The sequence below is a fragment of the Lachnoclostridium phytofermentans genome (assembly GCF_000733755.1).
Taxonomy (GTDB): Bacteria; Bacillota; Clostridia; order Lachnospirales; family Lachnospiraceae; genus Lachnoclostridium; species Lachnoclostridium phytofermentans_A.
In genome coordinates, this window is record NZ_JPOF01000003.1 from 1,299,216 (window position 1) to 1,356,886 (window position 57,671).

Sequence of the window (57,671 nt, forward strand, 5' to 3'; positions counted from 1 at the left end):
AGCAACGTTACCAGATTGCATTATCACATTCCAAGGATACCATCTGGGAGTACAACATTGAAAAAGACGTTTTGACCAAAACAGAGCCTTATCTAGGAATTTTTTATGGTGTTCCAGAAGTATATGATATCCGGAATGCAATTGTAACGAAAGACTTAATTCATCCCGATGATAAAGATATCTTCCTTGAGTTTTGTGACAAACTTATCTCAAAGGACGCTCAATTCGAATTTGAGGTTCGCTCAAAAAATCCGGAAGGAGATTATGTTTGGTATGAATTATCTGGAACTAAGCTATTTGACCCTGATGGAAAACCTATCTCTGTAATCGGACAAACTACGAATATCCATGAAAAGAAAAAGGAGATTGAATTACTACTTAAGAGGGCAAGTCAAGATACCCTTACGAAAACCTATAATCGAGAAACGGTACGAGAGAAGATTAATCAACGAATTGAGGGTCTTGAGGAACCTTATATCTTCGGTTTAATGATCATCGATATCGATAATTTTAAAATGATTAATGATACGCTTGGACATCTATTTGGTGATGCAGTTTTAATTGATTTAAGTGCTAAATTAATTAAGTTATTTGAGGAAGAAGATCTCATAGGACGAATCGGCGGCGACGAATTTGTTGTATTTGTTCATAATGCTCCTAGTATCACCTATCTAGAAGAAAAAGCCAAGCAAACCCTATCCCTACTTCATGATATTCATATCGGAGAAGAGGCAACTGCAAAACTTACTGGAACAATCGGTATCTCCATCTATCCTTCCGATGGAACTACTTATAATGAGTTACTTGAGAAAGCTGAAATTGCCCTTTATCATGCAAAGCAACGAGGAAAAGATCAGTACTCCTTCTATCATAGCTCCATGGAGTTTATTTACCAAAAAGATCTAGAAAAGATTAGCCAGGAAACAAAAGAGATAAAATATCATTATGAAGATCGTTCCTTAGTCGACAGTACTATCATTGCAAATGCCATTGAAATATTGTTTGACTCAAGAGAGATTGATGTTTCCATCAACATGATGTTATCTTTAATTGGTGTCTACTATAATCTAAGTAGAATTGATATTATGGAATTTTCAGAATCTGACCACTCTGTATCCATCACTCATGAATGGTATTCTGACTCTTCCTTAAAATTAGCAGATCTCATCTCACAGGTTCCATACACCGAGTTAGAACCAACATTTTTATATCAGGAAATCGATAGTGGTATTATTCATTTTGATGATATTTCTGAGAGACCTGATGTAATTAGGATATTTAGTCAGTATCCAGGAATGGCAGAAGCGAAATCTCTCTTCCAGTGTGGAATCAGCGACCATGGACACTATGTCGGTTTTCTTAGCGCCGCATTTTGTGAGGAAGCACATACTTAGTCAAAGAATGAGGTTGATTCACTCTCCTTAATTTCAAAAGTTATTGGAAGCTATTTGATTCGCCTTCGTTCCCTTCAAAAAGTGAATTTAGATACGCTTACAAATTCGTATAATTTTAATGCATTTTTAGATGAAGTGAACAAACAATTGAAACAAAAGACTCAAACTTCTTACGCTATGTTTTATACGGATATCAATCAATTTAAATTAATGAATGATAACTTTGGATATCAGGAAGGGGATTATATACTAAAAACATTCGCAGACTCCCTACTTCAAATTGGAGATACGAATTCTATTCTTTGCCGTATTACAGGAGATAAATTCGCATTATTTCTTGCATATGAAGACCTTGATGATCTTACCAATAGGGCGTTAAAACTTCAGGCAGTGTCAAAGCAGGTATGTAGTCCTTCTGGTGAATTTTATAAACTCTCTGTACGTACTGGTATCTATCAGATACAACCAGGTGATACTGCAATCGTGGCAGTGGATCGTGCCAATATTGCTCGAAAATATGCTCAGTTACAAAGAAACGGTAACTTTGAATTTTATAATGACGAGATGCGTGTTTCCTTGATTGAACAAAAGAAAATTGAGGATGTGATGGAGGATGCACTACAAAATGGTGAATTTCTTGTCTACTATCAACCAAAAATTAATATCACCACAAAGAAAATCTGTGGAGCAGAGGCATTGGTCCGCTGGATGAGACCGGAAGTTGGATTAGTTAGCCCTGCCTCCTTTATCCCTATCTTTGAAGCCAATGGATTTATTGTAAACTTGGATTATTATGTTTTAGATAGGGTTTGCAATAGGCTTCGCGAATTAATCGATCAGGGGTTCTCTGTATATCCGGTTTCTGTCAATTTCTCAAGAGAACATTTTAAATCGGATGCTTTACCAGAGCGCTTGAGACAAACCATTCAAAAATATCAATTACCGCCAGAACTTATCGAAGTTGAAATTACGGAAAGTGCACTTGCTTCTAACGATCGTTATTGGTTAAACCTACTGAATAAAATACGTAGCTACGGTTTTGGTTTAGCAATGGACGATTTTGGTTCTGGTATGTCCTCTCTAAACTTATTATGCGATCTACCATTTAAAGTCTTAAAGATAGATAAAGATTTCTTCCATACAAAAACTACAAATATTAGAGAGCGAATCGTTATCTCATCTATTGTAACTATGGCTTCTCAGCTAGATATGGATGTAATTTGTGAAGGTGTAGAAACAGAAGATCAAATTAAATTCCTCCAATCCATTGGCTGTACTATGGCCCAAGGCTACTATTATGACAAGCCGCTCCCTAGCGATGTCTATGAGGAAAAATATTTAACATAACAAGAATAATCACGCTTCGCGAACTTTTCCTTGTCATGAATAAAATGCAGAGATTATAGAGTTAGCCTTGCTTACTTTATAATCTCTGCTCTTTTCATTTTTTATTATATAACTTTACGAATGGGAGCTATTTCTAATTCTTTATAAATAGCCTCTAATGTAAGTGATTACTTAGGAAATGAGAAGTAAGCATCCGCACCGTCATCTTCAACTTCAATCTGATAACTCTTTGTGTCATCTCCTTCTATCACTAAATCAACATCTATAGTACCGATTTGTTTCTCGACCACTAATTTTCCATTCTTAATGGTGCCTACAAAAGTCCCGTCAAAATAAACATCTGCTCCAGTGATCCAATTAATTGTTATGGTATTCTTTTTATTGGTATTCTGGTTCCCATTTGAGGAGTTCCCAGAATTCCCACCATTATTGGATCCATTGTCAGTATTGTTATTATTTTCTGAGCTGCTTTCATTATTAGATTCCGAGGTATCCGTATCATCATCTGAGGTGCTGTCTTCGATTTCTGATTCTCCGGTCTGATTTTCTTTCTCTGACCAGTTGTCCTCAAAATTATCCTCATAACCATTGTTATCATCCGTATTATTATTCCAATTATTATTACCGCTATTATTTCCACTGTTGCTTTCGTTATTATTACCGTTATTGTTACCATTATTATTCTCATTGAATCCATCGTTCTCTGGAAGACTAATACTAACAATTTGGTCAGTACGATCAATACTTAATTTCCCTTTGTAAGTAACGTATCCACCAAGAGATACTTCGATTTGATGTTCCCCATATTCTAACTCCACAGGCTCTATATAACTTGTTTTCACTCCATCAATAGAAAGATTCGCAGACTCTGGGGTGATAGAAAATCGAACTCGACCACGCTTTATTGCTGCCATGCCAAATTCTTCGACATTACATTTTAGTGTCTGCCCTCTTACTATAGTTACCTCTTTCATCCCTTCCATATTATTATTACGTACTGTTACTGGATAGGTTCCTTCTTTTATTGTAAGCCTAAGATCTTCCGTAATATCTTCTATTGCTATTGTGCCAACGGAAATCTTACCTCCAATAAAATCTTCTTCTCCTGTTAGCTCAAGATATCCATGTCCCTGATTGATTATAACTACATAGATGTTCTCTTCTATTCCACGCAATGTTACATAATCCATGTTAAGTACATCTGAGATGTCCGCCGGTTCGCCCTGATAAAGCACTGTAACATGCTCTGGATATGTATAGTTTGTACCATGAAAGGAAACCATTCTGGTTTCTGGATCCACTTTTACATCAGTTACCCCTATTGCTTCCCATATTTTATCAGATATTTTTAATTTACCTAACTCCTTCGTTCCTTGCTTAAAATAAAGTTCTACCATCTGTCCAGATAACAATTGTGATACAGCAAGATATTGGTCATATTTATCAGTAATATTTGTCCCGCCATGATAATCTAACCATAATGTTTCCCCAGTATCAACTTTCATGACTTTAAGCTTATTCTTCGTTGTATCCATATCGAGGTAAACTGCCAATACAGCATCCTCATACTCTTCATTACTATCTTCTACTATTGGAGTAGGTTCTGGTTCCTTCCCTTTTACTTTCTTTTCTTTTTGTCCAAATACCGTAAATAGTACAACTGAGGAGATTGCCAACAACGCAACAACAATTGCACCGATAATAAAGAGTTTAGACCAGTCTTGGTTTTTCTTACGCTTCATATGTTTACCTCATCTTTATTTAGAAGCAAACTCTGCTATGCAGTTTTGCTTACTCCTAGTAGCCTTTGTATAAACGAAATAAGGTGTACCTTATTTCGGCACACCTTCATTATAATGGATATTACACCTTAATTCAACAGCCTATCTAGCCTATCTATACTTTTAGTAGCTGATCCAAAAACTCTTTTTTTGAATCAATTTGTTCGGTTAAGGTTACAAGCTTTTGAACATTTTTCTGTGGTATCCAAGATTTTTTGCTATTGTAATAATAATTTGTTATCTTCCAAAACTTCTCTGGATAGAGAAGTAATACGTAAAGGAGGTGTTTTTCCGCCTTAGAAAGTGGTCTTTGTTTTTGATACTCTTTTAAAATGCTTTGTCCCATGCTGATATTCCAGTCGTTTTTTTCCATCGCTTTTCGAATAAATTGATAAAGATCTGTGACTTGTAATCCCAGTGACGCTTTTTCAAAATTCGAGGTTGCTACGATATCATTTCCTTGAACCTCCGCAGCAGAGCATAACTGATTGATGGCTTTATTGCAATTTAAGATGATAATATTATGATAAGTATAGTTTCCATGGCATATCATACCTCGATCTAGCGAATTGCACATTAAAGTGCAATATGGAATTTGCTTCATATACTCCATTGCTTCCAAAGCATCTTTAAAGAAACGTTCACACTCACCTAAATAGCATACCTCAAACTCATTTTTCTGCTTTCTGTCTCGTATATAGCTTTTCACCCGTTTCAGTTCTCTTGTCCTTTTTTCTAAGATTGTAAAAAGGTTCCCCTGCTGATAGCATAACTTCTGTTCAGAACTAACTTCAATTCCCACCATACAATTATGAAGACGAGCTAGATTTGAGGTCGCAAGACATATTTTATCGTCTTTTTTTAGGTTACATTCTTCCCCATCAAACCAGTTCTTAATTACAAACTTTTCACCAATTGAATTTACCGAAAGAATTGATCCGGCACAGTTTCTGACATAGCCATCCGTATTTTCGTATCCATTGGCTGCAATCTGCTGCTTGATTGTATCCTCGAATTCGAGACGTCCTTCCCCGCCCTCATATCCGCATAACAGCTTCAGTCCCTGATCAGTTTCCAACACATATGCTCCTCTGGTACGGTAGGTATTGTAGATTCTTAAATCATATTTTCCTAGTACCTCTTGGCTTCTATCCTCCACATTACATCCCTCCGACTGAAAACATACTCCCTGAATGCTCTTAGAGGGAGTTCTTTCTAATCATATGATGTAATTTGAGAAATCATGCTATGTGGAATCTGAAATTGTACACTTTTATATAAATTGACTGCTTTTTTATAGATTTTTGGTTGTCCTTACGGCTGAAAAAATAGCATTCCAAAAACACAGCAGTAGAGCCTTCTTTCGAAACGAATAAAATCTGTTGAATACAGAATTAATCTCACATCTGGTTTTATTATTTTAGCACCTTCTGGTAAAATAACTGCTTCTGTATGTCCCGAAACATATTCTAATACCCTTTCATAAGAAGTATTTCCCACCCTATAATTCACTTTAGCCGAATAGGAAATAACACCAGAGATCAAAAGCTCCGTATTACGACAAAGCTCTCCTTTTCTAACTTTGTTATAAAAAGGAATATATCTTGATTTCTGGTGTTGAAAATATACTCTTATATCACTTATGACTACTGAATCTGGGATGTCCTTTGGTAGTAACAAACTCTGTTTTATTAGACATGGCTTTCCAACAGTCGCTATAATCTTTGAGAATACCTCATTGGAAAAGACTAAAAAGTCTTTTCCAACAGCTCTGCAACGAACTGATATAACATCCTCTCTCTTCCTTCCTATTACACATAACCCAAACCGTACAACTACCCTTTCATAGGGTGCTAAGGATAATAATATAGACTCTCCTTTTTGAATCGGCTTACCTTTGTTTTGTATAAGGAATGAATTTGGTATTAACCTAGTCGAACTCGGATAATCTATCCCTATCCATATCTGTGGCATGTACTTCTCTGATAGATTTAAAACAAGCATTTCGTACCACAGAATATCAAAGGTAGATGCCACTTCTTTTTCTACTGTTAGTGCTAAACATAACTCCATACCACTATCAAAGAGAGCTGGAATATCTTTAATCATCGCAAACGTTGTATGTTAATACTAAAGATATACCGCAATATAGTGTATTTCTTTCTATGATGATAGCAGAAAAGTCCTGAATATCATAACCTAAAAATACTTCACGGTTACCATTATCCTCTAATGGCACAACAATATTAGTTGAAAATGGTATCACTTTATCTATCGTATTATTTCTTCTTACCCCATTCTCCATGTGTGTTATCACAATTTTAGTATAAAAATATCCTATTACAACAAGATTCTTTCCTGTTAATACTTGACCTTCTGCAGAAGTACCAGCAACGCTAGGTACAAATCGTATATTAGAAACGCAGATGGATGGAGTTGTTACAGACACATTATCATTTATGTCACACTGCACACAAAAAGTCTGAGCGGCCTGAAATTGGCTAAAGAACTCCGGCGTAGAAGTAGGAAATTGAATTGGGTAAAGGCAAATCGGTGTCGAGGAACAACGAGACATAGAATTCTCCTCATAATTACTACTATTACTTTATGATATGCTAGTAAACCAAAAAAATGTTACATTTACTATTTGTTTTAAAGTTGATTTTTCGCTATCCTAAGTAATTGTTCTTTCGTATTTAAGGTAGGATCAACAATTACCATTTCTAAAAGCTGTTGAAGTAATAACCCAATATTTTTCCCCGATTCAAACCCTTGTTCTATTAAGTCTTTCCCATTTACCGCTAACATCTTAAGCGAAACACATTCGCCATCTTCTATTATCTCATAATACAGCTTTTTCGCTTGATTTAAGATCTTAACCATCTCTTCTTTAACTTTTGAATTCATTCCTTCTATAGCACATTCTCGGATCACAAAAAGCATCGGCATATATTTTTCTCCAATAAGATTGGTAGCCCTACGAATATCTTCTTTAGAAGAACCAAATCTAAAATTATGATAAGAAACTAATTTTGTAACACTTTCTATTGTTTCATTATCAAATTTTAATCTACGCAATATGGTCTTTGCCATGATTGCGCCTTTGTCATTAAGTTCCATCGTATGTTTTTTCATATGTGAATCAGCCGCTTTTACTTCTGTTTTTGCTACATCATGTAAGAGAATAGCCCAACGATAAATTAATTGCTGCTTTTTATCTTCTATATTTTTTGATAACTTCTCCACAAAATAACGCAACACTTCCAACGTATACTCAGCAACATTAGGCTGTTGGTATGGACTCTGTAAGGAAGTAACAAGCATCTGATCAAATTCCGGTAATATAACCTTCGTTAGCCCAGTTTCATATGCAATCATTATTTTTTCTGGATGATTAGATAACAATAATTTATTGAGTTCCTCTCTTATTCTCTCTGCGCTAATGTTTCTTAAATTTAAAGCTTTTATTCGGATCGCAGCAAGTGTTTCCTCCTCAATCGTAAAATTAAGCTGAGCAGAAAAACGAACAGCACGAAGAATACGAAGTGCATCCTCTTCAAATCGTTGGTCTGCACTACCGACACAGCGTATCCTATTTTCCTGCAAGTCTTTTAGACCATCAAATTCATCGACAAGTCCATCCTTAGCATTATACGCCATGGCATTTATCGTAAAATCTCTTCGTTTTAGATCTTCAACCAAATTCTTTGTATATTCTACCTGCTTAGGATGTCGGTTATCCTCATATTCACCATCAAGACGATAGGTTGTAACTTCAAAACCTTCTTTTCCAAGCATCACAGTAACTGTCCCATGTTTGATTCCAGTGTCAATGGTTCTTGGAAATATCTGCTTCACCTCATAAGGATTTGCAGACGTAGTAATATCCCAATCTCCTGGTATTCTGCCTAGCAAAGAGTCACGGACACAGCCTCCTACAGCATAGCCTTCAAAACCATGAGACATTAATTCTTCTATGATATAATTTACCTTTTCTGGAAGAGTAATTATCATTTAGGGTAGTTCCTTTCACTTCAATCTGCATTTATTCTATCACAGATGAATTCGAAACGCATCACCTTTCAGTATTACCACTTCCAAAATCAATTAGACATTGCTTCCAATCCTTAAAATAACTAGGATTTAGGTGTACACCATCGGAGGTTGCATCGTCTGGTAAGTTTCCGTTTTCATCCTCGAATAACGAATATAGATCGATATATGCTAACTCTTCCTCTTCCGCCATCTTCTTGATTACATCGTTAAACTTTTTTACATTCGTGTTATTATATATTTTATCCCCCTCATTCATCTTCTTTGTAACAGGGTAATTCGATTGAATTATAATTTCACAGTCTGGCTCTATTTTCCGTAATCCATTGATAATATCACGATAATATTCTATAAACTTATCAAGGCTTTGCCAACCAAGCTCATTAACTCCAAACATTAAATAAACTTTAGAAAATGAAGATTGCCTTGCTGCATCTAATACATTTCCTTTCTCTTTATTATCAAGAGTAATATAATCCTTAGCTATCGCAGTGTTTACCATCAAGCCTCGATGCGTGTAAAACTTGGCGTTTTTCACTCCACCATACTGACCAAGACCTTCCGTTCTGGAATCTCCGATAAAAATGCTATCTTTAAAGAATTCATCCTCTGCCTCAGTATTCTCCGTTTTGGAGGTTCCTTCCTCGGATGCATTTTCTTTTGAATTCTCATTCTCTGATGTTATGCTGTTTTCGTTATTAGATTCTTCCTTGCCGTTACTGTTTGGATTCTGTGTATCCGTTGTATTATCTTCTAAATCAGAATTCTGTTCCTTTTCTTCGATATCTCCACTAGTAGTATCACTATCAACAGGATTTTGATTATCCATATTGCCCTCATTATTGGAATTCATATCGTCGTTTGTTTCTTTATTTAAGGGATCCTTGTCACTATCTATGTTACTTTGTTGCCCAGACGATTCTTGATCTTTGGCTGTAGAATTATTATCATCTAAACGCTGATCCTCTTCCTCTATACTAGTCTCCGCCTTATGCGAATTTGCAGCCTTTGCACCAAACCTGCTGCTTCCCCCTTGGGATAAGAATAAAAATATAGAAAGTGACAACATTCCTGTCACACTAATTGCAAAAACAACTCTCTTCCTACGAGCTCTTCTTCTTTTCTTACATTGTTTCTTCCACTCTTCTCTGTAAGTATCCATGATAACGCCTCTCTATTTTGTATTCCTAATAGTGTCTTATATAGTATAGATAAGCTATGATACAATAAAGTTTCAAATATATTACTAATTCTTTAATAATTCTGAAAATATTGTGTGATAATACCTATTCCGTATACTTACATTGGCTTAACAATAAGCTATCACAACTCCTATCTCATAGTTTTACTATTCTTAAATCAAATTTTAACATTTAATTTTATGTACAACATCAAAAAAACAACCATCGGAAGAATCAAACTAACTTAACAGCTTGACTCTTCTAATTGTTGTTTCTTATCACATTCATAGATTCTTTGTCTACTACTTACTCATTCTAAAGTCTATTACTACTATGCTCTTACTTATTTCGTGTTGTAGTTTTATAAAATACATTACAACACAACTTTTTTTAACTTCCAGATGTCTCTTACATATTCCTCAATCGTTCGATCAGATGAGAATTTTCCACACTTTGCAACGTTTAGCATTGCTGATTTTGCCCAATCCTCTTTTTTACGATATGCTGCCTCTACACGCTTATGAGCCTCTTCATAAGAGCGAAAGTCCTTTAAGATAAAGTATTGATCTGCCTTTTCATAACCGTTTGTATCGAGTAAGGAATTGTATAGCTCACGAAATAATTCTTTGTTTTGTGCCGAATAAAATCCATCTACTAATTGGTCTACTACTCGTTTGATATCCAAGTCAGAATTATAGATGTCCCTTGGCTGATAACCTCCGTTAAGCTCATAATGAATGATTTCATCCGAACTTAGTCCGAAGATGAAGGCATTTTCTACCCCCACTTCTTCCACAATTTCTACGTTTGCTCCATCCATTGTACCTAAGGTTAGTGCACCATTTAACATGAATTTCATATTACCTGTTCCAGATGCCTCTTTACTCGCTGTTGAAATCTGTTCTGAAACATCCGCTGCAGCAAAGATTAGTTCTGCGTTTGATACCTTGTAATTTTCAATAAAAACGACCTTTAATTTATCTCCAATCGAGGCATCGTTATTAATAACCTCACCAACATTATTAATTAATTTAATAATTGCTTTTGCCCTTCGATATCCAGCAGAAGCCTTTGCTCCAAAAATAAATGTTCTCGGATAAAACTCCATACCTGGATTTTCTTTTAACTTATTGTATAAATGCATCACATGTAAAATATTTAAAAGCTGACGTTTGTACTCGTGCAAACGCTTTACTTGAACATCAAAAATAGAGTTTGGATTTACATCAATCCCATTGTGTTCTTTTATATAGGCAGCAAGGCGAAGTTTATTATGATACTTTATCTCCATAAATTTTTCCCTAGCCTCTTGATCCTCTGTAAATGGTACTAATTGATTCATCTGAGATAGGTCTAAAATCCATCCATCACCGATTTTTTCTGTAACAAATGCAGCCAACTCTGGATTCCCATGTAATAAAAATCTTCTTTGAGTAATGCCATTTGTTTTATTATTAAATTTTTCTGGCCACAATTCATAAAAATCTCGCAACTGTTGTTTCTTTAGGATTTCAGTGTGAAGCCTTGCGACGCCATTGACAGAAAATCCAGCAACAATTGCAAGGTTTGCCATCTTAACCTGTCCGTTATAAAGTATAGCCATCTTCTCGATTTTTTTATAGTCCCCAGGATATCGTTGTTGTAGCATAAGGACAAAGCGACGGTTTATCTCGTCAATAATCTGATATACTCTTGGAAGTAGGCGTTCAAATAGTTCAATTGGCCACTTCTCCAAAGCTTCTGACATAATGGTATGATTGGTATAAGCACAAGCTTTCGTTGTGACCTCCCAAGCTTCCTCCCAAGTTAAATAGTAATCATCCATTAAGATTCTCATGAGCTCGGGTATCGTTACGGTAGGATGCGTATCATTAAGCTGGAAGCATACCTTCTCATAGAGTTTTCGAATATCACTATGATTCTTACTATATTTTGCAACTGCTCGTTGAAGACTTGCGGATACAAAGAAATACTGTTGCTTTAATCTTAGCTCTTTTCCTGCATAATGATTATCATTTGGGTACAATACTTCACAGATGGTTCTTGCAAGATTTTCCTGTTCCACTGCCTTTTGGTAATCTCCCTTGTCAAAAGAATCAAGGTTAAACGTATTGATTGCTTCCGCATCCCATATTCTTAAGGTATTTACCATACGGTTCCCATAACCCACTACTGGTATATCGTAAGGAACAGCTCGAACAGATTGATAGTTTTCCTGAACAAAACATTCCCTACCATTTTCATCCTTTATCATGCGCACATAGCCACCAAACTTCACTTCTTGTGCATATTCTGCTCGTTTCATCTCAAAAGGATTTCCATCTTTTAACCACAAGTCAGGAACTTCTACCTGAAATCCATCTTCAATCTTTTGCTCAAACATGCCGTATTTATAACGAATGCCACAACCGTAAGCTGGATAATTTAAACTTGCTAAGGATTCTAAAAAACATGCAGCAAGTCTCCCAAGTCCACCATTTCCTAATGCTGCATCTGGCTCCTGATCTTCAATGATGTTAAGATCTATCCCCATTTCTTCCAAAGCTTCATGAACTACCTTATCTGCCTTTAAGTTGATGATGTTATTTCCAAGTGCACGCCCCATTAGAAATTCCATGGAGAGATAGTAGACAGTTTTTACATCCTGCTCCTCAAATTTCCTATGAGTTTCCATCCATTGTTCTACGATTATATCTTTCACCGCATAGGATACCGCTTGAAATAACTGCTGCTTCGTAGCTTCCTTTACATTTCTACGGAAAAGTGTTTTTAAGTAATTCTCAACATCTCTTTTAAACTCTTCCTTCTTTAACTCCATACTTATTCCTCCCTTTATAAGAAGATTCTTTTCTCAGCCTGCACTGATTGATTTCTATGTGCATTAAGGTATCTTTTCTCCGCTTCTTAAGTTAATCAACCACCACTTAAGAGATTGACTTTCTAGCAAATCGAAAAAATGATTGTCTGTATCTCGTCAAAGCATAAAAGGGGTCACTATATCCTATGCCACGTTTTATAAATGGTTCCGTCGGTGTCTCTTCCTGCTAGTTTCCTTCCTGAATGTATATGACAAACTCTTATGTTACTGCCGAACTAAAAAAAGATTACTTGATTATAACATTTTGTTTTCCTGTAATTCAATAGAAAAACTCCATAAAGATTGTAATTATTGGAAGTATTATTTCTAAAATCTGTATAATATTTCTTTATGAAAACAATGACCGCCTTCACAAATGTCATGACTTATCTTGTCTAAGGCATCAAAACAACGATATGCCTCTTTTACTATCTCTAGTTGCTCATAAACATTACTAAGCCCCCTTGGACCATTTAAATGATCTTCACGACATGATTGAAAGATTACCTCTCTAGGTGCTAACAATGCTCCAATATCACCCATATCATAATGTTCCCAAAGATGTGGTACATAATTACAATTGCAATTACCATTTAATAATAATAAGGAATCTTTATAACCATAAAAATAACCACTAATCAATAGTCTTTTTAACCTTACATCTAATGCTGCTGTCATTAAGGTCTGCATACCACCACCAGAAAATCCGATGCAGGCTAATTCAGAGACATCAAGATCTCCACGTTCATAAATATAGTCTACGAGACGCATTAAATCCCATACGAGCATACCCATTACTGTCATCCCAAGAGGCTCCGCCATATGAGAAAGATGAAAACAAGTTCCAGAAAGGTACTGTTGCTCCTCATCCTTTTGAAATGCTGCTTCTCTTCGCTCTGCATACCCTCTGGCATCCGGACAGAAGGTAATATATCCCTTTTTACATAATTCTAATCCATAATCATACTCAAATTTATCGATGGAAGCCTTAATAGCAGGTATCTCGTTTCTTCCTGCAATAGATTCTTTCCCACCGCCTTGATGACCATGGGCTGCAATAGCGCAGGCGGGCTTTTTTATTCCACTATCTACATACTTTTGTTCCGTTTCGTTTGGGTAAAGTATATAGCAAGGCATGTACACATCAGGCTCTACTTGAATTAGAATTTTTTCTCTCTTCCTACCATGATCTAATTCTTTCACATAAAGACTTAGAACGTTATTTTCACAAGTTTCCATCTTGTCCATACCAAACAACTCGAATAATTGATTTCGTGCTCTTAATGCCCAAGTTTCATATTCTTCTTTGGTCTTTGCAGTAAATGCATCTTTTCTAGCAAATCGATCAAACTTTCTTTTCATACTCTCAAGGCAAGGATAATATTCCTTAACTTGCTCTATTCTCTCCATATAATTCTCCTTCTTTCGTGACGTTTCTATAAGGTATTTGCTTCTTTCTCATTATACTACAGAGTAGAAGGCTGTCTATCATTGTTTGTTAATCGTAACCAAAAGTTTATTCATATTCTGCGTATCATCATAATAGAAATTAGTAATGATAAAAATCGGTTTTGGACACATCGTATCTCTGTTAGTATATTAGTAATCTTATAAAAAACGAGAGCAACAAAATCATTTAGAATTTGCTACTCTCTACTATTTGCTCACCTAGTGTTTTTTAACTGGTTATCTCCTGATCGATTTGTACAAGTATTTTACTAATTCTCTTTCCCTCTACTTCATGGATACGTAAGGTAATGTTGTTCACCTTAATCATGGTTCTATCTTGTTCTTCTGGAATATATCCTAACTGTTCAATAAAAAATCCTGATAGTGTTTCTGATTTTCCTTTTTTAAGATCAATCGAAAGTTCGTTGTTAACATCATCTATAGTCATCGCACCACTAACAAGGTACTCATTTTCTTTCACTTCTACAAAATCAACATCATTATGTCCATCATCAATATCTCCGACGATTTCTTCCACTATATCTTCCATGGTAACGATACCAAGAAATCCTCCATACTCATCAATTAGTATCGCCATACGATTCTTATCTTTTTGTAATTCCTGGAACAGAGAGACTACTGACTTGGTATCATTTACATAATGCGGCTTTCTCATAAGTCTTCTTACATCTTTTGGTAAAAAACTATGTTGTTTCCATGAAGGAAGACATTCTTTTATGTTAAGTATACCAATAATATTATCTTTGTTTCCATCAAAAACTGGAATTCTAGAATATCTAGATTCAAAGATACCATCCAATTGCTCCTCCATAGGAACATTAATATCGATGGCAAATACATCTTTTCTCGGAACCATAATTTCTCTAGCAGTTTTGTTGGTAAAGGAGAATACTCCACTAATCATTTCTGTTTCTAATTCATGAAAGACACCTTTTTCACTACCAGAAGTCAACATAGCCAAAATTTCTTCTTCTGTTACGACCTCTTCTACCTCTTGCTTATGAAAACCGAGTATGTGTAGGACGCCGTTCGTAGAAAGTGATAGTAACCGTATAAATGGTGACATAAATTTAGATATCGCAATGATTGGCTTTACCACAAATAAACTAAAGCCTTCTGCATTTAGTAACGCAACTCTCTTTGGTACCAATTCACCGAAAACAAGGGTAAAATAAGATAATAAGATAGTAACTAAAACCATAGCTATCGTTTGGCTATATGGGATCGATAACGATTCCATATAAGCCCCAAGCACCTTTGAAATACCAGTTGCTGCAGATGCACTTGAGAAAAAACCTGCTAATGTAATTGCTACCTGAATCGTTGATAAGAATTTGGTAGAGTCATCAAATAAAGATACAATTAGCTTTGCACGTTTGTTGCCTGAGTCTGCCAACATCTTCATCTTGTTCTTGTTGACGGAAACTACTGCCATCTCAGCACCGGCAAAAAATGCATTCACTAATGTTAAAAGAATAAGAATGCTTAATTGAAGCATAATGTTACCCGCGTCGGGGTCAGGGTCTAAGTCCATAAAAACCTCCAAATAATAAATTTTGATTCATATTATACTATATCATGTCAAAACATGGAATAGTAATCTATTTACCTTTTAATGTAGTACACATGGTATCACATTCCAAAGATTGCATTTCTTTTGGCTTTCCATTATACTTAATTATAGTTTATATTTGTAATTAAAAGAAAGGAAAGCTTTCCATGTATCAGTATGAAAATCTGGGAGATAAGACTCTCACAGAACGTGTTGCAGATAATATTATTAGCTACATTGTAGATCATAAGTTAAAGCCAGGTGACAAACTTCCGAATGAATTTCATCTCGCAGAAACCTTTTGCGTTGGAAGAAGTACCATCCGAGAAGTGATAAAATCCCTGTCTTCCAAAGGTATTCTTGAAGTACGAAGGGGTGCTGGTACCTTTGTCTGCGAACGATCTGAACAAAAAAATGATCCTCTAGGTCTTTCCTTAATATCAGACCGATACAAACTAGCCTTAGACCTTCTTTCGGTACGTCTTATGATTGAACCCGAGATAGCATCTCACGCAGCTGAAAATGCCACAAAAGAAGACATTGAAGCTCTTCGCATTCAGTGTGAAAAGGTTGAGCAAAAAATTAAGGAAGGACAAGACCACATCGAAGAGGATATTAAATATCATGCCTGCATTGCAAAATGCAGTAAAAATCTCGTTGTGGAAACATTGGTTCCAATGATTAATTCTTCTGTCGCCATGTTTGGAAATATTACACACAGAAAATTACTTCCTGAGACAATTTTAACTCACAGGCAAGTATTCGAGGCAATCAGTAATCATGATTCTGCCGGTGCGAAGTACGCAATGACGATGCACCTTTTATATAATCGAAATATGATAACTCAATTAAAAAAGGAGTTTGAGTCAGAACAATCATAATCTGTCGAAATAATACACCAATATTTATTACAATAAATCAACTCTAGTGTTACTACAGCTTCATATAATTATCGTATCGTGTACTGCAAGTGAAATTTTCTCTTGCAGTATTTTTTATCACTGTTTTTCAGTCCTATCATAAGTATTTCTCTTATCCAATCGAATTATCATAATCCATAATGATTCTACTTTTAATTTGAAATTTGGCTCTGGTAGATGTCTTGGTGGTCTTTGTAGCACTTAAGTAATGATCAGATGTCTTAGTGGTCTTCAAAACTCTTAAGTAATAATCAGTTGTCTTAATAGACATCATACGTCTATCTTGGCCATCAGATGTCTTATCTCTTTATGCTTTTTAATTGAAACTGTATACTTTTTCTAATTCTATTTACTATTTTAAACAAATATTATTTATATTTTTATACATAATCACAAATTTAACGAAACAAATTGACATCTCTCTTGTGACATGTTACATTATTACTAGAAAGTCATCAGACAACTATTCAGTATTTTACAATAGAAATATAACGAAGTATGCAAGATTTTTTCAAATAGTCATCAGACATATTTATTTATTGTCACACAGAAAGGAATGGGTATATGAAACTTAAAAGCCAAGAAGTCCGCGCCATTGCTCCCGAGATGGATCCCCTACGCATGGGAATGGGTTGGACCGCAAATGATTTAGAAAAGCCACAGATCATTGTCGAAAGTACATTTGGAGACAGCCATCCAGGCAGCACTCACCTATTAACTTTTGTTAATGAAGCCGTTGATGGAGTGAATCAAAGCGGTGGTAAAGCAGCGAGATACTTTGCGACTGATATCTGTGATGGTATGGCACAAGGACATGATGGAATTAATTATTCCCTAGCGTCTCGTGACACTATTGCCAACTTAATTGAAATTCATGCGAATGCTACAACCTTTGATGCAGGTGTATTTATTGCAAGCTGTGATAAAGCAGTCCCTGCACAGTTAATGGCAATCGGAAGACTTGATATTCCATCCATCATGGTGACTGGCGGTGTGATGGATGCCGGCCCTGATTTACTCACACTCGAACAAATCGGAAAATACAGTGCTATGTGCAAGCGTGGAGAGATTACAGAGGAGCAACTAACTTATTATAAACACAATGCTTGCCCTTCCTGTGGCGCATGTTCATTTATGGGTACCGCTTCTACCATGCAGATTATGGCTGAGGCTATGGGCCTTATGCTTCCTGGTAGCGCATTAATGCCAGCAACCTGTGAAGATTTAAAAGAAGTTGCAAGAAAAGCAGGAATTCAAGCAGTAGAACTCGCAAGGAAAGGCATCAAAGCATCTGACATCGTTACTATGAAGTCCTTCGAAAATGCAATTATTGTTCATGCAGCTATTTCTGGTTCAACTAATTCCTTACTTCATATTCCAGCAATTGCACAGGAATTTGGTATAGAACTCGATGCGGATACTTTTGATCAAAAGCATCGTGGCGCACATTATTTGCTTGATATTCGTCCTGCCGGTAAATGGCCAGCACAGTATTTTTACTATGCAGGCGGTGTTCCACGCATTATGGAAGAAATAAAGGGAATGCTTCACCTAGATGTAATGACGGTTACAGGAAAAACTCTCGGTGAGAACTTAGAAGATTTAAAGAAATCCGGATACTATGAAAAGTGTGATGAGTATTTAAAGAAAGTCGGTTTAAAGCGGACTGACGTGATACGTAGCTTTGAAGAACCAATTGGAGACGATGGAACCATCGCAATCTTACGTGGAAACCTCGCACCAGAAGGAGCTGTGGTAAAGCATTCTGCCGTACCAAAGGAAATGCATCAGGCAGTACTTCGAGCTAGACCATTTGATTGTGAGGAGGATGCGATAGCTGCTGTTCTTGAGAAACGCATCAAACCAGGGGATGCCGTATTCATCCGTTACGAAGGTCCAAAAGGAAGCGGTATGCCAGAAATGTTTTACACCACGGAAGCGATTGCTTCGGATGAAAAACTCGGAAAATCCATTGCACTGATTACCGATGGACGATTTTCAGGAGCTTCCAAAGGACCTGCCATCGGACATGTATCTCCGGAAGCAGCGGAGGGTGGCCCAATTGCATTAGTTGAAGAGAACGACATCATTGAAATTAATATCAAAGAACGTATTTTACGAATTGCCGGTATTCATGGCGAATTAAAATCCGAAGAAGAAATCAGAAAAGTATTAGAGGAAAGAAAGAAACTTTGGAAGAAACCAGAGCCCAAATATGAAAAAGGCATCTTAAAATTCTTCTCTGAACATGCTGTTTCCCCAATGAAGGGTGGATATATGCAGTAACTTATTTGACTCAATATCAAAACAAAAAGGAGACATCACATGGGTATCAATACTATCCTTACAGGCAGTAACTTATTTCTAGCTGCAACTGAAACGAGCCCAAATGTAGGTGCCGGTCGACTCATTGCTTCCGCACTCATTGGTATGGCAATCTTATTATTTTTAATTATTTATGTTAAACTTCACCCTATTCTATCTATCCTAATCAGCGCTATTGTGATCGGTATCGGCGCAGGAATGTCTACCGAAGCTATTATTGGCTCTATCGGTACTGGAATGGGGAACACCTTAAAAGGTATCGCATTATTAGTTGGTCTTGGCTCTATGTTTGGTGCCATCTTAGAAATATCAGGTGGTGCACAGCGTATTGCTTTAACCCTCGTTAATAAATTTGGTGATAACAAAGCTGCTTGGGCTCTTGGTATTACAGGTTTAGTTATCTCCATGCCAGTTTTCTTTGACGCCGGTTTAATTATCTTAATTCCACTTGCTTTTGGTTTAGCAAAACGTACAAAGAAATCCACTTTATTTTATGCAATTCCATTACTTGCTGGTCTTGCAGTTGGTCATGCCTTTATTCCACCAACTCCAGGTCCAATTCTAGTTGCAAATATGCTTGGTGTTGATTTAAGTTATGTTATTATCGTTGGTGTGATTGTTGGTGCCGCCGCCATGATCCTTGCGGGTCCGGTCTTTGGTAAGTATATCGGAACTAAGATTCATGTACCACTACCAAGAAACTTAGAAGATACACCTGATTATGACGAGAGCAAACTTCCAAAGTTTGCAACAGTTGTTGGTATTATCTTAATTCCATTATTATTAATTCTTACTAACACTGTAGCTGGTGCTATTATTAACAGCATGGAAACACCTGCACAATTCTTAGTTAGCATAAAGCCTGTTCTTGCCTTTTTAGGCGAACCATTTATCGCCTTAACGATTGCAACCATTGCTGCTATGGTTATCCTCGGAATTAAGCATGGATATTCCAGAGAAGAACTTGAAAAGGTTATGACAAAGTCCTTAGAACCAACTGGTATGATTCTTTTAGTTACTGCTTGTGGTGGTGTTTTAAGATACATCCTTCAAGACTCCGGTCTTGGAGACGTTATTGGTAATGCAGTTGCTAAGAGCGCTCTTCCACTTGTTATTATCGCTTTCGTAGTAGCCGCTCTTGTTCGTATCTCCGTTGGTTCCGCTACCGTAGCGATGACAATGGCTGCTGGAATTATCTCTTCCATGCCTGAAATTGCTTCTCTTTCACCACTCTATCTTGCCTGTGTAACCGCAGCAATCGCTGGTGGTGCCACAGTAATGAGCCACTTTAATGACTCTGGATTCTGGCTTGTGAAGTCCTTACTTCAAGTCGATGAAAAGACTACCTTAAAGTCTTGGACCATGATGGAGACGATTGTTGGAGCAACCGGATTTGTTGGAGCATTGATTATTTCGTTTTTTGCTTAGATAAAAGCATAGGATGAGTTTTGTTTAAGTTTATTGTATAACAATTCTGATTAAAAACACTCAGGAGTAACTCTGATTAATAAATCAAAGTTACTCCTGTTTTTTTACTATATTGTTTTGGCTATATTGTTTTTTGCTTCATTTTTTCACTGCTTTGTTTTTTCAAGAACTCGTACTAAATCTAACCGCATTAACCCCAGTAGAATACATAAAAAGTATTTATTTGAAGCATAAAAATATCCAGCAAGAAAACCTGCTGGATAGAAAATCTTTATATTTTTCATTTATGACGGATAGCGGTTCTGTTTATAATACGACAGCACCTTCCTATCTCGTTGATTATAATCTTATTACGTTAGTAGCTTGTTCGCCTCTGTTACCTTTTTCAATGTCAAAACTTACAGACTGACCTTCTTCTAAAGATTTAAAACCATCTCCTTGGATCGCTGAAAAATGAACGAATACGTCATTTCCGTTATCTGCTGTAATAAAACCAAAACCTTTTTCTGCGTTGAACCATTTTACAATACCTGTATTCATAATTATCTCCTATTTCTTGTATGTTTTTATTTTATATTTTTATTTTATATTTTTATTTTATGTTTTTAGATTAAGCAATTATAATCTTACTACATTAGTAGCTTGTTCGCCTCTGTTACCTTTTTCAATATCGAAACCAACAGCTTGACCTTCTTCTAATGATTTGAAACCATCTCCTTGGATCGCTGAAAAATGAACAAATACGTCATTTCCGTTATCTGCTGTAATAAAACCAAAACCTTTTTCTGCGTTGAACCATTTTACAATACCTGTATTCATAATTATCTCCTATTTCTTATGTGTTTTTAGATTTTTTAGATTACTTAATTATAATCTTATAACGTTAGCCGCTTGTTCGCCTCTGTTACCTTTTTCAATATCAAAGCTTACAACTTGACCTTCTTCTAATGATTTGAAACCATCTCCTTGGATCGCTGAAAAATGAACGAATACGTCATTTCCGTTATCTGTTGTAATAAAACCAAAACCTTTTTCTGCATTAAACCATTTTACTGTACCTGTACTCATGTGGTACCTCCTAAATTTTACTTTTACTATAAAGTATAAAAAAATCACATATTTTTACAAATTATATATAGTGACGCATACATATAATCTCTAAAAATATGTGAATCCGTTAATACATTAATAATATGAACTTAGTTTAACACATCTTTTTTGGTTTGTCAACATGTTTTATTAATTAAATTTGTATTTTCTTGTTTTTTATTATTTTTCTTATATTTATGCATACCAACACCATGATTTGTAAATTCTGTAGTTTCTTTATATAATATATGTACTATATATTTATAATGTTAGTTTCTTTTTAGAATGATAATTTGAAAAAGAAATAAGTAATAATCTATAGAGAAAAGGCTCACTTTTCATTCGAATGGTAGTTTTTTAATAAAGGAGCTGTACACTAATTACTTAGTGCAACAGCCCCTTTTTTGTTTATTCTCTTACCTATCGGTATAGTTTCTCTTAAGCATTTACTTTCCTAACACCAAGCGTAACATCTTCCCCATTCAAGTTCCATTCTTTGCTTACGCCCTGAACAGAATCATAAACCACATCGTCTGCAAGAACTACGGAAGAGATTTCAGCAACATTCTTCTTTACAACTGCTTCCACCTTTTCATTCCCCTTAACAGATACTACAATATGATCCATTACTTCAAATCCAGCATCTTTACGCATTGTCTGAATCTTACTAATCACTTCACGAACAAATCCTTCCTCAATTAACTCTTCTGTTAGGTTTGTATCAAGAACTACTGTGATACCATGGTCACTGTCTGTTACGTATCCTTCCATCTGAGCTGCATCAATTAAAAGATCATCCTTTTCAAGAACTTCTTCGATTCCCTCTAAGGTAATCGTGAGTGTTCCCTTCTCATTTAATTCATCCATCGCTGCGTTGCCATCAAGAGCGGATAGTATTTCTTTAAGTGCATTTAACTTGCTTCCAAAACGGCGACCTAACGTCTTTAGCTGTGGCTTAAAGGTATAAGAAGTGAAGTTTCGAACATCAGAAGTAAATACTACGTTCTTTACATTTAACTCTTCTTCAATAATCTCTTTGTAAAAATCAGACATTCCTTCTACCACACTACCATCGTTTGCTGTATGAGTTAACTCTGCTTTTACATACATCTTAGCAATTGGTTGTCTTTGCTTGATGTTTGCTGTATTTCTACAAGCACGACCAAGAACTACGATCTCAAGAACCGCTTCCATATCATCCTCTAGTAACGTATCAATTAACTTAGCGTCCCAGGTTGGGAAATCGCATAGGTGAACACTTAATGGAGCACTCTTGTCGATACTGCAAACAAGGTTACGATAGATGTCCTCTGCCATGAATGGAATCATTGGAGCAGAAGCCTTTGCAATTGTTACGAGTGCAGTATATAAGGTCATGTAAGCATTGATCTTATCCTGCTCCATTCCTTTTGCCCAGAAACGTTCACGGCCACGTCTTACATACCAGTTACTCAACTCATCTACAAACTCCTGTAGCGCTCTAGCAGTCTCAGGAATCTTATACGCAGCAAGATTTTCATCCACTGTTTTCACTACTGTATTTAACTTACTAAGTAACCATTTATCCATTACCGGAAGCTTATCATACTCTAAGGTATACTTAGTAGCATCAAATTGATCAATGTTTGCATAAAGTACGAAGAATGCATAGGTGTTCCATAAAGTACCCATGAACTTACGCTGTCCTTCTACTACTGCCTTTCCGTGGAAACGGTTTGGTAACCAAGGAGCTGAGTTAATATAGAAGTACCAACGAATCGCATCTGCACCATATTCCGCTAACGCATCAAATGGGTCAACTGCATTTCCTTTGGATTTACTCATCTTCTGACCATTCTCATCCTGTACATGTCCAAGAACAATAACGTTCTTATATGGAGCTTTATCAAAGATTAGTGTAGAAATTGCAAGTAAGGAGTAGAACCAACCTCTCGTCTGGTCAACAGCCTCAGAGATAAAGTCTGCTGGGAACTGTGCTTCAAACTTTTCTTTATTTTCAAATGGATAATGATGCTGTGCAAATGGCATCGCACCAGAATCATACCAACAGTCAATTACTTCAGGCACACGATGCATTTCCTTGCCACAATCAGGACAGGTGATCGTTACATTATCAATGTATGGTCTATGAAGCTCGATATCCTCTGGACAATTCTTAGACATTGACTTTAACTCTTCAATGCTTCCGATGGAATGCATCTTACCACAATCACAAGTCCACACATTAAGTGGAGTTCCCCAGTAGCGGTTACGGCTGATCCCCCAATCCTGAAGGTTCTCTAACCAATCACCGAAACGTCCTTTACCAATGGTCTCAGGAATCCAGTTGATCGTATTATTATTTGCGATCATCTTATCTTTTACTGCAGTCATCTTGATGAACCAGGACTCTCTTGCATAGTAAATAAGTGGAGTATCACATCTCCAACAGAATGGATAACTATGCTCGAATTTAAGAACTTTAAATAATTGCTTTGTTTCTCCTAATTTCTTAAGGATACCCTCGTCACTCTTCTTACAAAACTGACCTGCAAAGTCAGTAACTTCTGCCTTCATCTGGCCTCTTTCATCCACTAACTGTACAAAAGGAAGTTCATAACGATTACCAACATTCGCATCGTCCGCACCAAAGGCAGGGGCAATATGAACGATACCAGTACCATCTGTTAAGGTAACATAGTCAGCGCAGGTTACATAATAAGCCTTCTTGCCATATACATTATCACGATTTGCTTTTTCATTTCTAGTACCATCGGCATTGTTATACGCATACTCAAATAATGGCTCATACTTTTTATACTCAAGATCAGTACCCTTGTAACGCTCAACTACCTTATAGTCGCCCTCAATGACGGAACATAGTGCTTCAGCTAAGATATAGTACTCTACACCAGCTGCTGTATTTTCTTCCGTTTTCTCTTCCTCACCCTTAGGAGCTTTTATAACGTCCCCTTTGGCATTTACTGAAACTTGTACCTTCACATAGTCTTCCTTTGGATTAACACAAAGTGCTACGTTAGATGGAAGTGTCCAAGGTGTTGTTGTCCATGCTAAGAAGTATTCATTCTCTGTATCCATTACTTTGAATTTCGCGATAACGGACTTTTCTTTCACATCCTTATATCCTTGTGCTACCTCATGGGAAGCAAGTGGTGTCCCACATCTTGGACAGTAAGGTACAATTTTATAACCTTTGTATAATAAGCCCTTATCCCAGATTTGTTTTAAAGACCACCAAACAGACTCAATATAATCATTATGGTAAGTTACATAAGGATCGTCCATATCAGCCCAGAAACCAACGGTACCAGAGAAATCCTCCCACATACCCTTGTATTTCCAAACACTTTCCTTACATTTTGTGATAAATGGCTCTAGACCGTACTGTTCAATTTGTTCCTTACCATTTAACTCTAGAAGTTTTTCCACTTCAAGCTCTACTGGAAGACCATGAGTATCCCATCCAGCCTTTCTAGGAACCATACAGCCCTTCATCGTACGGTATCTTGGAATCATATCTTTAATAACACGAGTTAATACGTGTCCAATGTGTGGTTTACCGTTTGCAGTTGGAGGACCATCATAAAAAGTAAATGTCTCTCCCTCTTTTCTGGAATCAATACTTTTTTCAAAGATTTCGTTTTCCTTCCAGAATTTTAATACTTCTTTTTCTCTGTCAACAAAATTCAGGTTGGTTGATACCTTTTCGTACATGCTTCATCTTCCTTTCTTATCTCTTCTATTGTTTCCTTATTTCGTTTTTCGCAGTCAGCGCTAGCCATCTAAGGTTCTAAAATTAGATAAATTTAGTTTTCTCTTGCCAAACTTTTTTTATTATACTTAGAGAAATACACTTCGCGCACGATCATAGGAATAGCTGATTTCTTTTGGTAAGAGTGTACCATCCCTTGGAGTTTCTAATTTATACATAATTGCATAACAGTTTCCGATAAATTAAAAAAGCCCCCATCCAAAACAGGATGAGAGCAGGAATGCTTCATTATACCACCTATTTCACGTACGCAGACTAAGTCTGTTATACATTATCTATATAACGGTAGATCCCGACAACACCTACTAACTACGGTTCAATGTTGCAACTGATAAAGTGATTTTCAGAAATTCCCTACTCCTACTGCACTCACACTCTCTGCAGCTCGCTGTGATTTTTAAGAATTCTTACTCTCTTCGTCAACGTCTTTGCATATGCATTTGCGCTCGATCGTTTCATCAACTTCTACGACAGAACACTATATTTTCTTTATCTTAGTATAGATTCCACGCTTTGTCAATATCAAATTCAGATTGCATACTTTTCAAAACCAATTACCCTTTATAATTAAGATTAGCAATTTCTTTCTTTCAGATAATCTACTTGTTTTATTAATTGGCAACTTCTTCAAAGCATAATCTGTACGAAGTTGCACACATTATCTTTGAGGTGATCAATACGGAACCAATTTCATTGCAAACAGATAATATTTATGGTGCACAAGTAATGGCCGCAATTTTATTAACGGATAATGAAATAGATAATTATCTAAAAGGGCTAAATGCCAGTGAATATGAAGCCGTTATGCGTATGAAAGATACCTTTCATTCTCGTAATGATGTAGAACGTTTCGTTAACGGTCTTCGCGGTTAATTAATTTTTCAAGCTACACCCCTTCTGCTTGTTCCTTTTCTACTGACAGCTTTCTCCTTTATCTAATCAATAGTAAGGAGCAAGCAGATAGGATTTTATTCTTTACCTATGTTTCTACTCACTATTTTGTTTCTTCTACACGCGCGTCCATGGTAGTATATTCTCTACGATCGTGTACGCTACGATAAGCTGGGCGGATAATCTTTTCTGCACTAACAAGTTCTTCTAAGCGGTGAGCACTCCATCCGACAATTCTTGCGACAGCAAACATTGGAGTATATAATTCTAATGGTAATTCAAGCATCCGATATACAAACCCGCTATAAAAATCAACGTTCGCATTAACACCTTTATAAATCTTTCTCTCTTCCCCAATTAACTTTGGTGCAAGCCTTTCAACGACGGTATATAACTCGAATTCTTTTTCCTGTCCTTTTTCCACAGCAAGCTTTCCAACAAAATTCTTAAAGATATCAGCTCTTGGATCTGAAATAGAATACACTGCATGGCCAATACCGTAGATAAGACCGGAACGATCAAATTCTTCTTTTCTAAGGATTCTTAATAAATAATCTGAGATTGCTTCTTCATCTTTCCAATCACTAATCTTATCCTTTAAGTCATCAAACATTTGCATCACTTTGATGTTCGCACCACCATGTCTTGGTCCTTTTAAGGAAGCAAGTGCTGCAGCCATAACTGAATAAGTGTCAGTTCCAGAAGATGTAACAACACGGGTAGTAAAGGATGAGTTATTTCCGCCACCGTGCTCCATATGAAGTACCAAAGCTAAATCAAGCACAGCTGCTTCAAAAGGGGTAAATTTCCTGTCTGGACGTAACATATATAGAATATTCTCTGCCATCGAAAATTCTTCTTTTGGTGGGTGAATATGAAGACTATTCCCAATACTATGGTGATATGCATTGTAACTATAAACAGCCAGCATTGGAAATTGACTGATAAGATTTAGGCATTGTCTCATTACATTAGGAATAGAGGTGTTCTCTGCCTCTGTATCATAAGAATAAATGGTTAGAATACTTTTTGCGAGGGATATCATAATATCCTTGCTAGGTGCTTTCATAATGACATCACGACAGAAATTATGAGGTAATGTTCTTCTTTGCCCAAGCTCTACTTTAAAATCATCTAATTGCTCTTTCGTTGGTAATTCTCCAAATAATAAGAGATATGTAATTTCTTCAAACCCATATCTACCCTCAGACAAAAAACCATCCGTTAATTCCCTTACATCATAACCCCGATAAAAAAGTCTGCCTTCGCATGGTACCTCTTCACCATTCACAATATCCTTTGCGTGTACTTCTGAAATATTCGTAAGCCCAGCGAGGACTCCCTTCCCGTTAAGATCTCTTAAGCCACGTTTCACATCATACTGACGATATAATTCAGCCGGGACCTTATCCCTACTCGTACATATGGCAGCTAACTTCCTTACCTGTGGGGTGACTTGAAAAATGACATCTTTCATTCAATTCCTCCTTTTTGGCTTATTCCAAAGATTATTAACATGGTTAACTATTTATGATTAACTACAAGTATTACTTATTTTATTTTACTTGTCAATAATTTTTCTCCAATTTTATGAAAAAATTAGAAACATAATTCTACAATTCCATGCATAGTTATAAGATGCAGGAGAAACTACACGAATCATGATATCGATAGGGACATACCTTGCCTATGGATGTTATCATAACTATTTTAACTCTATTAAATAGATATAACAAAAGACTGATAGTGTTAGTGCATAAATATGCGACTACCCTATCAGTCTATCTTATTCCATCGACGGTAATTCTAACACATCCTCTAAGATGTCACCCAACTTTTGAAGAGATTCCACCATCTGTTTTATTTCATCTTTTCCCATTCGATTGCCTATACGTATCAACAACTTATGAAAAATATCTCTTTCCTTTAAGAGAGCTTGTTTTCCTAACGCTGTTAGCTCCAAATAGTAAATTCGATGGTCTTTCGCATCGCTTACCTTCTTAAGAAATCCTTTTTTCTCAAGTACCGTAAGCATTCGAGAGGTTGCAGGTTTCTTTGTACCAAGTTGCTCATTCAAACTAGTCGGTGTCAGTTTTTGATTCTCATCTTTTTGAGATGCTTCAATCATATTCATCGCACAAAATTCACCAAACGTTAATTCACTTTGTGGACGGAGCTGACTTACGACGGAGCGCAAATGGTGCATCATGGTAATCAGATCACTGGGTTCCGTTTGCATATCACATAAACTCCAATTCTATTTCATTACGATATTATAGATCTATAGCCAAGAATTGCTATCAATCAATTCATCTATTTATTTTTGCTATATTTTTTGAAAAAGTATATAAAATTGGTAAAAATAGATTGTTAACATCGTTAATTAATGAGATGAGAATACATTATTTCTCTTGTTTTGTCAAGGATTGTTTCTCCTTTTGGTAGTAATCCCCTATAAAATATAAGTAGTATTCTTAATTTGCTTCCCGCTATTCCCTAATAAATCTATGATTCTTCTTATCATATTGCTAGTTTCAACATTGCTTAGATAAAGAATAAACTAAAAAACTTAATAAAGTTAAACAGAGGCACTAAGAAAAAAAGAATGTTATATCTTTTATTCTTATGCCTCTATTAATAATAAGTTGATATTATTACATCTGCTTTTAAGCTTATTCATGCACTCCAGAATTATAGCTGTCTAACAACTGATGTTTCATATGATATAACTCATTTGATAAGTCTACATACACATCCTGAGGGTTGACTAAACGTCTTGTTTCATCCCAGAGTGTATTAAGTTCATCCTGACAGTAAGTTCGAATATCCATTACAGCAGGAGATTCATATACACATTCTCCATTTAAAAAGATTGGAAGAAGCATTTCACGCATTTTATAAGTACCCGGTTTTAAATAGGTCTTCTTCCAAGTGGCCATAGGATCAAAAAGTAATAGCGGATTTTCCTCGGAATACTTTTCTCCAACTAAAGCAATTAAATCAGCTTTAATTTTACCACTATCCTTATCATAGATTCGGTATATTGTTTTATTACCAGGATTTGTTATCTTCCACTGATTTTCAGACAACTTAATCTTTGGAATGAAATTACCATCTTTCTTAATTGCAGCTAATTTATATACTCCACCAAATGCAGGGCAATCCTTAGATGTGATTAGGTTTGTGCCAACACCCCAGGAATTAATCTGTGCTCCCTGTGTTTTTAGTGAGTCAATCAAATATTCATCCAAATCACTAGATGCGCAGATGGATGCTTCACTAAAGCCAGCTTCATTTAACATCTTACGAGCTTTTTTGGATAAGTAGGATAAATCGCCACTATCAAGACGAATTCCATAGCGACCTGTAAGCGTTCCAGCCTCTCTCATTTCCTTGAAAACCCGTATTGCATTTGGTACACCTGATCGAAGGGTATCATACGTATCAACCAATAAAGTAACATTATTCGGATAAAGCTCAGCATATTTACGAAATGCTGTTAGCTCATCTTCAAAACTCATGATCCAACTATGCGCATGCGTACCAAGAGCTGGGATTCCGAACATCTTTGAACTTTGAACATTACTGGTACCAATACATCCGCCGATTACTGCAGCTCTCGCACCTAATGTTCCTGCATCAGGTCCCTGTGCTCTACGAAGACCAAATTCCATAACACCCTCACCACGGGCTGCATAGCAAACACGGGATGCCTTCGTTGCAATTAAACTCTGATGATTGATAATATTTAAAATTGCTGTTTCCACTAGTTGAGCCTCCATAATTGGAGCTACTACTTTTACCAGTGGCTCCATTGGAAATACTACAGAACCTTCTGGAACAGCATAGATATCACCAGAAAATCTAAAGTTTTTCAAATACTCTAAGAAATCTTCATCAAATATGCTAAGGCTCCGAAAGTAATCAATATCATCCTGTTCGAATCTTAAGTTCTTGATATAATCAATTACTTGCTCCAATCCACAGCAAATGGCATAACCACTGCCAGATGGGTTCGTTCGATAGAATGCATCAAAAACAACCGTGTCGTTAGTATTATTTTTAAAATAACCTTGCATCATAGTTAGCTCATAAAAATCGGTCAACAACGTTAAATTACGTTCAGCCATAGCGATATCCTCCTTCGCAATCATCAAGTGTAGTTTCTTGATCTATTAGTATGCTTTTCCCCAATATACTAAGGTTTTTGCTTTTTTGCCACAGCATACACAGGTATCAGAGATAGGCTCCCAGTGAAATGGCATACAACGGGAAGTAGCACCTGTTTTTTCTTTAATTTCATCTTCACAAGCACGCTCTCCACACCACATAGCCTTCACAAAGCCTGGTTTGTTTGCTATAAGGTCAGCAAATTCTTCGGTAGAATGAGCCTCATAAGTATGAGCATCACGATGATTTCTAGCACGCTCTAACATTTCTTTTTGCATAACTTCAAGGATTTCACCAATCTTTGAATCAATTTCATCGAGAGAAACAACTACCTTTTCTCTTGTATCACGGCGAACTAATACTGCCTGATTTGCTTCGATGTCTTTTGGACCAATTTCAACACGTACAGGAATTCCACGCATCTCATGTTCAGAGAATTTCCATCCTGGACTCTTATCAGAATCATCAACCTTAACACGAAATGCACCAAGTTTATCACGTAGTTCTGCTGCTTTTTCTAATACGCCTTCTTTCTTTTGCATGATTGGTACAATCACAACTTGTGTTGGAGCAATTCTTGGTGGTAATACAAGACCACTATTATCACCATGCACCATAATTAATGCGCCAATAAGACGAGTCGTCATTCCCCAAGAAGTCTGGTGTACGTATTGTAGTTTATTTTCTTTATCGGTATACTGAATACCAAATGCTTTCGCAAATCCATCTCCAAAATTATGGCTTGTTCCGGATTGAAGAGCCTTACCATCATGCATTAATGCTTCAATGGTATAAGTTGCTTCCGCTCCTGCAAATTTTTCTTTGTCCGTCTTCTTACCACGAACCATAGGAATTGCTAACACGTCTTCACAGAAATCAGCATAGAGATTTAACATCTGAATCGTTCTTTCTTCTGCTTCCTCCGCTGTAGCATGTGCGGTATGCCCTTCTTGCCATAAGAACTCTAAGGTACGTAAGAATGGTCTGGTTGTTTTCTCCCAACGTACAACAGAACACCATTGATTGTATAGCTTAGGAAGATCACGGTAAGATTCAATGATATGAGAATAAAAATCACAAAACAAAGTCTCTGAGGTTGGTCTTACACATAAACGCTCTTGTAACTGCTCTCCACCACCGTGGGTAACCCAAGCAACTTCTGGTGCAAAACCCTCCACATGATCTTTTTCTTTATTTAATAAGCTTTCTGGAATAAACATAGGCATGTAAACATTTTCTACTCCAGTCGCCTTAAATCTTGCATCTAACTCCTTTTGGATATTCTCCCAAATAGCATATCCTGCTGGACGGAAAATAGTACATCCTCTTACTCCAGAGTAATCAACAAGCTCTGCTTTTTTTACTACATCAGTATACCACTGAGCGAAATCTTCCTCCATTGAGGTAATGGACTCTACTAGTTTCTTATCGTTTGCCATAATCATTCTCCTTTATTTTTTTATAATAAAAAAGGTCCCTTAAAACAAGGGACCGAAACTTCGGTGGTACCACCCAAATTAATTGCTAACGCAATTCACTCCTATCGTTAACGCCGATATACGCTGTATTTTATACGATATCATATCGTTACAGTGCTCCAAGGTAGGTTCTATAGGGTTTCATAAGAGTTTTCACCAACCACTCTCTCTCTAAAATGACTTATCTATATACTATTCCTCTTCATCGCAGTTTTTCTAATGCATGCCATGTGTTGCATAGCATAGAATGTAGATTACCATGATTTTATGCCACATACTGGCTTTTGTCAAGAATGATTTTTAGCAAACTCAGTAGTTTCCCTTATTTAACTTTGAGTATAGTTTTATACTATCCCTCTGAATACGCAGATATCACAGTTTTTATAATAACTAAACTAAGTGGTCCTAGAAAAAAACCAACAACCCCGAAAAGTTGTACTCCCACATACATTGCAATCATACTATAGATAGGTTTAATTCCTATTTTATCCCCCAACAGCTTTGGTTCCAATATTTCACGAACTACCTGACATAATAAAAATATACTCATAATAACAGCCGCATGAATAAATTGTTTTTGTATCACCATAACAATTGCCCAAGGAACCAAGATTAGGCCACTGCCTAATACCGGAAATCCATCGAAGAGACCAACCGCAATTCCGATTAATAAAGCGTACGGATTTTTTAATATGAAAAATCCTACTGTATTAATTACAGCGATGATCGACATCAATATTATCTGCGTTTTCATATAAGCAATTCCAGTATCCGATAACTTTTGTGTAATTTTATGAACCACAGGGTAAAATTCTGATTTTCGAAGCCCTGCCTTATATTCCTCCATATCCTTAATTATTAAAATAGTAGCTACCAAAATAATAAGAAAAATTGCTAGAACTTCTACTAAACCAATTGCAATTTTTATTGTTTGAACAGTCATCTTCGGCAATATATTCGATTGAACATATTTTACCAATGTTTCCATTCCATCACTCACTACTAATTTTAATGATCCATCCTTAAATCCGAATAACTTATCCCCCGTAACACAGATAACCTCCATCTGCTGTGTAAAATATTGCTGATAAATCGGAATATTTCGTAAAAATAATACGACCTGGTTGAATAAAATTCTTCCAAGATAACATAATATTACTGAAATTACTAGTAATAACAATAGAACACCAAAACCTCCGCCTACTATAAGTGGAATCTTGAATTTTTTGTGTAGAAATCCTACCACAGGTCTTAACAGCCAAGCAATAAAGTAAGCAAACAAAAATGGGACAAACAGCGGTAATAGGTATTTTAAACCTACATACACAGCAATGATTGTCCCAACGGTAAGAAGTAACTTCTTTTGATTTTTTGATAGATACACTTTCTTCTCCAAACAATCACCTCGTATCAATCCTTAGCTGATTCTGATACTATTGTCTGTAGAAGATTTTTATCTATGCCCAAAAATAGAATGTAACATATCCCATTCTTATAAATACGTAATCTTTCTGGCTTCTTCGCATTTGTTAGTTTTTGTTAAATAATTTTCCTAAAAAACGCTAAGACGCCACAGTTATTAGAAAGAAAGATTTTTTATTAACTTATTTAGAAAAAATAATTAAAGTAAAAAAACTATACTTTCTCTTACAAGGAAACTGCCACCAAAGGTATTCCTTCCTCTGCCGCCTGTTTTACAAACTCCATCCCACGGATTACCTTGTAATCTTCTTCTGTTTTTTCAATAACAATATCTCCCTCTAAATAAAGCTTCTCTGGATGTGCAGACATAATAGCATCTTCTATCCCAAGACGTTTTGGGGACATTAAAATCTTTGTTTCTTTCTTTTGGCTGTTTTCTTTGTATTTTTTAGCTTCTTCTAAAATTACCTTAGAAAGAAGTTCTGGAGTACAATAAGTACTATCCAAGATTAAATTATAATTTGAAAAATTAAAGTAATCCAAATTATAAATATCTTTATAACGAATATCTTCTGTTTGAGCACGAAGTTTTAATTGCTGTTTTGCATCCTCTAAGCTTGAATACTTTTCAACATTACCACGATTATCGCCATATACACGGCTAGCTGCAACATCAAGACTAACCGATAAAAATACTTTGTATGATTTTTCAACAAAGTTCCACGCCAATCTGGAATCAAATACAATCGCCTTATCCGGATTCTCACGACTAATTTTTGCAGTAGTATCATCAATCATATTATCATACTTGTGGTCCTTGCACATGAGTTGGTTCATCTCGAGCACACTGATTCCTAAATCTTCTGCCAGCTTACGCTGTACCTTACCCGTAGAATAAATTTCATAATGATGTTTCGATTCTAAAATCTTGCAAATCGTAGATTTTCCGCTTCCGAGATTACCGGTTAACGTGATATGCATTTGTTTTTCCTCCTATTTAAAAAGCACATTTTAAAGTACAATATTTTCTTCCTATCATAGCATGTCTTATTTCATCTTGAAAGAGTATTTTTTAGGAATTTCGCTCCTTCTCCCCCATTTGCTCCTTCCTAAACTAACTTTTTATCTTTATTTTATCCAATTAACGTGCCATAATACCTTAAATGATACAAACAGGAAGCCAGATAACCGGCTTCCTGTTTATTCGATCTATATTATTACAATGTAAAATAAAATCCCTTACAAACCCATTTGATAGCGTCTAAGGAACATCTTTCAAACTTCTTATCGCAGATGTTCTATTCAAATACTATACTATCAAACACTTTATTTATCAATTCTAAATTTTCTTCTGATACAGCAGTACCTGCAAGCTGCATAATTGTTCCGTCTTTTTCAAAATACATCATAGATTGATATACACTGACTGTTGAATTATCGGTTGCCTCGGCACCTGTTGGAAGGTTTGCCACAATATCAAAAGTAAAGTAATCCATGCCATCCTTCGTTGTCTTTACAGGTTCTGTAATAGTACAAGTTGCACCCATACTAGTATACTGAGACTTAGCTGAAGTACCAAAAGTTCCAACCATTGACTCTAAACTAAGTCCTCCAAGCATTGCAGAAGACATTGCTTGAACGATAAAATTATCCGTAGCACCATTCTCCTGCATTTCAGAATTGGTCGCTAAAAATAAATAGCTTATTCCTTGAGATTCCATTGTAGTCTTTAGAACTTCGCCACTTTCAAAGGAACCTCCCATAGATGTATTGAGATAGTCGTAGGTTTCTACTTGATCAAGTACAACCCACTTTTCTGGCATAGTGATTGAAAAACCGTAACCTTCGCTCTTATAAGTTGTTCCATCAATGGTTGCCTTTGGATCAACTACTATCGGTGCTTCCGTTGGAGCTGCTACAGCTTCCGTAGGAACTGCTGTTGGCTCTACTGTTGGTGTTACATCTGCTCCCTTTGTTGGCTCTGCAGTTACAGCCGGTGTTAAAATATCATCTTCCTTCTTACCACAAGCAACAAACAAAATTGTTGATAGCGTTAACATCATAACAATCTTTAAAGCCTTATTATTAATTCTCATAATCTCACCCTTTCTTGTTTTCCATCATATTCCATAAAATACTTAAGCTTTATTCTAGCAAAGATATTCTATTCTGGCAAACATTTTTTGTGATTCTTTTCATTTTCATGAAACTACTAGTATTTTGATATTGAATTAAGAAAAATATAATAACTTTGCATGCAAAGCTTCAATTTCCGCTTTATCGTGTGTCACAAGAATAACGGTTCTTTCTGATAACGATTCTTTAAGATAGGATAATACCTTCTCTTTTAAAGCCTCATCTAATCCTTTCAAAGGCTCATCTAATATAATCACATCACTTTGCGCCATCACAGCTCTTACAATTGCAACCCTTCGTTTCATTCCTCCGCTTAACTTACTTACAGACGTTCCTTTATAATCAGTAAGAAGAACCTTCAAAAATTCTTTCTCCACTTGATCTGTCGTTATATCAGAGGGTAACACCATCTTAACATTAGTAATTGCATCAAAGTTCTCACACAATCGGTCTTCTTGGAATACAGCTGAAAACTGTAGATTCTCTAACCCGTATACTTTTCCCGATGTTGGTTTTAATAACCCTAACAATATTTTAACAAAAGTTGTTTTTCCAATACCAGAAGCCCCCATGATACCGATGACTTCTCCCTGTTTTATTGTAAGATTTATATCTTTTAGAACCTCTTTTTCATTAAAATTGACCGAGACATTCTCAAAGATTATTTCTTTCCCTCTCATCGTAACCTCCAACCTGGTGTTTTGCGCTTTGATAACGATTATGATTTTCTGCACGATCTTATAATTTCATATCAAAATGAGTGTAATCACACTAACACCCATGTTTTTTATTTCTCATTATAGTCCATCCGCTTATTTTTCTAGCACTTCCTTGGTTAAAGCATAGTTTAATTTTTTTATCAACCAAAGAATTAGCTTCTCAAATATTACACTAATCCCTATAATCACAACCGTCCACGCAAACATCTCTTTTGTCATAAGATATAATTTAGCCTCATATAGTTGTTCTCCAATCGAGTTCTTCGGTAAACCAATTACCTCTGCAGCTATCCCTGATTTCCAGCAAAATCCCAAACCAACCGAACAAGCAGAAACAAAATAAGGCATCACAGCTGGCAGATAGATATATCGCAGCCTTCTAATCCCACTCATCTGAAAGACTCCTGCCATTTCAAGCAATTCCTGATTTGTTGATTCGACTCCTTTAACTACATTTGTATAGATCACAGGGAGAACCATAAGAAATGAGATTAAAATGGATAAGTTTGCAGCTCTAACCCATAACAATGCTAAGATAACAAAGGAAGCTACTGGTATCGACTTAATTACCCGCATCGCAACCGTAAAAAATTCTTTTAAAAATACACTATAATAAGCTCCAAGCGATAAAAGCACCCCCGTAATTACTGCCAAGAAAAAACCTAGACTGATTTTAAGGAAAGAAGATGCAACGCTAAACCAAAAACTTTTTTCAAAGATTAAATGTGCTAAGGTAGTCACTACTTGTATGGGAGATGCAATTAAAATATCACTGTTTATCACTCCACTCACTACTTGCCACAAGATTAACCATAGAGCAATTGCAAGTAAACTAATCCATCTTTTATGTACATGCTTTTTTAAATCTTTCATCTTTTCCTCCATCCCCACGATAAATCAGGCAACAAGCCATTCACTATCTATTATTAAGAATTTGATACCTAAGTTCTAAGAACTATCGGATACAGCATGTATCCTTAAAATTAGCAATACTGCCAAGTTCTATCATATACCATGATACTTACCCTTGACAAGTATGGCCATACACTTACTCAACTATTGCTTTCTTTAATTCTTTTATAAAGTCTGTCACTGGTTGAACACACTGGTTTTGATAACTTGCAATAATTTTTACAATTGCACTTCCAACAATAACACCATCTGATATTCCTATCATCTTCCTTGCTTGTTCTGGTGTGGATATTCCAAATCCAATTGCACAAGGAATATCGGTTACCTTTTTTGCCTCTTCTATCATCACCTCTACCTGACTACCCAACTCTGTTCTTACACCGGTTACCCCAAGAGATGATACACAATATAAGAAACCTTTCGCATCCTTTGCTATGGTTCGAATTCGTTCCTTCGAGGTTGGTGCTATCATGGATATCAATGCAATATCATGTAATTCACAAAGAGGAAGTAACTCTTCCTTTTCTTCATAAGGAAGATCAGGTACAATTACACCATCGATCCCTACCTCCTTGCAACGCTTTAAAAATCGATCCGCACCATAGGTGTAGATAGGATTTATATACGTCATAAATACCAATGGTACACTAACCTGGCTTCTTACCCTCGCAATCATATCAAACAGTAAGTCTGTGGTAGTTCCGGCCTTTAAAGCTCTTTCATTTGCCGCTTGAATTACTGGTCCCTCTGCAATCGGATCAGAAAATGGAATTCCGATCTCTATTAAGTCTGCACCTTCTTTTGCCATCTGAAGTATCAGCTCTTCTGTAATTTCAATCCCAGGATCTCCTCCAGTAATAAAAGTGATAAGTGCCTTTCTCTTTATAAATGCTTCTTCTATCCTAGTCATATAGATTAACCCCCCTATATCTTGCAATTGCAGCAACATCTTTATCCCCACGTCCAGAGATATTTATCACAAGGATACTGTCTTTCTCCATCGTTGGTGCCAGTTTTTTTGCATAAGCAACCGCATGTGCACTTTCTATCGCAGGTATAATTCCTTCTGTCCTTGATAGATATTCAAACGCCTCCACCGCTTCTTCATCCGTAATTGGTACATACGTTGCTCGTTTCGTATCATGTAACATAGCATGCTCTGGTCCAATTCCAGGATAATCTAGTCCAGCAGAGATGGAGTAAACAGGAGCTATCTGTCCATATTCATCCTGACAAAAATAAGACTTCATTCCATGGAAAATTCCTTCCGTACCATTTGCAATTGTAGCAGCATTTTTAGGATGGTTCACACCAAGGCCTGCTGCCTCACAACCATATAATGAGACACTAGGGTCATTTAAGAATTCGTAAAATGCTCCCATGGCATTACTTCCTCCACCCACGCAGGCAACGATTGCATCTGGAAGCTTTCCTTCTCTTTGCTTCAATTGTTCTTTGATTTCCTTCCCTATTATTTTCTGAAAATCACGTACTATTGTCGGAAATGGATGAGGCCCCATAACAGAACCTAAGACATAAAGGGTATCGTCTACTCTCTTCGTCCACTCCCTCATAGTCTCGTTAACTGCATCCTTTAAGGTCATAGTTCCTGAGGTGACCGGATGAACCTTAGCTCCTAATAACTCCATACGATATACATTTAGCGCCTGACGATCGGTGTCCTCTTTTCCCATAAAAATCTCGCACTCAAGCCCCATCAAAGCTGCAGCCGTTGCTGTTGCTACACCATGCTGCCCAGCTCCCGTTTCTGCTATAACACGTGTCTTTCCCATTTTTTTTGCTAATAATACCTGACCTAATACATTATTAATCTTGTGAGAACCTGTGTGATTCAAATCTTCTCGTTTTAAGTAAATCTTAGCTCCAGAAAGATCCTTAGTCATCTTCTCTGCATAGTATAACAACGATGGTCTCCCTGCATATTCACGGTACAGGGTGTCAAGTTCCTTACAAAAATCAGAATCCTTTTTAAAATGCTTATATGCTTTATCCACCTCTAATACCGCACTCATTAATGTCTCCGGTACATATTGACCGCCATATTGAAGAAATCTGCCTTTTTTCATATATTCCTCCATTCCTCTCCTACGCATTTTCTATATGAAAACTATAATAGAAAGCGAACTACTGTTTATTGAGAATGTTTTATAATTAATTTAACTTCATCTTTTCGATACATTTAACATCTTGTTCTAATCACTATTCCCATACAAATATAATACTAACGAAATAAATCCCCTTTCACTTATCACTATACAACTACTAAGAAACCTTAGAAGCTGCAAGCAGAAATTCTCTTACCTTTTCCTCATCCTTTTGTCCCGAGATTTCTACTCCGCTGCTTACATCTACTCCGAAGGGCTTTAGCCTATTATCTAAAAGACTTATGCTTTGTGCTGTTAATCCCCCTGCTATAAAATAAGGCTTTTGCAAACCTTCTCTAACCTGGCTTAGATCCTCTTTATAAACCTCTGTTAATATCATTTCATCAAACCGTTTACCTTCTCCCCCATAGCTATGCTGACTGTACGTATCATATAAAAAGTAATCACAGGGGAGGGTAAGTGCCTCTTTAATTTGATTCACTGATTGAACTCGAATCACCTTTATAATAGGTGCTTCTACCTCTGATTGTAGGGCATTGATGTAATCCCTATCTTCGTCTCCATGAAGCTGAACCAGCTGTATGATATTTTTCTCACACATCTTTGCGATTCTTTCTAAGGGTTCATTTACAAAGACACCAACCGCTTTAATATCTCTTGATAGTTCCCTCCGAAGTGTTTGAGCAACCTCTTCATCAATTTTTCTTTTTTCGCCTGCAAAGACAAAGCCAACATAATCCGGGGTATACTTATTCACAATTTCAATCTCTCTCAGAGACTTTAATCCACAAATCTTTGTTTTCATTCACATTTTCCCTCTTGTTTACACCTCAATTGCGAAGCCTCAATTCGAAATAACAATAAAGCTCCTAACTAACCTAGCTTTTAAAGTAGACTTTTTAGATTTTGTATCATTTCCTTTTTATTTGCTGCTTTCATTAAGGTCTCACCGATAAGAACTCCATTAACATTAGCATCCTTAAGCTCTTTTATCTGCTCTGGTGCAGAAATTCCGCTTTCTGCAATAAAGATAACCTCTTTGGGTACAAGAGAGCGTAGTGTTAAACTATTCCGAATTGATACCTCAAAGGTTGACAAATTGCGATTATTCACACCAATTACTCTAGCACCGCACTTTAATGCTCTCTTCACTTCACCTTCGTCATGTGTCTCCACTAATGCACTTAAACCCAATTCATCACAGATTTTAAGAAATCTGGTTAAACATTCATCTCCTAAAATAGATACGATCAACAAAACGCAATCCGCCCCAAGTAACTTTGCCTGATAAATCTGATAAGCCTCAAGGATAAAGTCTTTTCTAAGTACTGGAATTTCTACTTCTTTTTTTACCTCCATTAGGTAATTATCGCTACCAAGAAAAAAGGTTGGTTCTGTAAGAACAGAAATCGCAGCAGCACCGGCTTCTTCATACTCTTTCGCTATTAAAACAGGAGTAAATTCTTGTGCTATCAATCCTTTGGATGGCGATGCTTTTTTAATCTCACATAAGAAATTAATTCCTGGTCTACTCATGGCTTCTTCAAAATCTAATTTATCGGATTTTCCAGTCAAGGATCTTAAAAACCCTTGCCTGTCAGCCATCTCGATTGCTCTCTTTTTCATAATTTCTTCTGGATATCTATGCTTTTCTTGTTTTATTCTATCTTTTGTAGCTTCTACTATTTTTTCTAAGATCATAGCTTACCTCCGGTTTGATAGTTCTATAAATCTCTCAAGCTGATGAAGTGCCTTCTTACTATCGATTATTTCCGTAGCCATCTTTGCCGCTTCTTGTAATGTAATATTATCTCTTACCATATAGATACAAGCAGCTGCATTAAAGATTACTGCATCCCTTTTGGATCCTTTTTCTCCATTTAATATTGCCCTTGTTATTGCAGCATTCTCTGCTGGAGAACCGCCTACCAGATCTTCCTTTTTACATTTTGCTAACCCGATTTGCTCTGGCTCTAAAATATAGTCGTATAGTTTCCCATCACGTATCTCACAACATACAGTTTGATGACTAAGCGATATCTCGTCTAACCCATCCCTTCCGTATACAACCATTCCTCGTTTTACTCCTAATTTTAATAGTACTCTGGCTAAAGGTTTTACTAATGCTTCTTCGTAAACACCCAAAAGCTCTAAATTTGCTCCCGCAGGATTTGCAAGCGGGCCAAGAATATTAAAAATAGTTCGAATTCCTAGTTCTCTCCTCACTGGTGCAACGAACTTCATCGCACTATGATAAGTTTGAGCAAACATAAAACATAAACCGATTTCTTCTAAAATCTTTGCACTCTCTAGCGGGGTTAGCATAATATTTATCCCTAATGCCTCAAGCACATCTGCCGCACCGCATTTACTTGAAACGCACCGATTTCCATGCTTTGCTACTGGAATTCCTGCTGCAGAAACTACAAATCCTGTAGTTGTTGAGATATTAAAAGTATTTGCCTCATCTCCCCCTGTCCCAACGATTTCTAGTACGTCCATATTATGAAGTAATCTCACACAATGCTTTCTCATTCCTGCAGCGCTTGCTGTAATTTCGTCAATGGTTTCACCCTTCATACGAAGTGCAGTAAGGTAAGAACCTATTAAAACATTCGAAGCTTCTCCGCTCATAATCTCATCCATTACCTGTTCTGCTACATCATAACTCAGATTTTCTTTATTCACCAATTGATAAATTGCTTCTTTAATCATACTTCTCCCTCTTTTCTGCGCTGCTTTTGTGTTAGTTTGTGGTTGCAGCGCGGACACAAACTTTGATATAAAAACAAGAAAAAGCTCACTTCGTAAACGTTTACTTATCATGGACTAAAATACGCTAGTAATCTCTAAAAAGTTCTCCATTATAGTCCTACCATTTGGTGTCAGCACAGATTCCGGATGGAACTGTACACCGTAAATTGGGTACGCCTTATGCTCTACCGCCATAACCTCTCCATCCTGCGTCACTGCAGTCACGTTTAGTTCATTCGGTATTGTTTCGCTAACCGCTGCTAAGGAATGATATCTGGCAACTGAAAAGGTTTCTTCAAGCCCCTTAAATAGCTTACTATTGGAGTCCACCATTACTACACTTTGTTTTCCATGCATGATTGTTTTCGCATAAGAGATATTAGCTCCAAATACTTCACAGATTGCCTGATGTCCAAGACAAACCCCTAAGATGGGTGTTTTTTTATGAAACTTTCTAATTACCTCTTCGCATATACCAGCATCCTTAGGCTTTCCAGGCCCCGGAGATAGGATAATATGAGAGGGTTTTAGTTGATTGATTTGCTGTACCGACACCTCATCATTTCGAACTACTAAAAAATCTTCATTCTTTTCGATGGATCCAATTAATTGTACAAGGTTATAAGTAAAACTATCGTAATTATCAATGAAGAGTATCATACCCTATCAACCTCCCCTGCTCTAAGTATTGCATCAACGACAGCAGCTGCCTTATGATTTGTTTCCTCATACTCTAGCTCATTGTTACTTTCTGCTACAATACCTGCTCCCGCTTGCACGTATACTTTATCTTCCTTCTTTACTGCGGTTCGTATTGCAATACAAAAATCTAAATTTCCAGAAAGGTCAAAATACCCAATAGCACCTCCATAGATTCCTCTTGGACTTTTTTCTAACTCTTCGATAATTCCACAAGCACGAATCTTTGGTGCTCCAGTCAAGGTTCCTGCTGGAAAGGATGCAATCAGTGCATCACAGCCATCCATCCCTTCTCTTAACTTTCCACTAACCTTTGAAGTGATGTGCATTACCTTAGAATATCGATGCACCTTTAGGTATTCCTCTACTGTGACCGATTGATAAGCCGCCACTCTTCCAACATCATTTCTGGCCAAATCAACTAGCATATTATGTTCTGCAAGCTCTTTTTCATCTGCAAGCAGTTCTATTTCTAATTTTTTATCCTCTTCACTCGTGATTCCCCTTGGTCTAGTTCCTGCAATTGGGAAAATTGTTACTTCTCTATCGATAACTTTTATCAAGGTTTCTGGGGAAGAACCAGCAATTTCAATATCCCCTGAATGAATAAAGTACATATAAGGGGATGGATTTGTCGTTCTTAATACACGATAAGCACTCATTAGGTTATTTTTATAAGTGGCTTCCAACCTTCTAGAGATGACCCCCTGAAAGATTTCTCCCTCTTTAATGTAGTGCTTGGTTTTCTCTACGATAGCAAGATACTCTTCCTTCGTTATATTACTTTTAAAAACAGGGGGTTCTTCCTTCGTTTGGACGGTCTGTGGCATTATTGCCGCTAACAAAGCTTCAAGATCTTCAATACGACTTACTGCCTTTTCATATCCCTTTTTATGATCCTTGGATGGGTAGTGATCAATCAGATACATCTTTTGCTTTACATGATCAAAGGCTATGACCTGAAGATAAAGTTGTAAGGAAAACTCCTCAAAATCACTCTCTCTTAGCTGTAATTTAGGTTCCATTCTTCCTATCATTTCATAACCAAAGTATCCTACAAGCCCTCCAGAAAACGTTGGAAGTTTCTCAAGTTTTGGTGCTTTGTATTCCTTTAGGAGGTTTCGAATCGCCTGCATGCTGTCTCCTGATTGTTCAATGGCCTCTTCCACGGGACCTTTTTTAAGAAAAACCTTATCACCTTTGCCAAATAGCTTTAGCACAGGGTTAAATCCGAGAAAGGAATAGCGACCCCATCGCTCATTACCCTCTGCACTTTCAAATAGATAGTAGTCTTTGGCGTGTAACGATAGTTTCTGCATTACTAAGATTGGCGTGGTCTGATCCGAATAGATTTCTTTATATACTGGAACATAATGATAGTTTTTTTCATACTCTTCCATCTCTTCATACCTTGATAATACCATTCCTTTTCTCCTCCTTTTTCAATACTCTCTTTAAAATTTTGTAATAAAAAAAGCTTCTGCCCCTTACTTAAGGGACAGAAGCCTAAACTTCTGCGATACCACCCAAATTGGTGCAATGCACCCACTCTCTTTGTATACTATCATATACACCCCGCTGATAACGGACAGGGTCCCCGTTGGCGTCTACTCTCTTTCGGTTTCGAGCCACCCTCACAAGTCCATTCACTAAATTCTACGAGTATTCCCTCTGTCTTACCGTATCACACCAACCACGGCTCTCTGCAAAGACTTCCTCTAGCTACTTCTCTTGTTCATCGGTTTTTTACTATCTTGGATTTACTGATTTAATTGGCTAAAGTATATACCTTAACTTTCCCATTGTCAAGAAGATTTTTTCATATTTATTGGGATCATTTTATATTAAAAAAGGTAGAAAGTAAAACTTCTCTTTCTACCTTTTTAGTATATGAGGCTAAATTCTTGTTATTTACGCCTTATACCCACGATGAATATCACTTGGGTTTAGGCTTGACTCATTGAGAGTACCTCTACCATAGGTTAGCCCTGCGTATATCTGTTGCGTATTTTGCATCATTGGTCCCGAGTTATCTTCTTTACTAACTTCCATAAAACCAACTCTTAAGTCATTGATTAAGTCTAGAATCTCAGGAAAATCCTGATTACTTCTTGACATCAAGGCACTAACCATTTTTTTATTTAAGTAAGAATATAGACTTAATAAGTCGTAAGCTAATGGATAACGATAATCCAAAGCACCCATAAGCTGATTAACAATACGACTTGCATGTCTTAATTCTTTTTCATATGTTTTATAGTCCTTCGCGTTAATTGCATCTGTCGCACTTTCTAAGTCCGCCTCTAAGATGTCATAGAGAATAACAATTAGCTGGCTTTTGTTTGCTTGTGTGACTCTAACGGCGAACTCTTGCAATCGATCCTTATTCATTGCCACTCCAATCCTGGTATCACATTCATACCACTTATCGTCTTACTATTTATTAGCCCTGTAATAAGGATAAAATATTTTGCGGTCTTTCATTAGCTTGTGCCAACATAGCAGTACCAGCCTGTGCTAAAACATTTTTCTGAGTATAAATAGACATCTCTTTCGCCATGTCGGTATCCCCGATACGAGATAAAGCTTCTGTAATATTTTCTGCTCCAACATCAAGGTTTGCAATCGCATGATCCAAACGATTCTGATACGCACCAAGTTTTGCACGTATGTCTGTTACCATAGTAATTGCTTTATCTAAAATTGCAATCGCATTTGAAGCACCTTCCTGGGTACAAACGTTAACTACATTCGTTCCAAGCGTATAAGTATCTACACGTGGAATACGAACTTCCATCGTCTGCCCTTCATTGGCACCGATTTGGAGATCCATTGGTCCAGCTTGTAGCACAGTTATGCTTACCTCATCAGAGCCAGCACCATCTGTAATACTTGCCCCAGCATCGCCTACAGTCTGATCAGTAAATATAGTTCCAGCAGCGCCAGGAGTAGTTTTAAACTTTATTTCAAAACCATCACCATCAGTTACCGTAATAATGTTACCATTGCAAGAGGTTGTTGCAGTATTTGAAAATCCATCTCCTAACGTTGCTTTTGCATCAACGCCAACTGCTTTCGCGCCACTTTTACTAATATCCAATAAGTCACATAGTTCTTCGTTATCACAATGAATTTCAATGGATTGACTTGAACCATACTCCTTTGTCATAAGTACAAGAGGCCCATCCGCTATTGATCCACTCTCATAGCCAGCATTATCTGGATTTGTGGAAGTACCCACCTGCGCAAATACTTTAATATTCATAGTGTCACAGGCATCACGAAGTTTTTCAAATACCTGCTCCCTTGTGTCCCCTTCGTTAATCTCTATCTCTATACCATTGATATTGATAATACCTGCTTGAGTATCAGTAATATCACCCGTAAGATCATTCAGTTTCATACCAGTCATAACTGCTTGTCTTGCATCTTGAGTAATTTTAAACTGATAATCTTTTGCATCAACCTGATCGGATAGAGAAATCATCTCTACATTCGTAGTATTGGAATAACTCTGACAATCTAAATTACCATTCAATAAAGGTTTTGTATTAAACTCGGTGTCTGTTGAAATACGAGTAATTTCGTTATTTAACTGATTAATCTCCTTCTGAATTGCCAAACGGTCCGCTGCAGTGTTAGTTCCGTTCGCAGCTTGAACAGAAAGCTCTCTCATACGTTGTAACATTGCACCTACTTCATTTAAGGCACCCTCTGCTGTCTGAATTACTGATACTCCATCGGAAGCATTTCTTGAAGATTGCTCTAAACCTTCAATCTGTGTCTTCATCTTTTTGGATATCGCAAGTCCTGCTGCATCATCAGAAGCACGATTAATACGATACCCACTACTTAATCTTTCCAAACTCTTATCTAATGCTTTGTTTGTTATTTTCAACTGATTGTTGCCACGAAGTGCTGATATATTGTGATTTATTCTCATCTCTTTACCTTCATCCTCTCTTATATCGTGTCCTTAAAACCTTCTAATTTTTGAAAACTTTGGATTATTGTTTTTGCTGCTAGATATAGATCATCCGTATTGTACTTACTTTCTGATATTTCTTGTGTTAAGGAATCTTCTTTTTCCTCAACCGAAGCTGACTCTAACTGTGATTCCCTATAAAACTTTCCACTCTTATATAGATAACCTTCCGCGAGTTTTGACTTTATTCCTAAGTTTATCGAAGTAACTTTGATGCCTTGATTTTTTAAATCTTTGATAATCAATTCCTGACTGTCCTTTAAACTTTCCAGTGATTCTCTATCCTCCACCGTTATAAAACATTTGGACATTTCACCGCTTAACTTAAGTTCTGCTTGAACGGTTCCAAACTTTTTTGAAGGATAGGATAGATACACCTTACCTTCTTCCTTAGCCCCATGAATTACTGTTAAATTAATGTTGGTTATAGAATCCTCCGTAATTAATGGGATATTATAATGTTCTTTTTTATTTAAGCCTTGATTCAATCGAATCATGGACTTTAACTGCTTTATCTGCAATACCTCATTTGCTGTAATATCTGTTTCTAATAAGACTTCCTCCGCCACTTCATCAAGGGACTGATAGAATTCTTCTAAGGAAGACAATAACTTCTCTTTCTTCTCAATAGCATCGATTTGATCTTTTTTCAACTCTTCTTTGCTTGACTTTTGGAACAGCTTAGAGGCATTTTGATAGATACTTTCATTTTGATTTAAAAGTTCTTTTGTTGCAACAATATGGTTGATACTATTAGGAAGTCCATAATCCTTTAAGAAACGTAGTTCCTCACTGCTGTCATTGGCAACTTCTCTAATTCGTTCTAAACGGTTGCGCTCATACAAATCAGCTTCGTAAGATAAGTCCTTATTGTTAAGCGTTTTCTCCAAAAGTTCATCAGCTCCCGTATCGGTCTGTGATGAATTTTTAGAGACCTGCCCTTGCACTTTCGCTAATTTCTCTGAAAATTCCTCTAAAGTGCCATCAAAGATGGTAGAATCCGAGAAAGACATTACTTCTTTTAACGTAGTTGGAGTAATTTCCTTTTGAATTTCACGAACTAATTTTTCTCCATAGAATGCAGCATCAATTTGAGCGGTAATCGAATTGCTATACCCAGTGGCTCTTGTAAGACTTCCGAATTCATCATCAATTCGCTCATCCATCGTCCCATGCTTTAGGGTACGAACGGCAGTCAACAAATTCTTAAGAGTTAATTCGCCTCCCGCTTTAACTATGGCACCAATTGCAGCACCATCAGATTGTTGAACCTGGTGAAGTAAACGATAAATTCCAATGTAAGATTCTCGTTCTTTTGGATTGATATCTCCATTTGCCTCAAGCTCAACTAAGTACTTTGCAAATCCATCTGTACTATCTGAACCATTGTCTTTTAAATACTCCTTCAATGTACCAGATAATTCGTCTAGATTCATCGTAAGCGGGTTAACTCCATTTTTTATTAAAGCTGCTGTGACAGATGGTTTTAAACCATCGATTACTTCAGACACTTTCGCATCATAAGACTTCATTGCTAGGATGTTATCTCCTGTAATCTCTATATTGTTGTATCCTAGAATTCGTACTGCTCTCTGGTTCGCGGCTGTAGTTTCAAGCCTCATTTCTTTTAAAATAGAATCTACGGATTCAAAAGCTTTTTTTATGGAATCCCCCATATCCACTCGTGGAGATGTCATTAACTGTTCATAAGCTTCTTTCGCATTTTTTAACTGGTCACTTTCTCCTATCCTAATATCATACAAACGGCTTAGCGATACTTGATGCCGAATGGAGAAGGAGGAACTTAGAACAGTTGCTGATGACTGTTTTAATGTATCTACAGTAGATACTGTCTGCTTTAATAAATCAATTTGAGATTGTGAAGATAGCCCAGCTTCTCTTCCGAGGTTTTGGTAATATTCCTCTTCCATTTGTTTTAAGCCTTCAACAACCTTCGCTATACTCTCTGTTTCTATTGAAATACCTTTTGCAGATAGCTTTAAGGAAGCTTCTACTGTTAATTTTAATCTTATCTCTTCTAACTGTCGTTTTGCAGTGATGGAAGCTATCTCATTGGTATTCGCTATGACTTCGTTGTTATCTATCACTTTAAAATCATCTGGTATCTCACCATTTTGTACCTGCATTAGAAACTTAAGACTTAGCTTATCGAGGCTTTGGTTATGAACCGCCTCTTTCTTTAAATAAATAGTTGCCTTGTCAATCGTATCTTCCGATATTTGATGAAGATTCTTAATAATATCCTTAAACTTATCCTCCTCTAAGGATAGAATTACACCTTCTCTAGGGTCATTCCCTGCTTTTAATGCATTGATTGCTCCAGTAAGAACCATATTATCTTTCTCTTCCGGTGTAATCGAGGACAGACTTAATTTGTATCGAATATTTTCCTCAGTAATCGGTAAATTTCGTTCAAACAACCATTTTGCTTCCTGTAAAGTTTCCTCCTTGATTGGGATATTCCCATCTTTTAGAATCTTCTTGGTCGCCTCTTCTAGCTCTCTCCAAGCTTCCTGATTTTCCTGTTTCCGTGCAATATTCCCACTATGCTCTGCTTTATAGATGCTTTCAATGGTTGGCTTTAGGTTATTTTGTATTAGATAAGCCATAGCATTTTCACTTAGACCATTCCCTGAAGGTGCAAGATTCATGGCACTTACGATCCGCTCTACATTCTCTACTGTTACAGGCAAATCTGCATTGATTAGACGGTCTGCAATTTGTTTTGCCATACCATGGTCAGGGATACATGATCTTGCAATCTTTTCCGCCATCTCTCTGACCTTTTTTATAGTCTGTGTTTGAGCCTCAATAGAATCTTCTCTTAAGATCTTCTGTGATTTTATTCGTTCTAAAGCCAGTGCGAGACGCTCCAGTTCAAATTCCTCGATGGAAAACCCTTCTTCTGACAGCTCTTGGTAATCTTCTTCTGTCATACAAGTAGCTGTCTGACTAAGCTCCTGCTCTTCTTCTTTCACTGAAGTTTCTTCACCCATTAGCGTAGCCGTTCCTTTTCCTGTATCCACCTGTGTAAACAACAGAGTTGTCTCTTTTTTGTTTCCCTGATTCGCTGCACTTCCAACTTCCTTTAGTACAATTCCAGTCTTCGATACATCCGTTATCTTAAATTTTTTAATTTCGCCTTCCTTGGCATTTGGGACTGTTTCTTTCGAGAACTTTAATTCTCGACCACTAAAATTGATGGAAACCTGATCTGAAACATCTAAGACTATGCCTTCTAATATCTGACCCACTTCATAATCTGGAAGATTTGTATCTTCCTTGGAAACCGTTTCAATTTGCTTTTTTTGAAGATTTCCAGTTGCATAAATCCCATTCATATTCATGTTCATACCCCATGTCCGCTTCAGCGTACTCAAAATCTATAGTTGAAAGTGATTTTCTTTCAACTCTCACTTTATTTCGTTATAACCAAAGATATTAATTAACCAAATACGTTACTACTACCATGTATTTCGGATATTTTTATAAAAACTTAACTGGTTCGTTCAAAATTCCTAGAACTGGGTATGTATCCAAACTATTTCACATACATTAAACTATACGTTCTGCTTCGTACTAAGTCATAGGAATAAGATAAAATGATTGTACCGTTTAAATTACGCTCCCATATATGAGAATGCATCATGGTAGAGATTACAAAAAACTTCCACCAATCTAAACTTAGTAATGAATTTGTAGGAGGATTTTATGAAAAATTTAAGGAAATTTATTGCCTTATTCCTAAGCCTTATTCTCATGATAAGCTTGGTCGGATGTAAGGAAAAAACACAAGAAGACATACAAAAAAGTTACCAAACTTATCTTGATCGGATGTTCCGAGATGAGGTTACAAGCGACTCCCTATCACTTCACTATACTTTAGCCCACCCAGAAAATTACGGTATTAAAAACATAAAACCGACACTGGGTACCTTCTCTATTGAGCAAATGAAAAAGAATATGATAGATGCTGAGAATAACCGAAACAAGTTACAAGAGTTTAATTACGATTGGCTTACGAAAGAAGATCAAATTACTTATGAGATTTTAGATAATACATTTTCTAAAAATCTTGCCCTAGGTGCCTATCCCTATCTAGTGGAACAGCTTGGTCCAACGACAGGTTTGCAAGCACAATTACCAATCTTATTTGCAGAATATTCTTTTTATACGAAAGAGGACATTTCTACTTACATAAAACTTCTTAATTGCGTTGATGAATACTTTATATGTATTGAAGAATTTGAGAAAGAAAAATCTCAAAAAGGATATTTTATGACCGATGACATCGCGGATAGCATAATCGCTCAGTGTCAAGATTTTATAAAAAATCCAGAGGGAAATTTTTTAATTATGTCCTTTCGAGAGAGAATTGATATCATTACAGATTTAACAGATGTGGAAAAAAGTGAATTGGAAGAAAAAAATAAAGCTGCAATTTTAACTTCTGTGATTCCTGCCTATGAAAGCTTAATTGAGACACTGATTTCTTTAAAAGGCAGTTCAAAAAATAAAAATGGTCTTTGTGGATTTGAGGGTGGAAAAGAATACTATGAGTTAAAAGCACAGTTATCCACTGGTTCGTCTAAAACTGTTCCAGAGATGAAGAAGAGCTTAAAAGCCTTATTAAATCGTTGCTTATCTACTATTACTACACTAAGTATCAAAGATCCTACCCTTTACGATCAATATCAAAATATAACCTTTCCAGAAACTGAACCTAATGCGACAATGGAATATCTCGCCTCCCATATCACAAAAGATTTCCCAGTTTTAGATAGCGTAAATTATACCGTAAAGTATGTTCCTGATTCCTTGAAAGATCATCTGAGTCCAGCTATGTATCTAGTCCCACCGATTGATTTTTACACAGAAAATAGTATCTACATCAATGACAATCCTATCTTTGATATGACAAAGCTATTTCCAACGATCGCTCATGAAGGTTATCCAGGTCATCTCTATCAAAATGTGTATTTTCGAAAACTTAACAAACACCCAATCCGTAGTGTAGTCGATGTCACAGGTTATGACGAGGGTTGGGCTACCTATGTGGAATGCTACTCCTATGGAATGGCTGGGTTAAGCCAAAATCTTGCTGATTTCTTAAAAGCTAACATGATAGCTGTTCATTGCTTATACTCACTAACCGATATTGGCGTACACTATGACGGATGGACGAAGAAGGAGACCATTGATTTTTGGAGTAATTACGTATCCTCTGTGGAAGATGCTGAATCCATTTATAATTCCATACTCGGTGAACCTGGAATCTATCTTCCTTACTGTGTTGGCTATATAGAAATTATGGAGCTAAAAGTTTTAGCAAAGTCTACTTTACAGGAGAATTTCCGACTCAAAGATTTTCATACCTTCTTATTGGATTTTGGGCCTGCTCCATACGATATTATCGAAAAGTATTTTAAAAATTGGCTATCTGAAAAAAATGGTTCTGATTCCGCTAAAAAATAATTACATGAAAAGCGAAAGCAAGGGATTTAATATTTTTATTATTTCTATATCTTACATCATTCTCTTGCTTTCGCCATAACACGTTAATCTAATATTATAACAACTTATTTTGTTGATAGGTTATGTAACGAACGATTATCCTACAGTGATTCTAAACGTACTAAGCGGGATACCATTACCTCCAAATATAGTCACGGGGCCAAAATTATGAAATGCATATCGAAGATAACATGGTAACATAACCTGTTTCGAGATTACAATGATACGATTCCCCTCTATCTGTATCGTTGCTGAATGAAAAATTCCATCCTCCCCCGCCACCTCAAAGCCAGAATCTGATATTTCCTCTTGTTTTTCTTTATTTACATAACGCTCTCTGCTTTTATTGTATACATGGTCTTCTTTATAATACAAATTACCTTGCGTATCTTTCAGGTATAAAATTACTCTATTTCCCGATCGTATTGCATATAAAAGGCTTGGTGCCTCTGGATTTATATCTTTTTGATAAATTTTTGAAAGAGCATGAAGTGCCAATCTGTCTCCTACAATCTTTTTATTTTTTGGGTGAATATCATCAAACTCTCCTGCTTCTAATATTACTGCCATCGAGGTATTTCTAACCGTTTGATACACCTCATTCTGTTGCTCTCTTAACACTGCCCAATTCCCTAAATCCCTATCTTCTCTACCTATATGCATCGGCAATTGAACAAACAAAAATGGTAAGCTTAAATTATCCCAATCCATTCTCCATTGTAATATCAATTGCCTTAAAAGCTTTGCGTAAGTATGTTCTCGATGGTCATCACTTTCTCCTTGATAATATAGAAATCCCCTCAACGTATAAGGACATACTCTCTTAAGCATTGTTTCGTATAATCCGCATGCTCGGTAAGGAGAGTGTGGCCCAAGAGGTTCTGGCCAGCGACAAGGGCCTGCAATCTCTTGCACTTTGGACCATAGGATATCTGGATTGTTTTTATATACATCGTCTACTTTTTTGTTCCACTGTGCTTCATATACCCTATACTCTGCTAGTTCATTTAAATACTCTTCATAAGACCTGTTTTTGCATACCTTCTCATAATCCTCAAGATAAGTTCTCGTATCAGCATCTTTCTCTAGCATACCTTTTCCAATCCAACAAGAAGCAGAAGTTCCTCCGTAATTACAACCTATGATACCAACTGCTACATTAAGTTCTTCCCGTAATTTCTTTGCAAAATAGTAGCCAGTTGCAGACCAGGTTCCAAAGCTTTCCTCTGTCTCATATTGCCAGCGGTTCATTTCCTCTTTTCTATAAAATTCTTCCTCTATATAACTACTTCGATTCACTTGATAAAATCGCAACAACGAATCTTTAGAACCATTCATCTCTTCCCGCCCTGTACTACAATTTCTTAATTCAAACTCCATATTAGATTGCCCACCGGCAAGCCAAACCTCTCCAAGATAGACATCATGGTATACAATAACCTCTTCCTTTGTTGTAACCTTCATCTGATATGGACCACCTGCTGGTTTTGGAGGTAGAAAAGCTTTCCATTCTCCATCTCTGCTCATTGTTCTTACTTCCATATCATCTAAAATAACAGTAATTTCTTGTTTTTCATCGCATGTACCAAAAACACAAATCGGTGTTTCTCGTTGCAAAACCATTCCATCACTAAAAATAGCTGCTGTCCTTAATCTTTTCATTTACCATCCTCCTCCAAGATAATAAAACTTATTCCAACAATCCCAACCAATATTGTAAATGATATCTAGCAAGCTGTAGATTGACTATCTTATATTTCTTTTGTCATATATTTTCAAAAAGCTTTATAGTTCCACAAGCATATCGCAAAACTTGTTGTTTATACACAGAATTAATCATAGATTTGCAGTTTGCTTTGTCTATATATTACGTACACTTTGGCTTTTTTTACATATTTATTAAATATCACTTGTAAACATTGACATTTACACACAATAAATTTATACTTAAATTGGTAGAAACTTGATAATACCACCACAATAGCATGCCCGTTTCATGAGCAACCCTATTATTACGTTCGGCCAGTCTATTTTCTGCAAGGTGAGCATAAAATTGCTTCCTATTAAGCCGAAAATATAATGGATAGATCATATTCATAGGAGGAAAAATAATCATGTCAACAAAAGCGTACTATAAGCGCCAGGAAATCGGTGCTGGAAAACCAGGATTTTCAAAAACACGTTCTATTATTGAAGCTGCTTTTTATGGCAACAATGTTGTGAAAGTCAACACTTTAAAGGAAGCCTATGAGCTTGCTAAAAATTCTCCTGGTACTGTTGTAACCGATATGCCGGTTTACAGAGGAGAAGAATTTGGACTAGAAAAAGACGCAAAAGTTCTATTATTTAATGACGGTTCTATTACTGGGCGTTATGCCGCTGCAAGAAGAATCGCTGGTGAGCCAAATGTTGATTGTGCAGAACTAGACAAAATCGTTATGGATGCAGTCTATGACACAAGATGGAATACCATGTATCATGCAGAAGTATTCATTGGCTTAGATCCTGAATTTATGATAAAAGCCCATCTGCTAATTCCGGAAGGCGAAGAGAACATTATGTACTCCTGGATGTTAAACTTCCAATACATGTCGGATGAATATGTAAAGATGTACAAAAATTCTAAACCAATTGGAAATGAACCTGACATCTATATTTTCTCAAATCCACAATGGACTGGAACTACAAATCCTAACTATGACCCAAAATGCTTATGCTATTTTAACACATCAGAAAACTGTGCCACTATTTTAGGCATGAGATACTTTGGCGAACACAAAAAAGGTACACTCACAATTGGCTGGGCTGTCGCTAACCGTAATGGATATGCCTCTTGCCATGGTGGACAAAAGAGATACAATCTTCCAAATCACAAGTCTTATGTTGCCTCAGTGTTCGGTCTTTCCGGATCAGGTAAATCTACGATTACACATGCGAAACATGGCGGTAAATATGACGTAACCGTACTTCATGATGATGCATTTATCATAAACACAGAAACAGGATCCTCTATCGCGATGGAACCTACATATTTCGATAAAACTGCTGACTACCCTACATACTGTGATGATAATAAATATTTATTAACAGCTCAAAACTGCTCTGCTACCATTGATGAGGATGGCAAGGTTGTTCTAGTAACTGAGGATATCCGTAATGGTAATGGTCGTGCCATTAAATCAAAATTATGGTCACCTAACCGTGTCGATAAAATTGAAGAGCCAGTAAACGCTATTTTTTGGATTATGAAAGATCCTACAATCCCACCAATTGTTAAACTGAAAGGAGCCTCTCTTGCTTCTGTAATGGGCGCAACATTAGCGACCAAAAGATCTACTGCTGAAAGGCTGGCAGAAGGTGTAGATCCTAATGCCTTGGTTGTGGAACCATATGCAAATCCTTTTAGAACTTATCCTTTAGTAAATGATTATGAAAAGTTTAAAAAACTAGTAGCAGAAAGAAACGTAGCTTGCTATATTATCAATACTGGTGACTTTATGGGTAAAAAAGTAAAACCAGCAGACACACTTGGTGTTATTGAGGCGGTAGTCGATGGAAATGCTGAATTTAAACAATGGGGCTCGTTTGAAGATATTGAAATCTTCGAGTGGGATGGTTTTGTTCCAAATCTTAACGATTCAGAGTATAAGGCTCAGTTAAAATCTAGAATGCTTGACCGCGTCAAATTTGTTGAAAGCAGAAACACCTTTAAGGGCGGTTATGATAAACTACCAGAAGATGCTCTGGCAGCACTAAAGAAGGTAGTATCTGAATTAAATTAATTTGTTTATAAACTAATTTTCTTCCACCATTGATAGAAAAATCAAACAAAGAGCGCACTATCTTTATCCTGATAGTGCGCTCTTTGTTTCTGTGTTATTTTTGCGAAAAATTTGGCCTATTTTATCCTATTTCTCCCCTTTCATGAAGTCGACAAAACGATACAAGAAAGAGCAAGATTACAATATCAGTTTTTTCTTGTATTGTGCTAAGATACAAGTAAGGTAATAGAAGTATATCACCGTGCATCGGTTTTCACTTCTATTATCAATATTATCGAAAGCAATATAATTTCCAAATTGGATTTAGGGTACATAATAAGTACCCTCTCGTTTATCTTCTCACTTGTTATCAAAATCCTTAAAGGAGGCATGTATGCAATACGGACATTTTGATCTGGAAAAAAAAGAGTATGTCATCGACCGCGTTGACCTTCCAACCTCATGGACAAATTATCTAGGGGTGAAAGACACTTGTGTGGTTGTAAATCAAACCGCAGGTGGCTACATGTTTTATAAATCACCAGAATATCACCGTGTTACAAGATTTCGTGGAAATAGTGTTCCTATGGATCGTCCTGGACACTATGTATACCTTAGGGACAATGAAACGGAGGATTACTGGAGTATCTCCTGGCAACCAGTAGGTAAGCCATTAGAAGAAGCAAAGTATACCTGCCGTCATGGAATGTCCTACTCTGTTTACGAATGTGACTATCAAAAACTAAAAGCTACTCAAACTCTTGTTGTCCCTATGGATGAGGACGTAGAGCTTTGGGATGTTACAGTCACAAATGAAGATTCCAAACCAAGAAATATTAGCTTATTTACCTATTGTGAGTTTTCTTTTCACCATATCATGATAGACAATCAAAACTTCCAGATGAGCCTTTACTGTGCTGGTTCTTCCTATGAAGATGGTATTATAGAGCATGATTTGTTCTATGAAGAATTTGGGTATCAATACTTTACCTCGACCTTGCCACCTGCCGGCTATGATTGTCTTCGTGATAAATTCCTTGGGCTTTATCATACCGAGTCTAATCCAATCGGCGTAATTAAGGGAGAATTAAGTGGTAGCAGCGAACTAGGAAACAATCACTGTGGTTCTTTACAACACAATTTTGTAATTCAGCCAAACGAAACAATACGGATTGTTTATATGCTAGGGGAAGGAAACCGAAATGCTGGGAAGCGTATACGTGAAAAATACAGTAAGTTATCCACAGTCGATCAAGTCTATCATGACTTAAAGACTTTTTGGAGCGAAAAACAAAGAAAGTTACAGATTCAGACTCCAAATGAAGGTATGAATACATTAATCAATACATGGACGCTTTATCAAGCTGAAATCAATGTTATGTTCTCTCGTTTTGCTTCTTTTATTGAAGTTGGCGGTAGAACAGGTCTTGGATACCGTGATACAGCACAGGATTCTATGACAATCCCTCATTCCAATCCAGAAAAATGCAAGCAACGTATTCGTGAATTGATGCAAGGTCTTGTCTCTGAAGGTTATGGGCTTCACTTATTCCAGCCAGAATGGTTTGTGAAAGAGGAAAATAAAAAACCTTTTAAATCACCAACTGTAGTTCCTTCTCCTGACAAAAACAGTATCGTCCATGGTATTAAAGATGCCTGCTCCGATGATGCGTTATGGTTAGTATCCTCCGTTGTAGAATACATAAAAGAGACCGGGGAATTTGAGTTTGCAGACGAAGTAATCACCTACGCGGATGGTGGAGAGGGTACTGTGTACGAACACTTAACCAAAATCTTAGACTTTTCCGCAAAACAAGTTGGTGCAACTGGTATTTGCAAAGGGCTCCGGGCTGATTGGAATGACTGTTTAAACCTTGGTGGTGGTGAAAGTGCCATGGTTTCCTTCTTGCATTA

42 protein-coding genes and 1 other annotated feature (2 of these 43 cut by a window edge) are annotated in these 57,671 nt (G+C 36.6%); of the genes, 9 read left to right on the forward strand and 33 right to left on the reverse strand.

What is annotated here, in order from left to right:
• Positions 1-1,394, forward strand: partial view of a sensor domain-containing diguanylate cyclase gene (locus tag CC92_RS0111130; RefSeq protein WP_029502808.1) — the 3' portion only. The gene continues 943 nt to the left of window position 1, outside the view; only the last 1,394 of its 2,337 coding nucleotides appear in the window; its start codon lies beyond the left edge, outside the window; the stop codon is at positions 1,392-1,394.
• A 54-nt stretch (positions 1,395-1,448) separates the two neighbouring features.
• On the forward strand, positions 1,449-2,741 hold the full coding sequence (locus tag CC92_RS0111135) for a putative bifunctional diguanylate cyclase/phosphodiesterase (RefSeq protein WP_051650698.1): 1,293 nt from the start codon (positions 1,449-1,451) through the stop codon (positions 2,739-2,741).
• Between the two features lie 167 nt (positions 2,742-2,908).
• Here CC92_RS0111135 and CC92_RS0111140 read toward each other — a convergent pair whose 3' ends face one another.
• The 9 genes from CC92_RS0111140 to CC92_RS0111180 all read right to left on the reverse strand — a co-directional run bounded on the left by CC92_RS0111140 (position 2,909) and on the right by CC92_RS0111180 (position 15,617).
• Positions 2,909-4,483 carry a hypothetical protein gene (locus tag CC92_RS0111140; RefSeq protein WP_029502806.1) on the reverse strand — a complete coding sequence of 525 codons (1,575 nt, stop codon included), beginning with the start codon at positions 4,481-4,483 and terminating at the stop codon, positions 2,909-2,911.
• 154 nt (positions 4,484-4,637) lie between these two features.
• Positions 4,638-5,681 carry a CotS family spore coat protein gene (locus CC92_RS0111145; RefSeq protein WP_029502805.1) on the reverse strand — a complete coding sequence of 348 codons (1,044 nt, stop codon included), beginning with the start codon at positions 5,679-5,681 and terminating at the stop codon, positions 4,638-4,640.
• Positions 5,682-5,836: 155 nt separating this feature from the next.
• Positions 5,837-6,631 carry a hypothetical protein gene (locus CC92_RS0111150; RefSeq protein ID WP_029502804.1) on the reverse strand — a complete coding sequence of 265 codons (795 nt, stop codon included), beginning with the start codon at positions 6,629-6,631 and terminating at the stop codon, positions 5,837-5,839.
• Positions 6,624-7,097 (reverse strand): hypothetical protein, encoded by a 474-nt coding sequence (locus tag CC92_RS0111155; protein ID WP_029502803.1) that lies wholly within the window; start codon positions 7,095-7,097, stop codon positions 6,624-6,626. The genes CC92_RS0111150 and CC92_RS0111155 overlap by 8 nt, the downstream gene beginning before the upstream one ends.
• Before the next feature lie 77 nt (positions 7,098-7,174).
• Positions 7,175-8,536, reverse strand: a complete 1,362-nt coding sequence (locus CC92_RS0111160) for a CCA tRNA nucleotidyltransferase (protein ID WP_029502802.1) — start codon at positions 8,534-8,536, stop codon at positions 7,175-7,177.
• 61 nt (positions 8,537-8,597) lie between these two features.
• Positions 8,598-9,737 (reverse strand): SGNH/GDSL hydrolase family protein, encoded by a 1,140-nt coding sequence (locus CC92_RS0111165; RefSeq protein ID WP_029502801.1) that lies wholly within the window; start codon positions 9,735-9,737, stop codon positions 8,598-8,600.
• Between the two features lie 392 nt (positions 9,738-10,129).
• Positions 10,130-12,574 carry a glycogen/starch/alpha-glucan phosphorylase gene (locus tag CC92_RS0111170; RefSeq protein ID WP_029502800.1) on the reverse strand — a complete coding sequence of 815 codons (2,445 nt, stop codon included), beginning with the start codon at positions 12,572-12,574 and terminating at the stop codon, positions 10,130-10,132.
• Between the two features lie 366 nt (positions 12,575-12,940).
• Entirely contained in the window at positions 12,941-14,023 is a 1,083-nt protein-coding gene (locus CC92_RS0111175; RefSeq protein ID WP_242841340.1) for a dienelactone hydrolase family protein, read from the reverse strand.
• A 268-nt stretch (positions 14,024-14,291) separates the two neighbouring features.
• Positions 14,292-15,617, reverse strand: coding sequence for a hemolysin family protein (locus tag CC92_RS0111180; protein WP_029502798.1), 1,326 nt, complete (start codon positions 15,615-15,617; stop codon positions 14,292-14,294).
• A 185-nt stretch (positions 15,618-15,802) separates the two neighbouring features.
• Between CC92_RS0111180 and CC92_RS0111185 the strand changes: the two genes are divergently transcribed.
• From CC92_RS0111185 to CC92_RS0111195, 3 genes are all read left to right on the forward strand, one after another.
• Positions 15,803-16,516: a FadR/GntR family transcriptional regulator gene (locus CC92_RS0111185; protein WP_029502797.1), complete on the forward strand. Its 714-nt coding sequence runs from the start codon at positions 15,803-15,805 to the stop codon at positions 16,514-16,516.
• 603 nt (positions 16,517-17,119) lie between these two features.
• Positions 17,120-18,841: a dihydroxy-acid dehydratase gene (gene ilvD / locus CC92_RS0111190; protein ID WP_029502796.1), complete on the forward strand. Its 1,722-nt coding sequence runs from the start codon at positions 17,120-17,122 to the stop codon at positions 18,839-18,841.
• 39 nt (positions 18,842-18,880) lie between these two features.
• Entirely contained in the window at positions 18,881-20,308 is a 1,428-nt protein-coding gene (locus CC92_RS0111195; protein WP_081841837.1) for a gluconate:H+ symporter, read from the forward strand.
• 339 nt (positions 20,309-20,647) lie between these two features.
• Here the strand turns inward: CC92_RS0111195 and CC92_RS0111200 are convergent, their stop codons facing one another.
• The 4 genes from CC92_RS0111200 to ileS form a co-directional block, all read right to left on the reverse strand.
• Positions 20,648-20,848, reverse strand: coding sequence for a cold-shock protein (locus CC92_RS0111200; protein WP_029502794.1), 201 nt, complete (start codon positions 20,846-20,848; stop codon positions 20,648-20,650).
• Between the two features lie 78 nt (positions 20,849-20,926).
• On the reverse strand, positions 20,927-21,127 hold the full coding sequence (locus CC92_RS0111205; RefSeq protein WP_029502793.1) for a cold-shock protein: 201 nt from the start codon (positions 21,125-21,127) through the stop codon (positions 20,927-20,929).
• Between the two features lie 48 nt (positions 21,128-21,175).
• Positions 21,176-21,376 carry a cold-shock protein gene (locus tag CC92_RS0111210; protein ID WP_029502792.1) on the reverse strand — a complete coding sequence of 67 codons (201 nt, stop codon included), beginning with the start codon at positions 21,374-21,376 and terminating at the stop codon, positions 21,176-21,178.
• A 459-nt stretch (positions 21,377-21,835) separates the two neighbouring features.
• The gene (ileS, locus tag CC92_RS0111215) at positions 21,836-25,111 is read right to left on the reverse strand and encodes an isoleucine--tRNA ligase (protein ID WP_029502791.1); all 3,276 of its coding nucleotides are present in this window, start codon (positions 25,109-25,111) and stop codon (positions 21,836-21,838) included.
• A 784-nt stretch (positions 25,112-25,895) separates the two neighbouring features.
• Here ileS and CC92_RS0111220 point away from each other — a divergent pair.
• Complete coding sequence (locus CC92_RS0111220; RefSeq protein WP_155998345.1) at positions 25,896-26,042, forward strand: hypothetical protein; 147 nt, start codon at positions 25,896-25,898, stop codon at positions 26,040-26,042.
• Positions 26,043-26,163: 121 nt separating this feature from the next.
• Here CC92_RS0111220 and CC92_RS0111225 read toward each other — a convergent pair whose 3' ends face one another.
• From CC92_RS0111225 to CC92_RS0111315, 19 genes are all read right to left on the reverse strand, one after another.
• Positions 26,164-27,537 carry a citrate/2-methylcitrate synthase gene (locus tag CC92_RS0111225; RefSeq protein WP_029502789.1) on the reverse strand — a complete coding sequence of 458 codons (1,374 nt, stop codon included), beginning with the start codon at positions 27,535-27,537 and terminating at the stop codon, positions 26,164-26,166.
• A gap of 309 nt (positions 27,538-27,846) precedes the next feature.
• Positions 27,847-28,299, reverse strand: a complete 453-nt coding sequence (locus tag CC92_RS0111230) for a MarR family winged helix-turn-helix transcriptional regulator (protein ID WP_029502788.1) — start codon at positions 28,297-28,299, stop codon at positions 27,847-27,849.
• 433 nt (positions 28,300-28,732) lie between these two features.
• Positions 28,733-30,190, reverse strand: a complete 1,458-nt coding sequence (locus CC92_RS0111235; protein ID WP_029502787.1) for a nicotinate phosphoribosyltransferase — start codon at positions 30,188-30,190, stop codon at positions 28,733-28,735.
• Positions 30,191-30,235: 45 nt separating this feature from the next.
• Positions 30,236-31,669, reverse strand: a complete 1,434-nt coding sequence (proS, locus tag CC92_RS0111240; RefSeq protein WP_029502786.1) for a proline--tRNA ligase — start codon at positions 31,667-31,669, stop codon at positions 30,236-30,238.
• A 44-nt stretch (positions 31,670-31,713) separates the two neighbouring features.
• Positions 31,714-31,923, reverse strand: a binding site (T-box leader).
• A gap of 134 nt (positions 31,924-32,057) precedes the next feature.
• Positions 32,058-33,104, reverse strand: a complete 1,047-nt coding sequence (gene ytvI / locus CC92_RS0111245; RefSeq protein ID WP_029502785.1) for a sporulation integral membrane protein YtvI — start codon at positions 33,102-33,104, stop codon at positions 32,058-32,060.
• A 251-nt stretch (positions 33,105-33,355) separates the two neighbouring features.
• Positions 33,356-34,111, reverse strand: a complete 756-nt coding sequence (locus tag CC92_RS0111250) for a cytidylate kinase family protein (protein ID WP_029502784.1) — start codon at positions 34,109-34,111, stop codon at positions 33,356-33,358.
• Positions 34,112-34,428: 317 nt separating this feature from the next.
• Positions 34,429-35,226 (reverse strand): hypothetical protein, encoded by a 798-nt coding sequence (locus CC92_RS0111255; protein ID WP_029502783.1) that lies wholly within the window; start codon positions 35,224-35,226, stop codon positions 34,429-34,431.
• 135 nt (positions 35,227-35,361) lie between these two features.
• Entirely contained in the window at positions 35,362-35,946 is a 585-nt protein-coding gene (locus tag CC92_RS0111260) for an ATP-binding cassette domain-containing protein (RefSeq protein WP_029502782.1), read from the reverse strand.
• A gap of 132 nt (positions 35,947-36,078) precedes the next feature.
• A complete protein-coding gene (locus CC92_RS0111265; RefSeq protein ID WP_029502781.1) occupies positions 36,079-36,858 on the reverse strand; it encodes an ABC transporter permease in 780 nt (259 codons plus the stop codon).
• Between the two features lie 175 nt (positions 36,859-37,033).
• Positions 37,034-37,807 (reverse strand): tryptophan synthase subunit alpha, encoded by a 774-nt coding sequence (gene trpA / locus CC92_RS0111270; protein WP_029502780.1) that lies wholly within the window; start codon positions 37,805-37,807, stop codon positions 37,034-37,036.
• Complete coding sequence (gene trpB / locus CC92_RS0111275; protein WP_029502779.1) at positions 37,800-38,984, reverse strand: tryptophan synthase subunit beta; 1,185 nt, start codon at positions 38,982-38,984, stop codon at positions 37,800-37,802. Before trpB ends, trpA begins: the two co-directional genes overlap by 8 nt.
• A gap of 196 nt (positions 38,985-39,180) precedes the next feature.
• Positions 39,181-39,828, reverse strand: coding sequence for a phosphoribosylanthranilate isomerase (locus CC92_RS0111280; RefSeq protein ID WP_031420358.1), 648 nt, complete (start codon positions 39,826-39,828; stop codon positions 39,181-39,183).
• Positions 39,829-39,908: 80 nt separating this feature from the next.
• Positions 39,909-40,724 (reverse strand): indole-3-glycerol phosphate synthase TrpC, encoded by an 816-nt coding sequence (trpC, locus tag CC92_RS0111285; protein WP_029502777.1) that lies wholly within the window; start codon positions 40,722-40,724, stop codon positions 39,909-39,911.
• A 3-nt stretch (positions 40,725-40,727) separates the two neighbouring features.
• Positions 40,728-41,738, reverse strand: coding sequence for an anthranilate phosphoribosyltransferase (trpD, locus tag CC92_RS0111290; RefSeq protein ID WP_029502776.1), 1,011 nt, complete (start codon positions 41,736-41,738; stop codon positions 40,728-40,730).
• A gap of 114 nt (positions 41,739-41,852) precedes the next feature.
• Positions 41,853-42,437, reverse strand: coding sequence for an anthranilate synthase component II (locus CC92_RS0111295; protein WP_029502775.1), 585 nt, complete (start codon positions 42,435-42,437; stop codon positions 41,853-41,855).
• Positions 42,434-43,900, reverse strand: a complete 1,467-nt coding sequence (gene trpE, locus CC92_RS0111300; RefSeq protein ID WP_029502774.1) for an anthranilate synthase component I — start codon at positions 43,898-43,900, stop codon at positions 42,434-42,436. Before trpE ends, CC92_RS0111295 begins: the two co-directional genes overlap by 4 nt.
• A gap of 487 nt (positions 43,901-44,387) precedes the next feature.
• The gene (locus CC92_RS0111305) at positions 44,388-44,867 is read right to left on the reverse strand and encodes a flagellar protein FliS (protein ID WP_029502773.1); all 480 of its coding nucleotides are present in this window, start codon (positions 44,865-44,867) and stop codon (positions 44,388-44,390) included.
• 52 nt (positions 44,868-44,919) lie between these two features.
• A complete protein-coding gene (locus CC92_RS23230; RefSeq protein ID WP_029502772.1) occupies positions 44,920-46,419 on the reverse strand; it encodes a flagellin in 1,500 nt (499 codons plus the stop codon).
• A gap of 20 nt (positions 46,420-46,439) precedes the next feature.
• Positions 46,440-49,829, reverse strand: coding sequence for a DUF6240 domain-containing protein (locus CC92_RS0111315; RefSeq protein WP_029502771.1), 3,390 nt, complete (start codon positions 49,827-49,829; stop codon positions 46,440-46,442).
• Positions 49,830-50,193: 364 nt separating this feature from the next.
• On the opposite strand from CC92_RS0111315, the gene CC92_RS0111320 reads away from it, so the two are divergent.
• Complete coding sequence (locus CC92_RS0111320; RefSeq protein WP_029502770.1) at positions 50,194-51,957, forward strand: DUF885 domain-containing protein; 1,764 nt, start codon at positions 50,194-50,196, stop codon at positions 51,955-51,957.
• 135 nt (positions 51,958-52,092) lie between these two features.
• Here the strand turns inward: CC92_RS0111320 and CC92_RS0111325 are convergent, their stop codons facing one another.
• Entirely contained in the window at positions 52,093-53,658 is a 1,566-nt protein-coding gene (locus CC92_RS0111325) for a sialate O-acetylesterase (RefSeq protein WP_029502769.1), read from the reverse strand.
• A gap of 452 nt (positions 53,659-54,110) precedes the next feature.
• On the opposite strand from CC92_RS0111325, the gene CC92_RS0111330 reads away from it, so the two are divergent.
• Positions 54,111-55,778, forward strand: coding sequence for a phosphoenolpyruvate carboxykinase (ATP) (locus CC92_RS0111330; RefSeq protein ID WP_029502768.1), 1,668 nt, complete (start codon positions 54,111-54,113; stop codon positions 55,776-55,778).
• A gap of 373 nt (positions 55,779-56,151) precedes the next feature.
• Positions 56,152-57,671: the 5' portion of a GH36-type glycosyl hydrolase domain-containing protein gene (locus CC92_RS0111335; RefSeq protein WP_029502767.1), read on the forward strand. 874 nt of this gene lie beyond the right edge of the window; only the first 1,520 of its 2,394 coding nucleotides appear in the window; its start codon is at positions 56,152-56,154; its stop codon lies beyond the right edge, outside the window.

What these genes read in the sequence shown, in the direction of transcription:
- CC92_RS0111140 (WP_029502806.1), bottom strand. Translation starts at nt 4,483, where the DNA reads ATGAAGCGTAAGAAAAACCAAGACTGGTCTAAACTCTTTATTATCGGT.
- CC92_RS0111150 (WP_029502804.1), bottom strand. Translation starts at nt 6,631, where the DNA reads ATGATTAAAGATATTCCAGCTCTCTTTGATAGTGGTATGGAGTTATGT.
- CC92_RS0111155 (WP_029502803.1), bottom strand. Translation starts at nt 7,097, where the DNA reads ATGTCTCGTTGTTCCTCGACACCGATTTGCCTTTACCCAATTCAATTT.
- CC92_RS0111160 (WP_029502802.1), bottom strand. Translation starts at nt 8,536, where the DNA reads ATGATAATTACTCTTCCAGAAAAGGTAAATTATATCATAGAAGAATTA.
- CC92_RS0111165 (WP_029502801.1), bottom strand. Translation starts at nt 9,737, where the DNA reads ATGGATACTTACAGAGAAGAGTGGAAGAAACAATGTAAGAAAAGAAGA.
- CC92_RS0111170 (WP_029502800.1), bottom strand. Translation starts at nt 12,574, where the DNA reads ATGGAGTTAAAGAAGGAAGAGTTTAAAAGAGATGTTGAGAATTACTTA.
- CC92_RS0111175 (WP_242841340.1), bottom strand. Translation starts at nt 14,023, where the DNA reads ATGGAGAGAATAGAGCAAGTTAAGGAATATTATCCTTGCCTTGAGAGT.
- CC92_RS0111180 (WP_029502798.1), bottom strand. Translation starts at nt 15,617, where the DNA reads ATGGACTTAGACCCTGACCCCGACGCGGGTAACATTATGCTTCAATTA.
- CC92_RS0111185 (WP_029502797.1), top strand. Translation starts at nt 15,803, where the DNA reads ATGTATCAGTATGAAAATCTGGGAGATAAGACTCTCACAGAACGTGTT.
- ilvD (WP_029502796.1), top strand. Translation starts at nt 17,120, where the DNA reads ATGAAACTTAAAAGCCAAGAAGTCCGCGCCATTGCTCCCGAGATGGAT.
- CC92_RS0111195 (WP_081841837.1), top strand. Translation starts at nt 18,881, where the DNA reads ATGGGTATCAATACTATCCTTACAGGCAGTAACTTATTTCTAGCTGCA.
- CC92_RS0111200 (WP_029502794.1), bottom strand. Translation starts at nt 20,848, where the DNA reads ATGAATACAGGTATTGTAAAATGGTTCAACGCAGAAAAAGGTTTTGGT.
- CC92_RS0111205 (WP_029502793.1), bottom strand. Translation starts at nt 21,127, where the DNA reads ATGAATACAGGTATTGTAAAATGGTTCAACGCAGAAAAAGGTTTTGGT.
- CC92_RS0111210 (WP_029502792.1), bottom strand. Translation starts at nt 21,376, where the DNA reads ATGAGTACAGGTACAGTAAAATGGTTTAATGCAGAAAAAGGTTTTGGT.
- ileS (WP_029502791.1), bottom strand. Translation starts at nt 25,111, where the DNA reads ATGTACGAAAAGGTATCAACCAACCTGAATTTTGTTGACAGAGAAAAA.
- CC92_RS0111220 (WP_155998345.1), top strand. Translation starts at nt 25,896, where the DNA reads ATGGCCGCAATTTTATTAACGGATAATGAAATAGATAATTATCTAAAA.
- CC92_RS0111225 (WP_029502789.1), bottom strand. Translation starts at nt 27,537, where the DNA reads ATGAAAGATGTCATTTTTCAAGTCACCCCACAGGTAAGGAAGTTAGCT.
- CC92_RS0111230 (WP_029502788.1), bottom strand. Translation starts at nt 28,299, where the DNA reads ATGCAAACGGAACCCAGTGATCTGATTACCATGATGCACCATTTGCGC.
- CC92_RS0111235 (WP_029502787.1), bottom strand. Translation starts at nt 30,190, where the DNA reads ATGGCTGAACGTAATTTAACGTTGTTGACCGATTTTTATGAGCTAACT.
- proS (WP_029502786.1), bottom strand. Translation starts at nt 31,669, where the DNA reads ATGGCAAACGATAAGAAACTAGTAGAGTCCATTACCTCAATGGAGGAA.
- CC92_RS0111250 (WP_029502784.1), bottom strand. Translation starts at nt 34,111, where the DNA reads ATGCATATCACGTTAACCGGTAATCTCGGAAGCGGAAAATCTACGATT.
- CC92_RS0111255 (WP_029502783.1), bottom strand. Translation starts at nt 35,226, where the DNA reads ATGAGAATTAATAATAAGGCTTTAAAGATTGTTATGATGTTAACGCTA.
- CC92_RS0111260 (WP_029502782.1), bottom strand. Translation starts at nt 35,946, where the DNA reads ATGAGAGGGAAAGAAATAATCTTTGAGAATGTCTCGGTCAATTTTAAT.
- CC92_RS0111265 (WP_029502781.1), bottom strand. Translation starts at nt 36,858, where the DNA reads ATGAAAGATTTAAAAAAGCATGTACATAAAAGATGGATTAGTTTACTT.
- trpA (WP_029502780.1), bottom strand. Translation starts at nt 37,807, where the DNA reads ATGACTAGGATAGAAGAAGCATTTATAAAGAGAAAGGCACTTATCACT.
- trpB (WP_029502779.1), bottom strand. Translation starts at nt 38,984, where the DNA reads ATGAAAAAAGGCAGATTTCTTCAATATGGCGGTCAATATGTACCGGAG.
- CC92_RS0111280 (WP_031420358.1), bottom strand. Translation starts at nt 39,828, where the DNA reads ATGAAAACAAAGATTTGTGGATTAAAGTCTCTGAGAGAGATTGAAATT.
- trpC (WP_029502777.1), bottom strand. Translation starts at nt 40,724, where the DNA reads ATGATCTTAGAAAAAATAGTAGAAGCTACAAAAGATAGAATAAAACAA.
- trpD (WP_029502776.1), bottom strand. Translation starts at nt 41,738, where the DNA reads ATGATTAAAGAAGCAATTTATCAATTGGTGAATAAAGAAAATCTGAGT.
- CC92_RS0111295 (WP_029502775.1), bottom strand. Translation starts at nt 42,437, where the DNA reads ATGATACTCTTCATTGATAATTACGATAGTTTTACTTATAACCTTGTA.
- trpE (WP_029502774.1), bottom strand. Translation starts at nt 43,900, where the DNA reads ATGGTATTATCAAGGTATGAAGAGATGGAAGAGTATGAAAAAAACTAT.
- CC92_RS0111305 (WP_029502773.1), bottom strand. Translation starts at nt 44,867, where the DNA reads ATGAATAAGGATCGATTGCAAGAGTTCGCCGTTAGAGTCACACAAGCA.
- CC92_RS23230 (WP_029502772.1), bottom strand. Translation starts at nt 46,419, where the DNA reads ATGAGAATAAATCACAATATATCAGCACTTCGTGGCAACAATCAGTTG.
- CC92_RS0111315 (WP_029502771.1), bottom strand. Translation starts at nt 49,829, where the DNA reads ATGAATATGAATGGGATTTATGCAACTGGAAATCTTCAAAAAAAGCAA.
- CC92_RS0111320 (WP_029502770.1), top strand. Translation starts at nt 50,194, where the DNA reads ATGAAAAATTTAAGGAAATTTATTGCCTTATTCCTAAGCCTTATTCTC.
- CC92_RS0111325 (WP_029502769.1), bottom strand. Translation starts at nt 53,658, where the DNA reads ATGAAAAGATTAAGGACAGCAGCTATTTTTAGTGATGGAATGGTTTTG.
- CC92_RS0111330 (WP_029502768.1), top strand. Translation starts at nt 54,111, where the DNA reads ATGTCAACAAAAGCGTACTATAAGCGCCAGGAAATCGGTGCTGGAAAA.